This is a genomic window from Rhodococcus sp. KB6 (assembly GCF_001445685.1).
GTDB lineage: Bacteria > Actinomycetota > Actinomycetes > Mycobacteriales > Mycobacteriaceae > Rhodococcus_F > Rhodococcus_F qingshengii.
Genome location: NZ_LNAK01000151.1, coordinates 135,166 through 192,030, shown reverse-complemented (window position 1 = coordinate 192,030; position 56,865 = coordinate 135,166). Strand labels below are relative to the sequence as shown.

Annotated in this window: 57 protein-coding genes and 1 riboswitch (2 of these 58 cut by a window edge); of the genes, 29 read left to right on the top strand and 28 right to left on the bottom strand. The window is 62.7% G+C overall.

All coding sequences use genetic code 11. The features are described 5' to 3' along the window. Positions 1-739: the 3' portion of a succinate dehydrogenase iron-sulfur subunit gene (locus ASU23_RS26585; protein ID WP_003940925.1), read on the top strand. 29 nt of this gene lie to the left of the window's left edge; only the last 739 of its 768 coding nucleotides appear in the window; its start codon lies off the left edge, out of view; it ends in the stop codon at positions 737-739. Between the two features lie 58 nt (positions 740-797). On the opposite strand, the gene ASU23_RS26580 is transcribed toward ASU23_RS26585, so the two are convergent. After that, a complete protein-coding gene (locus ASU23_RS26580; protein WP_058039061.1) occupies positions 798-1,820 on the bottom strand; it encodes a LacI family DNA-binding transcriptional regulator in 1,023 nt (340 codons plus the stop codon). 75 nt (positions 1,821-1,895) lie between these two features. On the opposite strand from ASU23_RS26580, the gene ASU23_RS26575 reads away from it, so the two are divergent. Genes ASU23_RS26575 through ASU23_RS26560 form a run of 4 tightly spaced genes read left to right on the top strand, consistent with a single transcriptional unit; the run spans position 1,896 to position 5,591 of the window. Continuing rightward, on the top strand, positions 1,896-2,687 hold the full coding sequence (locus ASU23_RS26575) for an SDR family oxidoreductase (protein ID WP_058039060.1): 792 nt from the start codon (positions 1,896-1,898) through the stop codon (positions 2,685-2,687). Further along, on the top strand, positions 2,687-3,727 hold the full coding sequence (locus ASU23_RS26570; RefSeq protein WP_058039059.1) for a Gfo/Idh/MocA family oxidoreductase: 1,041 nt from the start codon (positions 2,687-2,689) through the stop codon (positions 3,725-3,727). The genes ASU23_RS26575 and ASU23_RS26570 overlap by 1 nt, the downstream gene beginning before the upstream one ends. Further along, positions 3,724-4,590: a TIM barrel protein gene (locus ASU23_RS26565; protein ID WP_007727332.1), complete on the top strand. Its 867-nt coding sequence runs from the start codon at positions 3,724-3,726 to the stop codon at positions 4,588-4,590. Before ASU23_RS26570 ends, ASU23_RS26565 begins: the two co-directional genes overlap by 4 nt. Then, positions 4,587-5,591 (top strand): Gfo/Idh/MocA family protein, encoded by a 1,005-nt coding sequence (locus ASU23_RS26560; RefSeq protein ID WP_082661480.1) that lies wholly within the window; start codon positions 4,587-4,589, stop codon positions 5,589-5,591. The genes ASU23_RS26565 and ASU23_RS26560 overlap by 4 nt, the downstream gene beginning before the upstream one ends. Positions 5,592-5,649: 58 nt before the next feature. Here the strand turns inward: ASU23_RS26560 and ASU23_RS26555 are convergent, their stop codons facing one another. The 4 genes from ASU23_RS26555 to ASU23_RS26540 all read right to left on the bottom strand — a co-directional run bounded on the left by ASU23_RS26555 (position 5,650) and on the right by ASU23_RS26540 (position 9,751). Beyond that, complete coding sequence (locus ASU23_RS26555) at positions 5,650-6,462, bottom strand: ATP-binding cassette domain-containing protein (protein WP_007727336.1); 813 nt, start codon at positions 6,460-6,462, stop codon at positions 5,650-5,652. Between the two features lie 3 nt (positions 6,463-6,465). Then, on the bottom strand, positions 6,466-7,524 hold the full coding sequence (locus ASU23_RS26550; RefSeq protein ID WP_003940759.1) for an ABC transporter permease: 1,059 nt from the start codon (positions 7,522-7,524) through the stop codon (positions 6,466-6,468). Between the two features lie 63 nt (positions 7,525-7,587). Further along, a complete protein-coding gene (locus ASU23_RS26545; protein ID WP_007727338.1) occupies positions 7,588-8,589 on the bottom strand; it encodes a substrate-binding domain-containing protein in 1,002 nt (333 codons plus the stop codon). A 160-nt stretch (positions 8,590-8,749) separates the two neighbouring features. Then, on the bottom strand, positions 8,750-9,751 hold the full coding sequence (locus tag ASU23_RS26540) for a LacI family DNA-binding transcriptional regulator (protein WP_058039058.1): 1,002 nt from the start codon (positions 9,749-9,751) through the stop codon (positions 8,750-8,752). 116 nt (positions 9,752-9,867) lie between these two features. On the opposite strand from ASU23_RS26540, the gene ASU23_RS26535 reads away from it, so the two are divergent. The 4 genes from ASU23_RS26535 to ASU23_RS34980 all read left to right on the top strand — a co-directional run bounded on the left by ASU23_RS26535 (position 9,868) and on the right by ASU23_RS34980 (position 13,405). Beyond that, complete coding sequence (locus ASU23_RS26535) at positions 9,868-10,893, top strand: Gfo/Idh/MocA family oxidoreductase (protein WP_007727343.1); 1,026 nt, start codon at positions 9,868-9,870, stop codon at positions 10,891-10,893. Beyond that, positions 10,890-11,666: a TIM barrel protein gene (locus ASU23_RS26530; RefSeq protein ID WP_080726629.1), complete on the top strand. Its 777-nt coding sequence runs from the start codon at positions 10,890-10,892 to the stop codon at positions 11,664-11,666. Before ASU23_RS26535 ends, ASU23_RS26530 begins: the two co-directional genes overlap by 4 nt. 173 nt (positions 11,667-11,839) lie before the next feature. Further along, positions 11,840-13,024 carry a phytanoyl-CoA dioxygenase family protein gene (locus ASU23_RS26525; protein ID WP_058039057.1) on the top strand — a complete coding sequence of 395 codons (1,185 nt, stop codon included), beginning with the start codon at positions 11,840-11,842 and terminating at the stop codon, positions 13,022-13,024. A gap of 183 nt (positions 13,025-13,207) precedes the next feature. Then, a complete protein-coding gene (locus ASU23_RS34980) occupies positions 13,208-13,405 on the top strand; it encodes a hypothetical protein (RefSeq protein ID WP_253741498.1) in 198 nt (65 codons plus the stop codon). 39 nt (positions 13,406-13,444) lie between these two features. Here the strand turns inward: ASU23_RS34980 and ASU23_RS26515 are convergent, their stop codons facing one another. From ASU23_RS26515 to ASU23_RS26495, 5 genes are all read right to left on the bottom strand, one after another. Continuing rightward, positions 13,445-13,870 carry a hypothetical protein gene (locus tag ASU23_RS26515; RefSeq protein WP_231915039.1) on the bottom strand — a complete coding sequence of 142 codons (426 nt, stop codon included), beginning with the start codon at positions 13,868-13,870 and terminating at the stop codon, positions 13,445-13,447. Between the two features lie 58 nt (positions 13,871-13,928). Continuing rightward, positions 13,929-15,365, bottom strand: a complete 1,437-nt coding sequence (iri, locus tag ASU23_RS26510; protein WP_058039055.1) for a rifampin monooxygenase Iri — start codon at positions 15,363-15,365, stop codon at positions 13,929-13,931. 121 nt (positions 15,366-15,486) lie between these two features. Next, positions 15,487-16,869, bottom strand: a complete 1,383-nt coding sequence (locus ASU23_RS26505) for an MFS transporter (RefSeq protein WP_081305327.1) — start codon at positions 16,867-16,869, stop codon at positions 15,487-15,489. Between the two features lie 30 nt (positions 16,870-16,899). Further along, the gene (locus ASU23_RS26500) at positions 16,900-18,048 is read right to left on the bottom strand and encodes a Gfo/Idh/MocA family protein (protein ID WP_058039054.1); all 1,149 of its coding nucleotides are present in this window, start codon (positions 18,046-18,048) and stop codon (positions 16,900-16,902) included. Positions 18,049-18,154: 106 nt separating this feature from the next. Beyond that, positions 18,155-18,892: a GntR family transcriptional regulator gene (locus ASU23_RS26495; protein WP_058039053.1), complete on the bottom strand. Its 738-nt coding sequence runs from the start codon at positions 18,890-18,892 to the stop codon at positions 18,155-18,157. A gap of 199 nt (positions 18,893-19,091) precedes the next feature. On the opposite strand from ASU23_RS26495, the gene iolC reads away from it, so the two are divergent. From iolC to ASU23_RS26455, 8 genes are read left to right on the top strand one after another with little or no spacing between them, the layout of a single operon-like run. Further along, positions 19,092-20,096 carry a 5-dehydro-2-deoxygluconokinase gene (iolC, locus tag ASU23_RS26490; RefSeq protein WP_172827101.1) on the top strand — a complete coding sequence of 335 codons (1,005 nt, stop codon included), beginning with the start codon at positions 19,092-19,094 and terminating at the stop codon, positions 20,094-20,096. Continuing rightward, positions 20,089-20,988, top strand: coding sequence for a hypothetical protein (locus tag ASU23_RS26485; RefSeq protein ID WP_021332504.1), 900 nt, complete (start codon positions 20,089-20,091; stop codon positions 20,986-20,988). The genes iolC and ASU23_RS26485 overlap by 8 nt, the downstream gene beginning before the upstream one ends. 21 nt (positions 20,989-21,009) lie before the next feature. Continuing rightward, entirely contained in the window at positions 21,010-21,882 is an 873-nt protein-coding gene (iolB, locus tag ASU23_RS26480) for a 5-deoxy-glucuronate isomerase (RefSeq protein WP_047271780.1), read from the top strand. Positions 21,883-21,896: 14 nt separating this feature from the next. Then, positions 21,897-23,852, top strand: a complete 1,956-nt coding sequence (iolD, locus tag ASU23_RS26475) for a 3D-(3,5/4)-trihydroxycyclohexane-1,2-dione acylhydrolase (decyclizing) (protein WP_058039119.1) — start codon at positions 21,897-21,899, stop codon at positions 23,850-23,852. A gap of 52 nt (positions 23,853-23,904) precedes the next feature. Then, positions 23,905-24,810 (top strand): sugar phosphate isomerase/epimerase, encoded by a 906-nt coding sequence (locus tag ASU23_RS26470; RefSeq protein ID WP_007727370.1) that lies wholly within the window; start codon positions 23,905-23,907, stop codon positions 24,808-24,810. A 26-nt stretch (positions 24,811-24,836) separates the two neighbouring features. Then, positions 24,837-25,877: a Gfo/Idh/MocA family protein gene (locus tag ASU23_RS26465; RefSeq protein ID WP_058039052.1), complete on the top strand. Its 1,041-nt coding sequence runs from the start codon at positions 24,837-24,839 to the stop codon at positions 25,875-25,877. Positions 25,878-25,879: 2 nt separating this feature from the next. Beyond that, entirely contained in the window at positions 25,880-26,764 is an 885-nt protein-coding gene (locus ASU23_RS26460) for a sugar phosphate isomerase/epimerase family protein (protein ID WP_054188146.1), read from the top strand. A 24-nt stretch (positions 26,765-26,788) separates the two neighbouring features. After that, a complete protein-coding gene (locus ASU23_RS26455; protein WP_058039051.1) occupies positions 26,789-28,294 on the top strand; it encodes a CoA-acylating methylmalonate-semialdehyde dehydrogenase in 1,506 nt (501 codons plus the stop codon). A gap of 62 nt (positions 28,295-28,356) precedes the next feature. Here ASU23_RS26455 and ASU23_RS26450 read toward each other — a convergent pair whose 3' ends face one another. Next, positions 28,357-28,929: a dihydrofolate reductase family protein gene (locus tag ASU23_RS26450; protein ID WP_003940686.1), complete on the bottom strand. Its 573-nt coding sequence runs from the start codon at positions 28,927-28,929 to the stop codon at positions 28,357-28,359. Positions 28,930-29,127: 198 nt separating this feature from the next. On the opposite strand from ASU23_RS26450, the gene ASU23_RS26445 reads away from it, so the two are divergent. Further along, positions 29,128-30,438: a D-alanyl-D-alanine carboxypeptidase family protein gene (locus ASU23_RS26445; RefSeq protein WP_058039118.1), complete on the top strand. Its 1,311-nt coding sequence runs from the start codon at positions 29,128-29,130 to the stop codon at positions 30,436-30,438. Here ASU23_RS26445 and yhjD read toward each other — a convergent pair. The 7 genes from yhjD to ASU23_RS26410 form a co-directional block, all read right to left on the bottom strand. Next, on the bottom strand, positions 30,435-31,469 hold the full coding sequence (yhjD, locus tag ASU23_RS26440; protein ID WP_042449663.1) for an inner membrane protein YhjD: 1,035 nt from the start codon (positions 31,467-31,469) through the stop codon (positions 30,435-30,437). The two genes, ASU23_RS26445 and yhjD, sit on opposite strands and share 4 nt — an antisense overlap. 51 nt (positions 31,470-31,520) lie before the next feature. Then, a complete protein-coding gene (trpS, locus tag ASU23_RS26435) occupies positions 31,521-32,555 on the bottom strand; it encodes a tryptophan--tRNA ligase (protein ID WP_003941025.1) in 1,035 nt (344 codons plus the stop codon). A gap of 26 nt (positions 32,556-32,581) precedes the next feature. Then, the gene (locus tag ASU23_RS26430; protein WP_058039050.1) at positions 32,582-33,076 is read right to left on the bottom strand and encodes a barstar family protein; all 495 of its coding nucleotides are present in this window, start codon (positions 33,074-33,076) and stop codon (positions 32,582-32,584) included. Beyond that, the gene (locus ASU23_RS26425) at positions 33,076-33,615 is read right to left on the bottom strand and encodes a ribonuclease domain-containing protein (protein WP_058039049.1); all 540 of its coding nucleotides are present in this window, start codon (positions 33,613-33,615) and stop codon (positions 33,076-33,078) included. The genes ASU23_RS26430 and ASU23_RS26425 overlap by 1 nt, the downstream gene beginning before the upstream one ends. 26 nt (positions 33,616-33,641) lie before the next feature. Continuing rightward, positions 33,642-34,487 carry an exodeoxyribonuclease III gene (locus ASU23_RS26420; protein WP_082661479.1) on the bottom strand — a complete coding sequence of 282 codons (846 nt, stop codon included), beginning with the start codon at positions 34,485-34,487 and terminating at the stop codon, positions 33,642-33,644. 36 nt (positions 34,488-34,523) lie between these two features. Then, positions 34,524-35,663, bottom strand: a complete 1,140-nt coding sequence (locus ASU23_RS26415) for an MFS transporter (RefSeq protein WP_058039048.1) — start codon at positions 35,661-35,663, stop codon at positions 34,524-34,526. 199 nt (positions 35,664-35,862) lie between these two features. After that, entirely contained in the window at positions 35,863-37,086 is a 1,224-nt protein-coding gene (locus tag ASU23_RS26410) for an NADP-dependent isocitrate dehydrogenase (RefSeq protein ID WP_003940772.1), read from the bottom strand. A gap of 305 nt (positions 37,087-37,391) precedes the next feature. Next, positions 37,392-37,532, top strand: a riboswitch (SAM riboswitch). A 143-nt stretch (positions 37,533-37,675) separates the two neighbouring features. Here ASU23_RS26410 and ASU23_RS26400 point away from each other — a divergent pair. From ASU23_RS26400 to ASU23_RS26385, 4 genes are all read left to right on the top strand, one after another. Continuing rightward, complete coding sequence (locus ASU23_RS26400) at positions 37,676-39,001, top strand: bifunctional o-acetylhomoserine/o-acetylserine sulfhydrylase (RefSeq protein WP_058039047.1); 1,326 nt, start codon at positions 37,676-37,678, stop codon at positions 38,999-39,001. Continuing rightward, positions 38,998-40,134 carry a homoserine O-acetyltransferase gene (locus ASU23_RS26395; protein WP_058039046.1) on the top strand — a complete coding sequence of 379 codons (1,137 nt, stop codon included), beginning with the start codon at positions 38,998-39,000 and terminating at the stop codon, positions 40,132-40,134. Before ASU23_RS26400 ends, ASU23_RS26395 begins: the two co-directional genes overlap by 4 nt. 118 nt (positions 40,135-40,252) lie before the next feature. Beyond that, entirely contained in the window at positions 40,253-42,082 is a 1,830-nt protein-coding gene (locus tag ASU23_RS26390) for a DEAD/DEAH box helicase (RefSeq protein ID WP_253741495.1), read from the top strand. Beyond that, the gene (locus ASU23_RS26385) at positions 42,082-42,657 is read left to right on the top strand and encodes a hypothetical protein (RefSeq protein WP_050654857.1); all 576 of its coding nucleotides are present in this window, start codon (positions 42,082-42,084) and stop codon (positions 42,655-42,657) included. The genes ASU23_RS26390 and ASU23_RS26385 overlap by 1 nt, the downstream gene beginning before the upstream one ends. A 5-nt stretch (positions 42,658-42,662) precedes the next feature. On the opposite strand, the gene ASU23_RS26380 is transcribed toward ASU23_RS26385, so the two are convergent. Both ASU23_RS26380 and ASU23_RS26375 read right to left on the bottom strand, forming a co-directional pair. After that, on the bottom strand, positions 42,663-42,947 hold the full coding sequence (locus tag ASU23_RS26380) for a DUF3017 domain-containing protein (RefSeq protein ID WP_003940740.1): 285 nt from the start codon (positions 42,945-42,947) through the stop codon (positions 42,663-42,665). A 5-nt stretch (positions 42,948-42,952) separates the two neighbouring features. Next, on the bottom strand, positions 42,953-43,810 hold the full coding sequence (locus ASU23_RS26375; protein ID WP_007727401.1) for a bifunctional methylenetetrahydrofolate dehydrogenase/methenyltetrahydrofolate cyclohydrolase: 858 nt from the start codon (positions 43,808-43,810) through the stop codon (positions 42,953-42,955). A 31-nt stretch (positions 43,811-43,841) separates the two neighbouring features. Between ASU23_RS26375 and ASU23_RS26370 the strand changes: the two genes are divergently transcribed. Both ASU23_RS26370 and ASU23_RS26365 read left to right on the top strand, forming a co-directional pair. Beyond that, positions 43,842-44,354, top strand: coding sequence for a GNAT family N-acetyltransferase (locus tag ASU23_RS26370; protein ID WP_063836256.1), 513 nt, complete (start codon positions 43,842-43,844; stop codon positions 44,352-44,354). A gap of 32 nt (positions 44,355-44,386) precedes the next feature. After that, positions 44,387-44,662, top strand: coding sequence for a DUF1905 domain-containing protein (locus ASU23_RS26365; protein WP_007727403.1), 276 nt, complete (start codon positions 44,387-44,389; stop codon positions 44,660-44,662). Positions 44,663-44,668: 6 nt separating this feature from the next. Here the strand turns inward: ASU23_RS26365 and ASU23_RS26360 are convergent, their stop codons facing one another. Next, positions 44,669-45,289 carry a pentapeptide repeat-containing protein gene (locus tag ASU23_RS26360; protein ID WP_058039044.1) on the bottom strand — a complete coding sequence of 207 codons (621 nt, stop codon included), beginning with the start codon at positions 45,287-45,289 and terminating at the stop codon, positions 44,669-44,671. Positions 45,290-45,322: 33 nt separating this feature from the next. Then, positions 45,323-46,006, bottom strand: a complete 684-nt coding sequence (locus ASU23_RS26355; RefSeq protein WP_058039043.1) for an excalibur calcium-binding domain-containing protein — start codon at positions 46,004-46,006, stop codon at positions 45,323-45,325. A gap of 136 nt (positions 46,007-46,142) precedes the next feature. Between ASU23_RS26355 and ASU23_RS26350 the strand changes: the two genes are divergently transcribed. After that, the gene (locus ASU23_RS26350) at positions 46,143-46,607 is read left to right on the top strand and encodes a tRNA (cytidine(34)-2'-O)-methyltransferase (protein ID WP_007727408.1); all 465 of its coding nucleotides are present in this window, start codon (positions 46,143-46,145) and stop codon (positions 46,605-46,607) included. A gap of 6 nt (positions 46,608-46,613) precedes the next feature. Here the strand turns inward: ASU23_RS26350 and ASU23_RS26345 are convergent, their stop codons facing one another. The 4 genes from ASU23_RS26345 to ASU23_RS26335 form a co-directional block, all read right to left on the bottom strand. Beyond that, the gene (locus ASU23_RS26345; RefSeq protein WP_058039116.1) at positions 46,614-50,798 is read right to left on the bottom strand and encodes a bifunctional nitrate reductase/sulfite reductase flavoprotein subunit alpha; all 4,185 of its coding nucleotides are present in this window, start codon (positions 50,796-50,798) and stop codon (positions 46,614-46,616) included. Between the two features lie 180 nt (positions 50,799-50,978). Then, positions 50,979-51,428 carry a DUF3626 domain-containing protein gene (locus tag ASU23_RS26340; protein WP_253741504.1) on the bottom strand — a complete coding sequence of 150 codons (450 nt, stop codon included), beginning with the start codon at positions 51,426-51,428 and terminating at the stop codon, positions 50,979-50,981. Beyond that, entirely contained in the window at positions 51,362-51,661 is a 300-nt protein-coding gene (locus tag ASU23_RS34975) for a DUF3626 domain-containing protein (protein WP_253741493.1), read from the bottom strand. Before ASU23_RS34975 ends, ASU23_RS26340 begins: the two co-directional genes overlap by 67 nt. 7 nt (positions 51,662-51,668) lie before the next feature. Continuing rightward, on the bottom strand, positions 51,669-52,805 hold the full coding sequence (locus ASU23_RS26335) for an NAD(P)/FAD-dependent oxidoreductase (protein ID WP_007727411.1): 1,137 nt from the start codon (positions 52,803-52,805) through the stop codon (positions 51,669-51,671). Positions 52,806-52,879: 74 nt separating this feature from the next. On the opposite strand from ASU23_RS26335, the gene ASU23_RS26330 reads away from it, so the two are divergent. After that, positions 52,880-53,560, top strand: a complete 681-nt coding sequence (locus tag ASU23_RS26330) for a TetR/AcrR family transcriptional regulator (RefSeq protein WP_007727412.1) — start codon at positions 52,880-52,882, stop codon at positions 53,558-53,560. Positions 53,561-53,572: 12 nt separating this feature from the next. Here the strand turns inward: ASU23_RS26330 and ASU23_RS26325 are convergent, their stop codons facing one another. Then, positions 53,573-54,484, bottom strand: a complete 912-nt coding sequence (locus tag ASU23_RS26325) for a LysR family transcriptional regulator (RefSeq protein ID WP_030535095.1) — start codon at positions 54,482-54,484, stop codon at positions 53,573-53,575. A 91-nt stretch (positions 54,485-54,575) separates the two neighbouring features. Here ASU23_RS26325 and ASU23_RS26320 point away from each other — a divergent pair, with 91 nt between their 5' ends. Together ASU23_RS26320 and ASU23_RS26315 are read left to right on the top strand one after the other, a co-directional pair. Further along, complete coding sequence (locus tag ASU23_RS26320; RefSeq protein WP_042449826.1) at positions 54,576-55,661, top strand: TDT family transporter; 1,086 nt, start codon at positions 54,576-54,578, stop codon at positions 55,659-55,661. A 74-nt stretch (positions 55,662-55,735) separates the two neighbouring features. Then, entirely contained in the window at positions 55,736-56,377 is a 642-nt protein-coding gene (locus ASU23_RS26315; RefSeq protein WP_003940771.1) for a dihydrofolate reductase family protein, read from the top strand. Between the two features lie 47 nt (positions 56,378-56,424). Here the strand turns inward: ASU23_RS26315 and ASU23_RS26310 are convergent, their stop codons facing one another. Then, the gene (locus ASU23_RS26310) at positions 56,425-56,733 is read right to left on the bottom strand and encodes a rhodanese-like domain-containing protein (RefSeq protein WP_003940684.1); all 309 of its coding nucleotides are present in this window, start codon (positions 56,731-56,733) and stop codon (positions 56,425-56,427) included. A gap of 85 nt (positions 56,734-56,818) precedes the next feature. On the opposite strand from ASU23_RS26310, the gene ASU23_RS26305 reads away from it, so the two are divergent. Beyond that, on the top strand, positions 56,819-56,865 hold the 5' end (the start) of the coding sequence (locus ASU23_RS26305; protein ID WP_058039115.1) for a CPBP family intramembrane glutamic endopeptidase. The gene runs 793 nt beyond the window's last position; 47 of the gene's 840 nt are visible here — the first part of the coding sequence; its start codon is at positions 56,819-56,821; the stop codon falls past the right edge of the window.

Genomic DNA, 56,865 nt, shown 5'->3' with positions numbered 1-56,865 from the left:
ACTCCCCGCTGTTCCCGAGGGGGCCGTCATGGTCACTCTCAAGATCGCGCGGATGAACCCCGAATCGGGCGAGGGCCAGCACTGGGACAGTTTCCAGGTCCCGGCACTGCCCACCGACCGTCTGCTCAACCTGCTGCTGTACGTAAAGGGTTACCTCGACGGCACCCTCACGTTCCGTCGCAGCTGCGCACACGGTGTCTGTGGATCGGACGCCATGCGGATCAACGGTGTGAACCGTCTGGCCTGCAAGCTGCTGATGAAGGACATGCTGCCCAAGGACGGCAAGCCGGTCACCATCACGGTCGAGCCCATCAAGGGCCTGCCCGTCGAGAAGGACCTGGTTGTCGACATGGAACCCTTCTTCGACGCATTCCGCGCCGTGAAGCCGTTCCTCATCACCAGTGGCAACGAGCCCACTCGTGAGCGCATCCAGAGCCAGCACGACCGTGCTCGTTTCGACGACACGACGAAGTGCATCCTCTGCGCATGCTGCACCACGTCGTGCCCCGTGTACTGGAGCGACGGCAGCTACTTCGGTCCCGCTGCCATCGTCAACGCACACCGGTTCATCTTCGACAGCCGTGACGAGGCCGCTTCCGAGCGTCTCGACATCCTGAACGACAAGGACGGCGTGTGGCGTTGCCGCACCACGTTCAACTGCACCGACGCGTGCCCCCGCGGCATCCAGGTGACAAAGGCTATTCAGGAAGTCAAGCGAGCACTGCTCTTCGCTCGATAGTCAGGCCTTCGGCCCTGTGCGCGGTTAGGGAGTCTCCGGACTCCTTGACCGCGCACAGCTATGTCGGGGGCATGTTGAGCGGTGTCACAACTTGAACCGGTGACGTCGTAAAGCCGAAGTGAGCGCCCATGGCGCCGTGTTCCTTCATGACCACCTGACAGGCAGTGCGAACATCCGCACGCAGATCGTGGTGGAGCACCGCTGATATTCGCCTCTCCCCCAGCAACTTTCGATTGTCACCGTCGAGATCGTGGGCGATGAAGACACTGCACTCCCGGTTCAGTTCTTCGAACGCGTCGACCGTGGCCAGGTTGCCACCACCGATCGAATACACGGCACGGATCTGCGGATCGGATTCGAGTGCCGCTCGCACCAGTTTCCTACTCGTCTGATCCAGACCGTCACTGTTCGGAATGTCGATCAACCGTCGATGCGGAGCCGAGAGTCGCATGGCGGAGCGAAATCCCATCTCCCGTTCTTCCTCCCCGCGGAAGAACCCGCTGCTCATGCTGACCAGCACGTTGCCGTCCCGATCCCCCAGCCACTGATCGATCAAATACGCGGCGGTGGCTCCGGCGGCTCGGTTGTCGATGCCGATGTAAGCGGCTCGCCTGCTGCCGGCAACGTCGGTCACCAACGTGACGACCGGAATCTTTGCCGCCACGAGCCGATCGATCGCCGCCACGACTTCCGCAGTGTCGGGAGCCTTGACGATGACACCGTGGGACCCGCGTCGGCGAATCTTGTCGAGCGTCGATGTCATCGCTTCTACCGAACCGGTTTCACGAAAGTGAAACCGGGACCGCACCACAGCGGGCGCAAGGGTCGGCAGTTCGGCCTCGAGCGCATCGCGGACGGCGTCGGAAAACCGTGCGGGAGTTTGCAACACGACGTCGACGATGAACGTGCGACCGACTAGTTTCAGTTGCGAGCGTTGACGTTCCAGGTCCGTGATCGCCTGGCGAACCTCCGATCGTGTGCCGTCGCGAACTCCAGGACGGTCGTTGAGCACCCGGTCGACGGTGGCCTCACTCAGGCCCGACTGCTGAGCGATCTCCCGTACTTTGAATCGATGCGCCACAACTACCTCACAATGATGGATATTTGATGGTTTTTTGCTGTTGCTCGAGGTCTTCGTCACAGCCAGACTAAACCCATGACTTCTCCGCCGGGCGTAATCAGGCCCGCACTCCTGGCCGACACTGTCGTACTGGTCAGTGGTGGCTCGCAAGGCGTCGGCGCCGGCGTCGTACGTGCCGCTGTCCGTGAGGGCGCGCAGGTGGCTTTCACCGGCCGACGCCCTGACGTCGGAAAGACTCTCGAGGCAGAACTTCCGGGAACTCACTTCATCGAAGCCGATGTGGCACAAACGGATTCCGCGCTCGACAGCGTGGCCGAGACGATCTCTCACTTCGGCCGCGTGGATGCTCTGGTCAATTCCGCCGGGCTCACTTCACGCGGAACGCTGCTCGACACCACCGAAGAACTCTTCGACCAGCACATCGCGGTGAACCTTCGCGGTCCGTTCTTCACGATGCAGGCAGCAGTCAAAGACATGCGCGAGCGTGCGGTCCCCGGGTCCATCGTCAACATCATCTCCACGTCCGAACTCGGCGGGCAGCCGTATCTCGCGCCGTACGTGGCAGCGAAGGCCGGGCTGGCGGGGCTGACCCGCAACGCGGCCCATGCGCATCGCTGGGATCGTATCCGGATCAACGGTCTCGACATCGGGTGGACACAGACCGAGGGTGAAGACCTCACGCAGAGAGCTTTTCACGACGCTGGTGACGACTGGCAGGAACGCGCGGGCAGCACCCTCCCCATGGGCAAGCTCGGACAGGTCGACGAAATCGCCGACTTCGTCGTCTTCCTGCTCTCCGATCGCAGCGGAGTCGTGACGGGTTCGATCATCGACTGGGACCAGAACGTCTTCGGAGGGCTGGACTGATGGGCGCTCGTATCGGAGTCGTCGGCCTCGGACGAATCGGCAGCTACCACGCCCGAAATCTACTGACGCTAAACGGCGTCGACGCACTGGTTGTCACCGATGTCGACGCACGTCGAACCTCGGACGTGGCAACCGAACTCGATGTGCAGTCCGCTACTGACCCGGCGGCTCTTCTCGCGTCGGGCATCGACGGCGTTCTGATCGCCGCGTCGTCGAGTTCACATGCCGAATTGATCGAAGCCGCTGTCCGCCTAGACATCCCGACGTTCTGCGAAAAGCCGGTAGCCGACTCCATCGAATCCTCCGTTCGTGTACTCGCGACTGCCGAACAGACGTCGGTACCAGTCCAGATCGGATTTCAGCGCCGATTCGACCCGTCATTTGTGGCGGCGTACGACGCGGTTCGATCTGGAGAACTCGGTTGGATCCACACTCTCCGATCGACCACCCTCGACCCCGCTCCCCCGCCGATCTCGTACATCGAACACTCCGGCGGCATCTTCCGCGACTGCTCGATCCACGACTTCGACATCGTCCGGTGGATCAGCGGCCGCGAAGTCACCACGGTTTTTGCCACCGGCTCGAATCAGGGTGATCGCGGGATCGCCGATGCCGGTGACGTCGACACCGCCGCAACGGTTCTCACTTTCGAAGGCGGAACCATCGCGGTCGTGTCGAATACCCGCTACAACGGCCGCGGCTACGACTGCCGACTCGAGGTACTCGGCTCGGCGGACTCCGTCGTTGCCGGGCTGGACGACCGCTTGCCACTCCGCTCTCTCGACCCCGAAACATCGTTCCCCTCGAAGGAGCCGTACACGTTCTTCATGGACCGCCTCACGTCCGCCTACCGTGCGGAACTCGAAGCATTCCTCGGCGTTGTCGCCGGGCGTCGGGAATCACCGTGCACGCCCGCAGATGCGGTCGAGTCGGCCTGGATCTCCGAAGCTGCAACGCACTCTCTGCGCGAGGGTCGGCCCGTCACGATCACCGAAGTCAAAGATCTGTTCCTTCACGACAAGAATGAGGCACACACATGAGCACTCCTCGCATCGCCGGCGCACCGATCTCCTGGGGCGTGTGCGAAGTCCCGGGCTGGGGCTACCAGCTCGACCCTGCGCAAGTCCTCCGGGAAATGCGCGAAGTCGGTCTGGCGGCAACGGAAATCGGACCGGAGGGCTTTCTGCCGACTGCACCCGCCGAAATGGCCAAGGTGCTCGCGGATCACGATCTGAGCGCAGTCGGCGGGTTCGCACCGGTACTGCTGCATGATCGCGATCATGATCCGGTTCCCGGCATCTCCCCCATCCTCGATGGTTTCGTCGCCTCGGGTGCCGAAGTTTTGGTCCTGGCCGCCGCGACGGGTTCCGACGGCTACGATTCACGCCCGGAACTGGACGAGCAGAGTTGGAAAACCCTGCTGCACAATCTCGATCGCCTCACCGACGCCGCGGCCGAGCGCGGAATCAGGGCAGTTGTCCACCCTCACGTCGGAACGATGATCGAGCAGCGCGACGAGGTCCTGCGAGTGCTCGACGGCTCGGCCATCCCCCTGTGCCTGGACACCGGCCACCTGTTGATCGGCGGCACCGATCCGGTCGACCTGGCGCGTCAAGCTCCCGAGCGCATCACCCACGTGCATCTCAAGGACGTCGACGATGCCCTCGCATCACGCGTTCGCAGAGGTGAGCTCACCTACACCGACGGCGTGAAGGCGGGAATGTACCGTCCACTCGGTGGCGGCGACGTCGACATCGCCGGTGTCACAGCCATATTGCAGCGCCACGGTTTCGACGGGTGGTACGTGCTCGAGCAGGACACCATTCTGGCCGAAGCGCCGTCGGACGAGGGACCGGTGCGCGATGTGCGAGCGAGCGTCGAGTATCTGCGGTCGGTTCTGTGACACCTCCTACCCCGCTGCGGATAGGCATTCTGGGAGCCTCACGCATCGCCGAGAACGCGATGATCAAACCTGCAACGGCCACCGGGCACCGCCTGGTGGCCGTTGCCGCACGCGACCCCGAGCGTGCCAGAGCCTATGCGGCCCAGCATGGGATCGAACGGGTGGTCGGTTCGTACGCGGAACTGATCTCGGATCCGGAGGTGGACGTCGTCTACAACGCGCTGCCCAACAGCCTGCACGGACCATGGAATCTCGCCGCCGTTCAGGCCGGCAAGCACGTGCTGACGGAGAAACCGTTTTCGAGCAATGCGGTGGAAGCGCGTGCTGTAGGCGAGGCAGCGCGCGTGAGCGGAGTGACGCTCCTCGAGGGGTTTCACTACCTCTTTCATCCGGTGAACCGGCGCCTGCTGGATGTGGTTCGGAGCGGCACAGTCGGCGCGGTCACTCGGGTGGAAACCGTACTGCGGATGCCCACACCATCCGAGAACGACCCGCGGTGGGAGCTCGCATTGGCAGGCGGGTCACTGATGGACCTGGGCTGCTACGGGTTACATGCTTCCCGGACGCTGAGTGACGTCTGTGGCGGTGCGCCAGTGGTGACCGGGACCCGCCACGAGGAATACGCTCCGGGGGTCGATTCGTGGTTCGACATCGAACTCGAATACCCCAGCGGCGCCACGGCATCCGTGGTGACCACGATGTTGGACGAGCGGTATCACTTCACCTTCCGAGTATTCGGCACTGAAGGAGACGTCCTGGTGCACAACTTCCTGCAGCCGGACATCGACGACCGTGTCTCCGTCACGGCCGGTGGGCGCACGAGCGTCGAGCATCTGGGCACGAAGTCGTCGCACACCTATCAACTCGAAGCGTTCGCCGATCATCTGTCCGGGGTCTCGGCGCTGCCGATCGGGCCGGGCGACGCGGTAGCCAACATGACGATGATCGACGAGGCGTACATGCATTCCGGCCTCGGGGTTCGGCCGACGACCATCCTCTGACGAAACGGCTACAGCCTCGGTTCGATTCGAACCGAGGCTGTAGTCGCGAGGTTTTGATCTAGCGGCGAAGCTCGTGGGTCAGCGTCTCGAGCTCGTCACCGCCCGCCATCTCCTTGGTCAGTTCTTCGAGTGAGATGTCGTCGTACTTGGCGTCAAGCTTCTGCCTGCCTCGGTTGAGGAGCACGAAGTGATCGCCGACCATGTACGCGTGGTGCGGATTGTGCGTGATGAAGATGACGCCGAATCCCTGTTCCTTGGCAGCGGTGATGTAGCGCAACACCATTCCCGACTGCTTGACGCCGAGCGCTGCTGTCGGCTCGTCGAGAATCAGCACGCGCGCGCCGAAGAAGATGGCGCGGGCGATGGCAACACACTGACGCTGACCGCCCGAGAGACTACCGATCGGTGCGTCGACGTCAGGTAGTTCGATGCCCATCTTCGACAGTTCCGAAAGAGTCGTCGCGCGCATGGCGTTGGCGTCGAGCGACTTGATCAGACCACCCTTGCGCAGTTCCTGCCCGAGGAAGAAGTTGCGCCACACCGGCATCAACGCAACGACGGCGAGGTCCTGATAGACCGTCGCGATGCCTTTGCCGAGAGCTTCTTTCGGCGAGTGGAACGTTGTCGGTTCACCGTCGACGAGTAGTTCACCTTCGCTCTGTTGGTGCAGACCGGCGATGATCTTGATCAGCGTGGACTTGCCTGCGCCGTTGTCACCGAGCACGCCTGTTACTTCACCCGCACCGACGCGCAGGTTGATTCCCTTGAGCGCGATGATGTTTCCGTATTGCTTACCGACGTCCTTGAGCTCGATCAGTGGCACGTTGCCGCCCGAGTTCGAGAGAGCGGGAACTTCAGCTGTGGTACTCATGTGTCACCTTTTCGCAGCGTAGTTGCGGAATGCGTTGTTGGCGATGACCGCGAAGAGCAGCATGGCGCCGAGGAAGAACTTGAACCAGTCCGGGTTCCAGCCTGCGTAGACGATGCCCTGGTTGGTCATACCGAAGATGAATGCACCGATCGCAGCGCCGATCGCGGTTCCGTAACCACCGGTGAGCAGACAACCGCCGATGACTGCGGCGATGATGTACAGGAACTCGTTACCGACACCCTGACCGGACTGAACGGTGTTGAACGAGAACAGCAGATGCATGCCCACGAACCAGGCAGCAAAGCCGACGGTCATGAACAAGCCGATCTTGACTGCGGTCACCGGCACACCGATCGCGCGGGCACTGTCCTGATTGCCGCCGACCGCGAAGATCCAGTTGCCGATCTTGGTCTTGAACAAAACAAATGTTGCAATCGCGGTGAACAGCAGCCACCACACGACCGTGATCTTGACGGACACCCCGAAGACCGAGAACGACGACGCGAATACCTTTTTGGCGGAATCGAATCCAGCCATGTCGGAGACGCTGGGTGTGGCCACCTGACCACTCACGAGCTTGGTGACGGCCAGGTTGATACCGGTCAACATCAGGAAAGAACTCAAGGTGATGAGGAAGCTGGGAATTTTCGTCTTCATGACGAGGTAGCCGTTGAAGAATCCGACGGCGAGCGAGACGACCAGCGCCAGAATCGCGCCCACCCACAGGTTGAGGTGCAGGTTGTAGGCGATCATCGACGCGGCGAGCGAGGACGTGGTGACTGCGACGCCGGCGGAGAGGTCGAACTCGCCGCCGATCATGAGCAGGGCGACCGCGCAAGCCATGATGCCGATCGTGGAGCTGGAGTAGAGCACTGTCGCAAGCGCTTCCGGCGTACGGAACGGTGCCGCGACGATACAGAAGAAGATGAAGATGGCGATGGCGCCGACAAGTGAACCCATCTCCGGGCGGAGCAGCAGACGCTGAATGCGCTTTTGCTCCTTCACCCGTTCATCGGTCACGACTTTATGGGCGGCAAGGTCGAGATCTGCCTGAGTGGACATGATTTCCCTTCCGTGCTGGACAGGCGCACGGAGGGCGGACTCTCAGCCCTCCGTGCGCCCGGATCAGCGAGTTCCGTTCTTGGCGTACTCGGCGACCGAGTCGATGTTGGTGTTGTCGATGAACGCGGGTCCGGTCAGGGTGGGCAAGCCACCACCGATCACGTTGCCGTTGTTGAGGTAAAGCCACAGCGAATCGATGGCGAGGTAGCCCTGCAGGAAGGGTTGCTGGTCCACTGCCCACTGCACGTCACCGGATTTGATAGCGTCGACGAGCGCCGCGTTGGTGTCGAAGGTGACGACCTTCGCCTTGCTGCCCGCATTGCCGACCGACGTCACGGACGTCAATGCGAACGGCGCACCGAGCGCGAGAACTCGATCGATTGCCGGGTCCTGTTGAAGTTTCGCGGTGATGGTCGACTCCACCGACGGCATGTCCTTGCCGTTGACGTTGAGAATCTCCGTCGTTCCCTTGAACGACTTCTTCACACCGGCGCACCGTGATTCGAGGCTCACGTTGCCCTGCTCCTGAATCACGCACAGCACCTTGGTGGCACCTTCGGTGTTGAGTCGCTCGCCGGCAGCTTCACCGGCAATCGACTCGTCCTGACCGAAGTACTCCTTGACGCCCATGTCCTTCCAGGTTTCGAGGCCCGAGTTGAGGGCGACCACCGGAATGCCCGCGGCGGTGGCACTTTGGACCGCTGCAACCATGGCGTCGGGCTTCGCGAGCGTGACGGCGATCCCGTCGACCTTGCTGTCGATCGCACTCTGAACCAAGTTGGCCTGGTTCGGTGCCTCGGGATCGGCGGAGTACCGAAGTTCGATGTTGTCCTTGGCCGCTGCGGTTTCGGCGCCCTTGCGCACCAGATCCCAGAACGTGTCACCGGGAACTTCATGGGTGATCATCGCAATGGTGGCGCGGGGCGTGTCCGCCGTACCCGCGCCCATTCCGGATCCGGAAGAATCCGGCTTACCGCCGGTGCTGGAACAGGCGGCCAGACCCAAGACCACGACTGAGGCTCCGGCCAGTACGGCAACGCTCTTGCGTCCCGTGAGAAACGACATGTGAACTCCCTCTCGACATCAACCAACGGCCCGCGAACGGATGGTGCTCGGTTGTATGTGAAAGATGTAATACCCGTCACAGTCGAATGTCAATAGTTTGTTCTGACATTAGGACTGCTTATCAAAGACCGGACAACCTAGTTTAGGTCGAAACGCCAGGTCAACGCCCTACGAGTCCAGTTGAACCTCGAACTACAAGTTGTGGTTGCGCGACTATGTCCCTGCCCAAGAGTCCACTTCCGGCGTCGAGACGTTCGGAGATTCGCTCCACCGCGGCGCCACCCAGAAACGCCGTGTCCTGCCCGACACTGGTCAGATCGATGTGCGCCAAACCTGCCAATGCACTGTTGTCGAATCCGATCACGGAGACGTCGCCGGGCACCGAGACTCCCGCACGCAAGAAGACGTCCAGGACTCCTAGCGCGCAACGATCGTTGAAAGCGAAGACCGCACCGGGAATCCCTTGTTCGACCATCGACCGCGCGGCGTCCGCGCCGAACTCCTCCGTGAGGCCGCCGGGAAGTATCCGCGATTCCAGTCCGGCCGCCCGCATGGCCTTCCGGTAGCCCTGACGCCTCTCCTGGGCGCCCGGACCGCGTCCGCCGTCGACATGGACAATCGAGCGGTGCCCGAGTCCGACGAGATGATTCACGGCCATCACGGCGCCCGCCTCGTCGTCCGTGCGGACAACGTCCACATGTACTGAGGGCATCTTCCGGGCGAGCACGACGACGGGAACCTTGGCCGCCAGGTCGACGATCTCCGATTCCGGCGCCTGCGAACCCAACAGCAAGATCGCCTCGCATCGGTCGTCGAGCAGGGTGCGCACGGCGCGCGAGCCAGGCCTGCGGTCCGAGACGGCACTGAGAACGACGTCGTAGCGCAAGCGTTCGGCTGCGTCGTAGATCTCGTCGAGCAGCTCCGCGTGAAAGGTTTGCGCGGCAACATAACTGACACCGATCAGGCGGCTGCGATGCTGGCGCAGCAGTCGCGCCGCGTTGTCGGGTCGATAGCCGAGTTCGTCCGCGGCCGCCTTGACCCGTACCCGCGTCGCATCGCTGGCACCCGGGACATCGCGAATGACGATGGACACCAGTGCGCGTGACACACCGGCCAGGTCTGCTACGTCTTGCAAGGTGGGGCGTCGACTGTTCACCTCCACAGACTAGATCGTTCCAGCGAATACACGCCGAAACGTTGACGCACGAGGCAACCAGCGCTTTACTGGCATGGACTAGAACGATCTAGTTCCTCATCCTCACTCCGAACGGAGCCCCCATGTCTGCCTCTGTTGCAGTCGGTCTGATCGGCGCTGGATGGATCGGCCGTTTCCACGGCGAGTCCGTCGCGCTGCGTATCCCCGGCACCCGTCTCGTCGCCGTCGCCGATCCTGCGCCCGGCGCTGCGGCGTCGTTGATCGAACGTGTCAGTCCCGACGCCCGCGCGTACACCGACGCCCTTGAGCTGATTGCCGATCCGACCGTCGAAGCGGTGCTCATCAGTACGCCCGCATCAACTCACACCGATCTCGTGGTAGCAGCAGCGGAGGCAGGCAAGCATGTCTTCTGCGAAAAGCCGATGGCATTGACGCTCGAGGACGCCGATCGCGCAATCGGCGCATGCGCCGCGAACAATGTTGCGCTGCAGGTCGGTTTCAACCGGCGCTTCGCCGCCGACTTCGCCGCGGCACACGACGTGATCACCTCCGGTGGGATCGGGACACCGCAGCTACTTCGCTCTCTGACTCGCGATCCGGGAATCACCGCCGACGTCGCCTCTCGAGTCAAGCCGTGGACCATCTTCAACGAGACACTGATTCACGACTTCGACGCCCTGCTCTGGCTCAACCCGGGGGCACGCGTCGTCGAGGTGTTCGCGCAGGCCGATGCTCTCGTCCATCCGCAGTACAAGGAGCAGGGGTACCTCGATACGTCGATGGTTCAGTTGCGGTTCGACAACGGCGCCTTCGCGTCGGCCGAGGCCAACTTCCAGGCCACCTACGGTTACGACGTTCGCGGCGAGGTTTTCGGTTCCGGTGGAATGGTGAGTGCAGGCGAGGTCACGCGGACCGCGATGCGTCATTACAGCTCACCGGGCGTTCGGGCCGACACACCTCGGGTGAACATCGAACTGTTTCACGACGCCTATGTTGCCCAGCTGGCGCACTTCGCAGACTGCATCCGCTCCGGCAGCGCGCCGTCGGTCGACGGTCTCGATGCTCGCAACGCCCTGGAAATCGCACTGGCTGCAAAAGAATCCGTGGAAACCGGACTGCCCGTATCGCTGCTGTCGGTGCCGCAGTGAGCCCCTTCGATTTGGCGGTCTCTGCCGAGATGACGTTCACCGAACTCCCTGTCGTCGAACGCATTCGGCGGATCTCGGAGGCGGGGTTCGCAGCCGAGATCTGGAGTTGGCAAGACAAGGACCTCGATGCCCTGGTCGCCACCGGGGCTCGGTTCTCCTCGATGACCGGCTATCTTCACGGCGATTTGTTCGACGAAGCGGGCAGCGCCGAACTCGTACGTACAGCGGCGCTATGCCTCACGCCGGCAGCGAAACTCGGCGTTCCTCGGCTGAACTTCCATACCGGCGAGCTGATCGACGGACAGGCCGCGCGCCCGCAGTATCGAACTACGGGAGCGATGTGGCTGACGGCCCAACGCGCTCTCGAGAAGATCGCGCGACTGGGTGAAGACGCCGGAGTCGTCTTCTGCCTCGAGAATCTCAATACGATCGTCGATCACCCTGGCGTACCGATGGCCCGAGCCAAAGACACTCTGGCACTGGTGGAATCCGTCTCACACCCCAATCTCAAGATGATGCTCGACCTCTACCACGCACAGATCGGCGAAGGAAACCTCATCGAACTCGTGCGGCGTTGTGGTGACAACATCGGGGAGATTCAGGTGGCCGACGTACCCGGCCGATGCGAACCCGGAACCGGCGAGATCAACTACCCAGCCATCGCACGCGTTCTCGCCGAGCAGGGTTACACCGGCACGATCGGATTGGAGGGCTGGGCATCCGGAGACAGTGACACCGCACTCACTGCTTTCCGGAACGCCTTCACTCTCTAACTCTCACCCAGGAACGTGATCCCGTCGTAGCGCGCAGATTTTCCGTCACCGGTCGAGTCCACGGGGAGCGCCTCCTGAGGTCTTTTTGATGGATTTCAGGGGTAGTTTCGATGGCTTTTCCTTGGCAGTCTTTGAGTCACAGCACATCGTGAACTCCGCAGGAAGGCCCCCGAATGACTCCAGCACTGACCGACCACACCGTGCCGTTCGCGGGTAGGTTGCACCGAGAAGATTGCAACATCGAAGACTTCGCCGCTCTGGTCGCACACGAGACAGACCCCGTCGATTACCCGTACGCCCATTCGGTGGCCGACGGCGTTCTTCTCTACCGCTCGGATGCTCTGGTCGACAAATTGTCGAATCCTAAAATCCGGGCGGAGATTCAGGACGAGATCGCCCGCGCGTTACTCACCGGTCCAGGCATCACGGTCTTCCAAGGCGCGTTCGACGCGGAGGTATTGGATCGCGCCAGTGCGGTCTTCCGTGAACTCATTGCGCGCCAACACGAAGCCGGCGCGGTGTCCGGAGATCACTTCGCCAAACCCGGAGCCAATGACCGGATCTGGGGAGCACAACTGAAGTTGGCGCTCGAAGATCCCAAGGCTTACGTCGACTACTACGCAAACAGCATTGTCGCTTTGGCTTCGGAAGCCTGGCTCGGCCCCATGTATCAGGTGACGTCGGACGTCAACGTCGTCAATCCCGGTGGCGCCGCACAGAATCCACATCGCGACTACCACCTCGGTTTCATGTCGAGCGACGTCGCTGCGAAGTTCCGAGCGCACGTTCATCGCTTGACCCCCGCCCTCACCTTGCAAGGTGCAGTCGCCCATGTGGACATGCCGGTCGAGACGGGCCCGACGAAATATCTGCCGTACTCCCAACAATTCGAATCCGGATACCTCGCGTTCGAGCGTCCCGAGTTCAAGGAGTTCTTCGAGGCCAATTACGTCCAATTACCTTTGGAGAAGGGAGATGCCGTCTTCTTCAACCCTGCACTGTTCCACGCCGCCGGCCACAACAAATCTGCCGACGTCCTGCGCATGGCAAATCTTCTTCAGGTGTCGTCAGCCTTCGGTCGCGCCCTCGGAACCATTGACCGGGACGCGCTCGTCAACGCGATCTATCCGGCACTGCTCGCCCTCAGCGAAGCAGGTTCCGACGAGTCCGTTCGCTGTGCCGTCGCCGCTTCCGCTGAGGGCTACGCCTTCCCGACCAATCTGGACCGAGACCAACCGATCGACGGCCTCGCGCCTCAGACGCAGGCCGAACTAGTGATGGAGGCGGTTCGCGAGCGGATCTCGCCTGACCTTCTGGCCGAGTTGCTGAAGGCACAGTCCGAGAGACGAATGGCCTGAGGGACGACAGCGCTGACGAGACTTGGACCGCCCAATGCCGGTCAGTCGGTACGCTCGTGGCATGGGGTGGGACTTGTTAGTGCTGTTCGCCATGATCGGCCCGTTGGCGGTGTTCGGGTGGGCGGCTGTTCGGGCAAGGCGCCGCGGGCTTGGGGGGGGTCGTTCGTCGGGCCGTTTCAGGAGATGTTCGATCCCGGTGCGGCGCGAGCACAGACTGTCATCGAACAGATCGCGGAACTTCCGGATCCTGCGGACTCCGGCGACCCGGACAACGACGACGATGTGCCGTACACAGTCGCCTACGAGGGTGTTCGGCTCCACATCAACCCCGGTAAGGCTCGACAGCGCGGAGGCGACGGGACCACCAAGCGAGCTCAGTGAAAGTCGGACCGGATACAACGCGAGGGAGAACTGGTTCAGTCAGGGCCGGCGAAGTTGATAGGTGACACCGTTCTCCAACTCATCTGAGCTGAAGGACTCCGGAGAGAAGTGGCCCAAGCTCACCTCATAGTTTCTCTGGTTTGCGGGGACGGCATCAAAATGTGCGGAGTAGGAGCAGGTGCTCATTCCGTCGGGAAGTTGATCGATTGCCTCGACCTCGAGTGCCGACCTTGTGGATGCAGCGCCGCTGCCCCCGAAAATCTGAATCTGGTCGTTCGGAGCAACACGAATCATGTCGATCACGCACTCTCCAGAGACCGTCTCGGCCTGCTCTGCCTGACCGGTCACCGTTATCGTGGCGGCAAAGGTTTTCGGCACATCGACATTGGTCGTGCAGCTTGTCAGCATCAGCGCTCCCACAGAGCCCGCTGCCGCAGCCGCAACCTGTGCTGACCTTCGCCTCATAGTCGTCAACGGTAGTGCGTCCGAGTCGCCACGGTGCTCGGTTGCCGAATCCGAAGAGTCACACGGGGCCCGTCGCCGGCCGGCCGAACCACGTGGACAGCTGAGTATCCAACTCCGCCTGCGAATCCCCCACCCATGCCACGTGACCGTCCGGTCGAAGCAGGACAGCCGGTGAGTCCAATTCGGTGCTGGTGTCGACTACGTGGTCGACTCGATCGCTCCAACCATCTACCGCCAGTTGGCTACCCTGGTCGAGAAGAAGTCCGCGGCCGGATCGCATCAGGTCGTACAGGTTGCCGCGGGTCAACGCGATGTTCCGCAGCCGCCGACCGAGTAGGTCGTCGCCTTCGCCGAAATCGTAGCGAATCGAGATCGCAGTGATCTTCTCGGTCAGATAGCGCTTGACGTCTTCGAATTCCATCAGCTCGGAGATCAAGCGCCGCACGGCTTGTGGACCGGCAGCGGTGGAGATCAGCTCCGCCTGCGCGCGCGTGTTGTCGAGAACGTCGGCAGCCACCGGACGCCGTTCCGATTCGTACGTGTCGAGCAGGACGTCCGGTGCCCAGCCGTTGATCTCGGCGGCGAGCTTCCAGCCGAGGTTGAAGGCATCTTGCACACCGAGATTGAGACCTTGACCGCCCATCGGTGGGTGGATGTGTGCGGCATCGCCGGCGAGGAACACCCGGTCGCGCCGGTAGTGCTCCGCTAGACGGGTGGCGTCGCCGAAGCGCGAGAGCCACCGCGGCGAGTGCACACCGAAGTCGGTACCCGCAATGGCCAGTAGCTGTTGTTTGATGTCGTCGAGGGTGGTCGGTGTTGCGCGACCGTCGGCAACTTCGGCCGCAGGGACCACGACACGAAAAGCGCCGTTACCGGCGGGACCGACTCCGAATCGTTTGTGCGTTTCCCGGATTTCGGCGACAACGGCGGCCAGTTCATCAGCCGGCATGGTCACGTCCATTTCGCCGATCAGCGTGTCGGCGCTCGACGGCTCGCCGGGAAACCCGACGTCGATCAGCTTCCGAACAGTGCTGCGGCCGCCGTCGCAGCCCACGAGATAACGCGCGTGAAGTGTTGTGCCGACGGACAATTCCGCTGTGACGCTATCGGTATCTTGACGGATCGCGACGACGCGCTTCCCTCGCTGAATGTCCGCACCGACTTCGGTGGCATGTTCGGCAAGAATCCTGTCGATCTCGGGCTGAGGAATGCCCAGTACGTACCCGTGCGCAGTATCGAGGTGCGCCGGTGCCGGTTTGCTGATCCCCGCGAAGAATCCACCGAGCGGATACTTGCGGCCGTGCGCGAGGAACTTGTCCAGCAACCCGCGCTGCTCCATGATTTCGATGCTGCGCACATGGATGCCGAGGGCACGGACGAACTGAGTCGGCTCCTCGTCCTTGTCCACGACGACGACATCGACGCCCTGCAGCCGGAGCTCACCTGCCAGCATCAATCCAGTTGGTCCAGCACCGACAATGATGACGTCACTCATGCGATCCCCTCCTTCGGGCAAGGCTTTTGCTTGCTCGCAGCAGACGAGTGTGCACCATCACCGGGGCCTTGCCGCAAGCCCCGGGTCCCGCGTTATGATGAAGGTGGCGGAAGACGCTTCATCAGCGCACCAACACCACAGCACCCGTATCGCGTGGGAGCCGCCAACTCTCGATCACCGTCGGCACCAGCATGGCCCCGAGAACACCCAGCGTCAGAGAAAACGGCACTCCGCCGCTCAGATCCTCCGACTCCGCCAACGGTGTACAGAGCGTGATCACCAAAGCGGACAGTGCAATACCCAGACCGGACGCCAACTCTTGCAGCGTTGCATGCAGAGTATTGGCATCGGTCAGCTCACCCGAGTCGACGTCGGCGAACGCCAAGCTGTTGTACGCGGTGAACCCGATGGATCGCAACGCGCCACTGACAAACAGTGCGACAGCGATTACGACGTCCGGTGTCGTCGACGAGATCAGTACCAGCGCACCGAAGCACACCACCGACAGAACTCCGTTTCCCACCAGAACTAGTCTGATCCCGAATCTGCGCATGAGCGGAGTGGTGAGCGGTTTGATCGCGATATTCCCCGCGAACAGGGCCATCACCAGCAGACCGGCCTTGAACGCCGACATTTCGAATCCCACTTGGAACAACAACGGCAGCACAAACGGCACGCCCATGATCACGAGCCGGTACAGCGAGCCGCTCGACGCGACGAGCCGAAACGATCGAAGTCGGAGGACGCCGAGCGCGATGAGCGGATGATCCGACCGGACGAGGTGAATGACGGCCAAGCTCAACAAGATCAGAGCCGCAACGATCCCGAGGCCCACTCGTAGCCAGTCGGTTCCGGCACTGTGCACGTTGTCGAGCGCCACGACAAGCACTGCGACGCCTGCTCCGATCACCACCAATCCCAGCCAGTCGAGGCTCCGTTTCTGCGCCTCCCGAATGTCGGGCACCATGCGCAATGCCAGCAGAAACCCGACGATCCCGATCGGAACGTTGATCAGAAAGATCCAGCGCCACGAAGCGATCGACACGATGGCTCCACCCACAGCGGGCGCAAGAACCGGCGCTGTGAGCGCCGGCCACGTCAAGTAGGCGATAGCCCGTACGAGTTCCGCCTTCGACGTCACCCGCAATACTGCGAGCCGCCCCACCGGCACCATCATGGCGCCGCCTACCCCTTGTAAAGCACGCATTCCCACCAGCATCGGGAGGGAGGTGCTCAGTGCACATCCCACCGACGCCACCGTGAAAACGGCTATGGCAGAGATGAAGACACGTCGCGTTCCGAATCTGTCGGCCATCCATCCGCTCGCCGGGATCAGGACGGCCAACACCAGGAGGTACGAAGAAACGGCGACATTGACGTCGACGGCATCAACTCCGAAAGATTGGGCGATCGACGGCAGTGCCGTTGCGAGAATCGTCGCGTCCAGCATCTCCATGAACAGCGCTGCTGCCACGAGCAGCGCCAGTCCGCGGGGAAATGTCACTGCACCAGAGCCTTTCGGAGGAGCTGTGGATCAGCCGAGAGAAATCCAGCTGCCGGAGGTCACCGAGGCGACCATCGCGTCCAGGGCCTGTGCGGACGCGACTGCATCAGCGATGGTCGCGCCCTGCGGCGCTCCGTCCACGATCGAGGCGATGAAATTGCGAGCCTCGATCACTTTCAGGTCGTCGTAGCCCATCGCGTTGGCCGCGCCAGGCTGGAAGCGGCCGAACTCACCGGACTCGGGGCCGACCAGAACCGTCGTGACGGATTGGTCCTGATACTTCGAGCCCAGGCTGGTGCCCAGTTCACCCATCCGGCGGTAGTCCCAGAACACGGCACCCTTCGTGCCGTGAACCTCGAATCCGTAATTGTTCTGCTCTCCCACGGCGACGCGGCATGCTTCGAGGGTGCACCGGCCACCCGAGCCGAGGCGCAGCAGTGCGCTGACGAAGTCTTCGTTCTCGACAGCCCCCATCTCCCCACCGCTGGCCCGCGCATGTCCACTGGTAGCGGCGGACGGACGCGCACGCTCCGGGATGAAGATCGCAGTATCCGCAACGAGAGCGTCGACGTCACCGAGAAGATGACGAATCAGATCGATGCCGTGCGAGGCCAAGTCGCCCAGGACGCCGGCGCCGCCGCGTTCACGCTCGTATCGCCAACTCAAAGCACCTTCAGGGTGGGCCGCATAGTCGCTGAGGAAACGAAAACGCGAGTGCGTGATCGTGCCCAACTCCCCTGAGTCGATCAGGCTTTTTGCCAGGGCCACAGCCGGCGCGTTTCGGTAGTTGAAGCCGACGGTCGACTGCACACCGGCCTTCGAGACTGCTGCGGCAACAGCTTTGGCGTCTTCCGTGGACAAGCCGACGGGCTTCTCGATCCAGATGTGTTTGCCGGCTTCTGCCATTGCGACGCCGATTTCACGGTGCAAGAAGTTCGGGGCCGTGATGCTCACCGCGTCGATGGCCGGATCGGCTGCGATATCGCGCCAATCCTGGGTGAAAGCTTCGAAACCGAATTGGTCCGCTGCTTCCTCCCCTCTGCCAGGCACCTCGTCGGCGACGGCGGCCAGGCGGATCACGGGAAGCTGGGGATAGTGTTGCCGCAGACGCAGATACGCCTGCGTGTGGACGCGGCCCATCCATCCGAATCCGGCAACTGCTACTGAAATGCCTGTCATGAGGCTCCGTTCGGGTCAAATGATCGAAGGATCGCAGAAATGCTGGGATCACAAATCACCCCCACTGACTCGGTCAGGCGGGTACTCGTGTCACCGGGATCGAGATCTAGCGGTCGACCACGGTGGTGTCGAAGTAGTAACGCGACGCTCGGTAGCAGTGGCTGCCGTACTCGATGGCGCTACCTGAATCGTCAAATGCAGTGCGGCTCATGGTCAAGAGGGCAGCACCCACTTTCTCGTCGAGCAATCCTGCTTCTTCGCGAGTCGCCGCCCGAGCGCCGATTCGCTGCCGCGCCACACGGATGTGAACGCCGCGAGTTCGCAAGGTTTGGTACAGCCCCTGCGTCTCCAACTCCTCGGGATCGGGTGCGATGTCCACCGGAATGTAGTTGGTCATCACGGCAAGCGGTTCGCCGTTGGTGCTTCGCAGACGCCTGATGGTGGCCACTTCGGCGTCAGGTTCGAGGTTGAGTTCCGCGGCAACGTCTTCGGCGGGAACTCCCACCGTGAACTCGAGCAGCTTGGTCGTCGGCGCCTGGCCGGCCCTCGCAAGGTCGTCGAACAGGCTGGTGAGCTCGACCGGGCGGTGCACCGGACTTTGCACCACCTGAGTTCCGACTCCCCGCTTACGAACAAGTAGTCCCTTGTCCACCAGTTCCTGGATCGCGCGTCGAGTGGTCGGACGTGAGAGATTGAGCCGTTTGGCCAACGCCAGTTCGTTCTCGAAGCGATCACCTGGGGCAAGTTCGCCACCGAGAATAGCGCCCTCGATTGCCTGTGCCAGCTGAAAATACAGCGGCACCGGGCTCGAGCGGTCCAACTCGACGGCGAGTGCTGCGACCACGGCCAACTCCGATCTGTCTTGGGAAGGCGCCGTATCGACGCTACTTCTCTCGGCAGTGTATGCGAACACTAACATTCACTTGACCGCAAGTCATAATGTCCAGACAAACTATTGACAATCGCTGTGTCGCGGCGCACAGTTTCAGTCATACATCGGTGCCCTGCGTGGGCAACCCACCACGAACTCTCGGGAGTCAGTTTTGACAAGCATCAACACTCACCAGAGCGGGTCACACATCCCTGACGCACCCTTCGACGTGCTTGCCATCGGCCGATCGGGTGTGGACATCTACCCACTTCAGACCGGTGTCGGACTCGAGGACGTCGAGACGTTCGGCAAGTTCCTCGGCGGCAGCGCAGCCAATGTCTCGGTGGCGGCTGCACGCCTCGGCCGGCGAGCAGCACTGATCTCCGGCGTAGGCAGCGATCCTTTCGGGAAGTTCGTCACACGCGAGTTGGCACGTCTGGGCGTCGACAACAGGTTTGTCGTCACCAATTCCGAGTACCCGACACCGGTGACGTTCTGCGAGATCTTCCCTCCTGACGACTTTCCGCTGTACTTCTACCGCAAGCCGCATGCGCCCGATCTTCGGATCACCCCGGAAGACATCGACCTCGACGCCGTTCGAACAGCGTCCCTCTACTGGTCGACTGTGACGGGGCTGTCCGAAGAACCGAGTCGCAGTGCACACTTCGCGGCCTGGGAAGCCCGCGAACGACGCCCGCTGACGGTCCTCGATCTGGACTACCGCCCGATGTTCTGGTCGACGCCCCGAGAAGCAACCAATCAGGTGCAGCGCGCTCTGGCGCACGTGACAGTAGCCGTCGGAAACCGCGAAGAGTGCGAGATCGCGGTCGGTGAGACCAATCCGAACAAGGCCGCCGACGCGCTTCTCGACCTCGGCGTCGAACTGGCCATCGTGAAGCAGGGCCCGAAGGGCGTACTCGGCAAAACGCGAAAGCAGTCGATCACCGTGCCGCCCAACGCCGTCGACGTGGTCAACGGGCTGGGAGCAGGCGACAGCTTCGGCGGATCACTGTGCCACGGACTGTTGGCCGGGTGGCCGCTGGAGAAGGTACTGCGGTACGCCAACGCGGCCGGCGCGATAGTCGCATCTCGGCTCGAATGCTCCACTGCGATGCCGACCGCCGAAGAAGTCCACGATCTCGCCGAAGCCACAGCCACGGAGGCAGTCAATGTCTGACAAGCTCGCCGCCCGCCCCCTCGCCACCACCTACGCCGAAGTGACGGAACTGCGTGCGAGCGATCCGCAGATCATCGAAAAGGCCTGGGCAGCGCGAACTCCTCGCGCCACTGTTCGAGGCAATGGTCGACTGATGATCGTCGCTGCCGATCACCCGGCCCGTGGGGCACTGTCTGTCGGTGGCAAGCCGACAGCGATGAACAGTCGTACAGATCTGCTCGACAGATTACGCACTGCGCTCGACAATCCCGGAGTCGACGGCGTTCTCGGCACCGCGGACATTCTCGACGATCTGCTCCTCCTCGGCGCCCTCGACGACAAGGTCGTCTTCTCGTCGATGAACCGCGGCGGCCTGGCAGGCGCGAGCTTCGAACTCGACGACCGCATGACGGGATACACCGCGGCGGGCACCGCGAAGTTCGGAATGAACGGCGGAAAGATGCTGCTACGCATCGCACTCGACGACGCGGGCACACTGCCCACCATGACGGCATGTGCCGAAGCCGTGGACGAACTGGCCGCGGCCGGACTGATCGCGATGCTCGAGCCGTTTCTCTCCAGCCGCGTGAACGGCAAGGTCGTCAACGATCTCAGCCCCGACGCCGTCATCAAGTCCATCCACATCTCCCAAGGTCTCGGCTCCACCTCGGCGTACACGTGGATGAAACTGCCGGTCGTCGACGAGATGGAACGCGTCATGGATGCGACCACCCTCCCGACGCTCCTCCTGGGGGGAGATCCGCAGATCGCGCCGGAAGAAACGTACGCAAAGTGGGACGCTGCACTTCAGCTGCCGTCCGTGCGCGGACTGATCGTCGGACGCGCGCTGCTATACCCACCCGACGGCGACGTGACCGCGGCCGTCGACACCGCAGTCAAGCTCGTCCACTAGAACCGACCTGGCAGGAGCAAGATGTTCAGCAAGTACTACGTCCCCGCCGGATCGTCCGCCGACGGTGATTTCACGACAGTGGTCACGCCGGAGTCTGCCGGGTGGACCGAATCCAGCTTGTGGATACTCGAACTCGCCCCGGGCGCGAACGTCCACCTGCGGTCCGGCGAGAACGAAATCATCGTCGTTCCACTTGCGGGTTCGGCCGTGGTTGTTGCCGAGGGGACGGAGATTCCCCTCACTGGCCGCGCATCGGTTTTCGACGGCCCGAGCGATTTCGCGTACGTCGGTCGCGACGCCGACTACTCGGTCAGCAGCACGGGCGGAGGCCGCTTCGCCCTGTGCGGAGCGCGCGCCGGCGCCAAGCTCCCCCATCGCTACGGTCCGGCTTCAGGAGTTGCGGTCGAGCTCCGCGGCGCCGGGAACTGCAGCCGACAGGTTCACAACTTCGCCACTGCAGACACCTTCGAGGCCGACTCCATCATCGCGTGTGAGGTCATCACCCCCGGCGGGAACTGGTCGTCGTATCCCAGCCACAAACACGACGAGAACAGCGACGTCGAATCGGCCCTGGAAGAGATCTACTACTTCGAGATCGACAGAAGCCCCACCGGGACCGAAGGTTTCGGCTACCACCGCGTGTACGGAACCGCCGAGAGACCTATCGAGGTGCTCGAGGAAGTCCGCTCGGGCGACGTCGTCCTCGTGCCGCACGGCTATCACGGCCCGTCCATCGCAGCGCCGGGCCACCACATGTACTACCTCAATGTCATGGCAGGTTCGGGCGAGATCCGGGCGTGGAACATCTGTGACGATCCGCAACACACCTGGCTACGTGGAAGCTGGGATCACCAGGACATCGACCCTCGACTGCCGTTGCAGTCCCACAACTGACGGAAGTGAAAGCTGTGGCACCCACCAACAACGCAACCGGCAATCGTCTACCTCGCGACGAGCCGACCGTTCACCTCACCGTTTCTCAAGCTGTTGTCCGCTTCCTCGCCAACCAGTACACCGAACGCGACGGCCAGCGCACCAAGCTGTTTGCCGGCTGCTTCGGAATCTTCGGGCACGGGAACGTCGCCGGGTTGGGGCAGGCACTCTTGCAGGCCGAGATCCAGGATCTCGACGCCGGCCGTGAGCCGACACTCCCCTACGTGCTCGGCCGCAATGAACAGGCGATGGTGCACTCGGCTGTCGCGCACGCCCGCATGAAGGACCGCCTGCAGACGTGGGCGGTCTCGTCCAGCGTAGGCCCCGGTGCCACCAATATGATCACCGGCGCGGCACTGGCCACCATCAACCGTCTACCTGTATTACTCCTTCCCGCAGACACTTTCGCGACCCGCGCCAGTGCCCCCGTCTTGCAGGAACTCGAACTCCCGTCGAGCGGCGACGTCACAGTCAACGACGCTTTCAAACCGGTCTCACGATACTTCGATCGGGTATGGCGCCCGGAGCAGTTGCCGAGCGCTCTGCTCGCCGGGATGCGCGTTCTCACTGATCCCGTCGAGACCGGCGCAGTCACCATCGCCATCCCGCAGGACGTGCAGGCCGAGGCTTTCGACTGGCCCGAGTCCTTCTTCGCCGAGCGAGTCTGGCACGTGGCCCGCCCGCTCCCCGAACGATCGGTGATCGAACGCGCCGCCGCGATCATCCGCTCGGCTCGCAAGCCACTGATCGTCGCCGGCGGCGGCGTGATCTACAGCCAGGCCAGCGACTCTCTATCAGCGTTCTGTGCGCAAACCGGAATCCCCGTGGGGCAGAGCCAGGCCGGCAAGGGTTCATTGGTCTACGACCATCCACAATCCGTCGGGGCGGTGGGGTCCACCGGCACTACGGCTGCAAACGCACTGGCCACCGAGGCTGACGTCGTCATCGGAATCGGTACGCGGTACAGCGATTTCACGAGCGCGTCCCGCACCGCGTTCACCAATCCCGACGTTCGCTTCGTCAACATCAACGTCGCATCACTGGACTCCGTGAAGCAGGGCGGAGTCAGCGTTGTCGCCGACGCACGTGAGGCACTCGACGCGCTGGCACTTGCACTGAACGACTACCGGGTGGACGAGGAATACGCGTCCAGGATCGGTGACCTCGCTCGCGATTGGGATGCGATCGTCGAATCCGTCTACAACCCAGCCGAACCCGCTGCCGACGGGTCACTGAATCAGAATCAGGTGATCGGCCTGGTCAACACACTGTCCGATCCACGTGACGTCGTGGTGTGCGCTGCCGGGTCCATGCCAGGTGACCTCCACAAGCTGTGGCGAACCCGTGATTCCAAGGGGTATCACGTCGAATACGGGTACTCGTGCATGGGATACGAAGTTGCCGGCGGTCTAGGCGTCCGCATGGCGTGCCCCGATCGCGACGTGTTCGTGATGGTCGGCGACGGTTCCTATCTGATGATGGCCACCGAATTGGTCACCGCCGTACAGGAACGCCTCAAGGTCATCGTCATCCTGGTGCAGAATCACGGATTTGCCTCCATCGGTTCACTGTCCGAGTCGCTGGGTTCCCAGCGCTTCGGCACGCAGTACCGCTACCGCTCGAATGACGGACGTCTCGACGGAGGGGTTCTCCCGGTCGATCTGGCCGCGAACGCCGCCAGCCTCGGTGTCGACGTCATCCGCGCCAACACCACTGCCGAGTTCGCCGACGCGATCAAGGTTGCCAAAGCAAGCGACACCAGCACCGTCATCCACGTCGAAACCGATCCGCTGATCGGCGCCCCGGACAGCGAATCCTGGTGGGATGTACCGGTATCGGCCACCTCCGAACTGGAGTCCACCAAGAAAGCACGGACAACGTACGAGTCCTGGAAGAAGATCCAGCGACCGTACCTCCGTCCATCCGAATGAAAATTCCGCACAACCACACCCCATAAAGCTTGCCTGCGAAAGGAATCTAGACATGAGCGCGATTCGCGTCGGATCAGCCCCCGACTCCTGGGGCGTGTGGTTTCCGGACGATCCACAGCAGACCCCTTACACACGATTCCTCGACGAGGTATCCGCGTCGGGATACGAATGGATCGAACTCGGCCCGTTCGGATACCTTCCGACCGATCCAGCCAAGTTGACGGACGAACTCGGCGCCCGCGGCCTGAAGCTTTCGGCCGGTACCGTTTTCGAACACCTGCACCAGGACGATTCCTGGGATGCCGTCTGGAATCAGATCAAGGACGTCGCCAAGTTGACCGCAGCCGTCGGCGGCAAGCACGTGGTGGTCATCCCTGAGATGTGGCGCGACCCTTCCACCGGAGCGGTACTCGAAGACCGCAATCTGACGCCCGAGCAGTGGCGTAAGAAAACCGACGGCATGAACGCTCTCGGGAAGGCAATGCTCGAGGAGTACGGCGTCATGGCGCAGTACCATCCTCATGCCGACAGTCACGTCGACATCGAAGACAACGTCTACAAGTTCCTCGAAGGGACCGACGAGCGTTTCGTGAATCTGTGTCTCGACACCGGCCACATCAGCTACTGCGGCGGCGACAATCTCGCAATTATCAACAAACATCCGGAGCGCATCGGGTACCTACACCTCAAACAGGTGGATCCGGCGATAGTCGCCAAGGTTGAGGCGGAGGACCTGCCGTTCGGTGAGGCCGTCAAACTCGGTGCCATGATCGAACCGCCGCGCGGAATCCCCGACATGCCGCCGCTTCTGGAGGCCATCGAGAAGCTCGGCATCGACGTGTTCGCGATCGTCGAGCAGGACATGTATCCCTGCCATCCCGACACACCGCTGCCCATCGCAGCGCGCACTCAGAAATACCTGTCCACCTGTGGCGTCCCCGCCGTCCGTTTCAACTGAGCAACACAATCGAGGAGTACCACCGCATGTCTGACAACCAGGATCTCCGGATCGCAGTGCTCGGCGTCGGCATCATGGGGGCCGATCACGTCGACCGCATCACCAACAAAATCGGCGGTGCCCGCGTCACCGTCGTCAACGACTACTCTCTCGCCCGCGCCGAGGAAATCGCAGCACTGACGCCAGGGGCGCGCGTCGTCGTCGATCCGTTCGATGCCATCGCAGCCGAGGACGTCGACGCCGTTGTTCTCGCAACCCCGGGCCCGACCCATGAGAAGCAGGTTCTTGCCTGCCTCGAAGCGGGCAAGCCTGTTCTCTGCGAAAAGCCGCTGACCACCGACGCGGACAGTTCGCTCACGATCGTCAAAGCCGAAGCAGCGCTGGGAAAAAGACTGATCCAGGTTGGTTTCATGCGCCGGTTCGACCACGAATACACCCAGCTCAAGGATTTGATCGACAGCGGCGATCTCGGTCGCCCTCTCGTTGTGCACTGCGCTCACCGCAATCCTGCGGTTCCGAACGGCTTCGACAGCGCGATGATCGTCAAGGACTCACTCGTCCACGAGGTCGACGTGACACGATTCCTGCTCGACGAAGAGATCACCTCGGTGCAGATCATCCGACCGGCCGCGAATTCGCTTGCTCCCGAGGGCATTCAAGACCCACAGATCGCGATATTCGAGACCGAGTCCGGTAGACACGTCGACGCCGAGGTGTTTGTCACCACCGGAGTTGCCTACGAGGTGCGCACCGAAGTTGTCGGCGAACTCGGAAGCGCGATGATCGGACTCGACGTGGGACTGATCCGAAAGACCAAGCCCGGCAACTGGGGTGGGCAGATCACCCCAGGATTCCGCGAACGCTTCGGGCAGGCATACGACACCGAGTTCGCCCGGTGGATCAAGGCAGTGAAGACGGGCGCCGGCACCGGCAACTACATCGACGGACCAGGTGCCTGGGACGGGTACGCCGCGGCCGCTGTCTGCGCCGCCGGTGTGATGTCTCTGGAGACGGGTCAGCGCGTCGCCGTGGACATGGTTGCGCGCGACTCTGTGGCCGGAGCTTAGCGATGAAGGTCGCACTCGACCCCACACCTTTCCATCACGATTACTCACTACTCGAGCTACCTCAGGTTGTTGCCGATCTCGGGTACGAGTACCTGCAGCTCACACCGCACGTCGACATGATCCCGTTCTTCAATCACCCGAAAGCCGACGACGCGCTCGTCACCGAGTTCCGGAAGGCCTGCGCGAGTGCGGGAGTCGGCATCGCGTCGGTGCTTCCGGTCCTTCGGTGGTCCGGCCCGGACGAGGACGCTCGCGAAGCAGCCGTGCGCTACTGGAAGCGGGCCATCCAGATCACGGTCGATCTCGGTGTCAACGTCATGAACACCGAATTCTCCGGCCGCCCCGAAAAGGCCGAAGAGTCCGAGCGTGCGTTCTATCGTTCGATGGAGGAACTGGTTCCGATCATCGAACGCGAGGGAATCGACGTCCTGATCGACCCCCACCCGGACGATTTTGTCGAAGACGGACTAGCCGCGATCCGCACGATCCGTGGTGTGAACTCCAAGAACCTCGGCATGGTGATCGTGGCGTGCCACCAATTCCACATGGGTGGGGACCTTCCCGCCATCATGGAGGCCGCCGGCGACATGGTCCGACTCGTTCACGTGGCGGACACCATGGATCATCACCGTTCCCACGGACTGCGCTACATCACCAATCCGCCAGGCAATGCCGTTCGAGTGCATCAGCATCTCAAAATCGGTGACGGAGACGTCAACTGGGACGAATTCTTCGGCGGTCTCGGCAAACTCGGCTTCTACGAACGTGAGAACACCGTGATGGTGTCGAGCGTCTTCGCCGAGAACGAAAACGCGCACGAGGTTTCCCGGTACCAGCGCGAGACGATGAACGACTACGTCGCCAAGTACACCTCCCCGAACTCCTGAGTCACCAGACCACTAGGAAATACCATGACCAGCACTGATACTCGTGTCATCGCGCACTGGTTGGACGGCAAGCCGTTCGCCGGAACGTCCGAGGACACCGCCACCGTCACCAACCCCGCCACCGGACAGATCACCGGCCGACTGGCCCTGGCGAACCTCGAGGACGCCCGCGCTGTCATCGACGCGGCTGCGGCGGCCTTCCCCGCCTGGCGTGACACCTCACTGGCCCGGCGCACACAGGTACTGTTCAGCTTCCGCGAACTCCTCAATGCTCGCAAAGGTGAACTCGCCGAGATCATCACAGCCGAGCACGGCAAGGTTCTCTCCGACGCCCTCGGCGAAATCAGCCGCGGGCAGGAAGTTGTCGAATTCGCTTGCGGAATACCGCATCTCCTCAAGGGCGGATACACCGAGAATGCATCGACCAAGGTCGACGTCTACTCCATCCGCCAACCCCTCGGCCCCGTCGGCATCATCTCGCCCTTCAACTTTCCCGCGATGGTCCCCATGTGGTTCTTCCCGGTCGCCATCGCCGCCGGGAACACCGTGATTCTCAAGCCCTCGGAGAAGGACCCCACCGCGGCGATCTGGCTCGCCGAACTCTGGGCCGAAGCCGGTCTGCCCCCCGGCGTCTTCAACGTCCTCCAAGGTGACAAGCTCGCCGTCGACGAACTTCTGGAAAACAAAGCAGTCAAAGCGATTTCGTTTGTCGGATCCACCCCCATCGCCCAGTACGTCTATGCCACCGGCACCGCCAACGGCAAACGCGTGCAAGCACTCGGCGGCGCCAAGAACCACGCCATCGTTCTGCCGGACGCCGACCTCGACCTCGCCGCCGACGCAATGGTCAACGCGGGATTCGGCTCCGCGGGTGAACGATGCATGGCGATCTCCGCCCTGGTCGCAGTCGGCGACATCGCCGACGAACTGGTTGCCAAGATCGTCGAACGCACGACTCCCCTCGTCACCGGTGACGGCACCAAGAACTCCGACATGGGTCCGCTCGTCACCAAGGCCCATCGCGACAAGGTCGCGTCCTATGTCGATGCCGGGGAGAAGGACGGTGCCACGATCGTGGTCGACGGACGCACAGTTCAGGCCGATGGTGGACCGGACGGCTTCTGGCTCGGGCCCACCCTCATCGATTACGTCACCACCGACATGTCGATCTACACCGACGAAATCTTCGGGCCTGTCCTCTCCGTCGTGCGTGTCGATACCTACGACCAAGCCCTCGAACTGATCAACAACAACCCGTACGGAAACGGCACCGCCATCTTCACCAACGACGGCGGCGCTGCCCGACGCTTCCAGAACGAGGTGGAGGTCGGCATGATCGGCATCAACGTCCCCATCCCGGTTCCCATGGCCTACTACAGCTTCGGCGGCTGGAAGAACAGCCTCTTCGGTGACACCCACGCTCACGGGACAGAAGGTGTTCATTTCTTCACGCGAGGTAAAGCCGTCACCAGTCGCTGGCTCGACCCCAGCCACGGCGGCATCAACCTCGGCTTCCCCGAGAACAGTTAGCCGACAAGACATCTGTGGCCGAGACTCTCGAAGAGGCTCGGCCACAGATGTTTTCGAGAGGTCTACGTGACCGTGGGGTGGTACGTCAGTACCTGAACTCCGGATTCGTACCGACGATCGTCCTTCAACTCGAGGACGATCTTGTCGGCCGATTCGGGGAACACTCTCCCGCCGGACCCGAGAATGACCGGGAAGACCATCAGACGAAGCTCGTCGACCAGACCGGCCAGCAACAACGCGTGGACGAGCGTCCGACTTCCCGCGACCAAGATCTCGCCGTCGATCTGCTCCTTGAGCTTCGGGACAGATTCCTCGATGGGACCGTCGAGCGCCGTCGAGTTGTTCCATTCGAGCGGTTCGGTCGAACTCGTGACGACGTACTTGGGCATCTCGTTCATCTTGTCCGCAAAGCCTTGGTCGTCCTCGCGCTCGGGCCAGGCACCGGCGAAGCTCTCGTAGGTCCGCCGCCCGAGCAGAAGGACGTCCGCGGCGAGGGTTTCGTCGAGTTTGAACTTCATCTGATCGCCCTCCTGGTACGGAAAGACCCATCCAGTGTGCGCATAACCCGGTTCGCCACCGGGAGCTTCCATCACCATGTCCAAGGACACGAATTCTGTCACCACGATCTTGCCCATACCGATCCCCTGTCGTCAGTGCGTGTGCGCCATTCGAGTAGCCGACTACCCCACTGTTACAGACTCTGCGTGGTGGTGGAACTCATCGGCGGCGATCGTCCACTATGACCGATGTACAAACCGAATCGCCTGTTTTCGATCCCTCTGCTTGCGTGGCGATTCGGACGTTCCCTCACGTTCGCATACCCTCGTATATCGATGATGTGGCGTCGAAAGTGTGCAGTGGCAGTAGCCGGAACAGTGCTCTCAGGGAGCATTGCGTTTACCGGTGTCGTAGGGACCTCGGGAGTGGCCGGCGCCCAACCGGCCCCGCCGCCCACCACCACCACCGAAGCGCCGTTCACAACACCCAACACCGACAGCTGCCCTTTCACGAGTAGCCCGGCACCGGCGATCGATCTCTCCGAAGCACCCGCGCCCGGATCTACGGCCCCGACTGCTGTCCCGATTCCGGAAAGCCCTGTCGGTGGAGACAAGCTCGGCGAGTGCGGTGTTGTACTCCCTGACGGCGCTCCCCCGCTCCCGGCGGATATCGCGGCATCCGGATGGGTACTCGCGGACGCCGAAACCGGTGAGGTCCTCGCCGCGAAAGATCCGCACGGTCGCTACCGACCGGCCAGCACCATCAAGATGCTCTTGGCTCTTGTCGCGCTCGACGAACTCGATCTCGACACCGAAATCACCGCAACGGCCGAAGACGCGGACGCTGAAGGTAGCGCTGTCGGCATCGGCAAGGGCGGCAAGTACACCAACCGGCAACTGATGCAGGGCCTGGTCATGGCATCGGGAAATGATGCCGCGCACGCTCTTGCCCGCCAACTCGGCGGTGACGCTGCAGCCGTGTCGAAAATGAACGCGCTCGCGGCCGAACTCGGCGCCCTCGACACCCGCACGGCAACTCCATCCGGACTCGACGGCCCGGGGATGAGCAGCTCGCCGTACGACCTGGCCGTGATTTTCCATACCGCCCTGCAGAATCCGACGTTTGCCGGTCTGATCCATACCGAGACCGTCGAATTTCCCGGCTTCCCCAAAGATCCGACGATTCCCGACGATCAGGACCGCCCCGGATTCACTCTCGCCAACGACAATCAACTGCTCTACAACTACGACGGCGCATTGGGCGGCAAGACCGGCTTCACCGACGACGCCCGCCACACGTATGTGGGTGGCGCGGAGCGTAACGGCCGGAAACTACTGGTGACATTGATGGGCGGCGAAGCCAAGCCGATCCGTCCGTGGGAACAAGCTGCCCGTCTACTCGACTACGGATATGCACTCCCCGCGAGCACAACCGTCGGCTCGTTGACGGACCGATCCACCGACGATGCCTCGCCCGATGTCACTCGCACACCGTCTGCCGCTGCACCAGGCTCGATCTCGGCAGCACCCACCGCTACCGACGCCGAATCCGACACCACTGACCGCATACTCATCGGTGCTGTCGGTGGAGTAGTGGTGATCGCGCTGGTGGCGGGAGCCGTTGCCCTCAACCGTCGGAGGCGCTAGCGCGGCCGACGACGCATGAAGCCCGAAAGACCCAGGCCGGCAACCGCACCCGTGGCGATCAGCGCAGCCACGCGAGACGGTGAAGCACCGTCACTGACAACGATTCGCGGCGAGATCACTGCGGGATCCGGCGGCGGAACGAACGCCAGGGCCATACTTTCCTTGGTCGTCGCCGCCCACGCCGTGCAGAACAGCAGCATCCGTGACGCCGTGAACACGAACACGAGCAAACCGATGATCGGACCGAATGCCACGCCCGCTGGTCCGTTGGTGACGGCAGCGAGGTAGATCGCACCCACCTGCTTGAAGATCTCGAACACAATCGCGGCGATAACCGCTGCCTGCGCAGCGCTACGCAGCGTGACAGGCTCGCGCGGCAGCCGGGCGATCACCCACAGGAACACCGCCCACGTCGCCAGGAGTGAGAGCAACAGTGAAGCAACTCTGAGCCCCACGCCGACACCGGTGATGTTCTCGAGGTTGAGCCATTTCACGATCTGAGTCGCAACCGGCCCACTGCTCAGCGCCGACATTCCCAGTGAGACGACCATGGCGAGAGCCAGACCGACGAGGGCCCCTGCGTCACCAAGTTTGGTACGTACGAACCCCTTCGGCTCGCGCTTGCTCTCCCACATCGCCGTCAGCGCGTCGCGAACATTTGCCATCCAACCGAGACCCGCGTACGCAGCACCCAGGAGGCCGAAGATTCCGACGCTCGCGCGCGAGTCGATGGCCGAATCGATCAGCGTGTTGATGGTGTCACCCAAGCTGCCCGGAATGCTCTTGGTGATCTGCTCCTGAATCGACTCCAGGTACTCGGGATGCCCGGCCAATACGAAACCGGCCACTGCAAACGCGACCATCATGATCGGAATCAACGCGAGAACGCTGAAGTACGTGATACCAGCAGCGTAATAGTCGCCTTTTTGCTCTTGAAACCGTCCGGCCGCGCGAACCAGATGATCGAGCCAGGGTCGCGCTGCCCGTTGCTTCTCGAGAAAGCTCGGTGCGTCGTCGTCCGTGTCAGCCATTGCCGTCCCCCTCATGTTCGGTCAGGCGTCGTGAGTCCGAATTCGCGTAAGTCAGCCCTTCGGTGCCAGGAATCCGACCTTGTCATAGACAGCGGCGAGAGTGCGTGAAGACACCTCACGGGCGCGGTGCGCTCCGGCCGCGATGATGCGATCCAGCTCTGCCTCGTCGGCAAGGTAACCGTCGACCTTCGCCTTGAGTGGGGTGACGAACTCGGTCAGCACGTCAGCGGTATCGGTCTTGAGGTCGCCGTACCCCTTGCCCTCGTAACCGGCCACCAGAGTCTCGATCGGTACTCCCGAGAGAGCCGACTGAATGGTGAGCAGGTTGCTGACGCCCGGCTTGGCCTGCGGGTCGAAACGAATCTCGCGCTCGTTGTCGGTGACGGCCGACTTGATCTTTTTTGCCGACACCTTCGGATCGTCGAGCAGATTGATCAGTCCGGCCGCACTGGCGGCGGACTTGCTCATCTTGGCGGTCGGATCCTGCAGGTCGTAGATCTTTGCCGTGCCCTTGATGATCTGCGGCTCGGGAACGACGAACGCCTTGCCGTAGCGGGTGTTGAACCGGCCGGCCAGATCGCGTGCGAGTTCGAGGTGCTGACGCTGATCCTCACCCACGGGGACGCGCTGCGGGCGGTACAGAAGGATGTCCGCGGCCATCAGAACCGGATACGTGAACAAACCGACACTGGCGTTGTCGCTGCCCTGCTTGGCGGACTTGTCCTTGAACTGCGTCATACGGCTGGCTTCACCGAAACCGGTGATGCAGTTCAGGACCCACGCCAACTGTGCGTGCTCGGGAACCTGACTCTGTACGAACAGCGTCGCCCGATCCGGATCGATCCCCACCGCAAGGAGCTGAGCCACCGCAACCTTGGTGCGACGACGCAATTCCTTCGGGTCCTGCGTCACCGTGATGGCGTGAAGATCCGGAATGAAGTAGAAAGCGTCGAAATCGTCCTGCAACGGAACCCACTGCTGCAGCGCACCCAGGTAGTTGCCGAGGTGGAAAGAATCCGACGTCGGCTGGATTCCGGAAAGCACGCGAGGCTTTGCGGTGGGCTTCTGTTCTGCAGGGGTCGACATGGTTCCGATCTTTTCACGAGTGGAAATCAGTGCAGTGGCGTGGTGCCCGGGTAGTCGAGTTCGACGAGGTCTTCACCGTGGGCGGTGAGGTCCTCCGCACCGAACTGGTAGACGGTCCGGAAAACGACGGGTTCCCATTCTTCGGCGTAGAAGTCCATCGTTTCGCGGAACCACTCCAACTGATCCTGTTGCTCGGACAGTAGAGAACCCGCACCTCGGACCACAACTACATATCCGGCGCCGAGTCCGAGGACGTCGTCGAGATCGCGCATGACATCGTCGAAAGCGTCTTTGTTTCGCCCGAAGTGGGACGGAAACTGGAAGGCTGCCGCAAACTCGTCGAAGACCTGCGCCGTTGTCCGCATGTTCTCTCCGCGAACCACCCGAACGACAAAATTCTCGGCACGGAGTTGACGTGCAAGATCATCTGCAACGGCCGGGTCGCTCTGCAGCGCCACCGAAACCACATCCGAAGACGGATCCAGCCACTGCGCCACGCTGACCGTAGACGAATCGGACATCAGCGAATCCTCACAAACGTGTCGTAGTGATCGAGGGTGTACCACGCCGAACCGTCGTTGCCGGTGACGATTCGCTCGGCGTCGCGTCCTTGGCCGTTCTTCTTCGGGTTCACGTCCCATTCCTGATAGACGACACGTCCGCCACCGGCACCGGCACCGACAGCGGGTAGGCGGCCTTCGCTGTTGCGGAAGGTGATGCCGCCCTTGGTGCCCGGCGCATTGGCGGAATCCGGCCACCTCCCGGCGTCGATCTCGACCAGCGTGGCGAGCACTCGCGCCGGCGCATCGGTGCTTGTCTGCTGCGTTGGCTTGGCAGCGGAATTCGAGGGCGCGGAATTCGAGGGCACGGAACTCGACGGCGCAGCCTTGGTGGTAGCACCCGGCTTGGCTTGAACAGTCGAGGACTGGGCACTCGAGGACTTCGTCACCGACGACGCCGAACTGTCGGAGTCACGTGAAGAAAGGGTGACCGCCAGCACGAGCGCAACCACCGCCACCACGACGGTGATGATGGCGTTGCGCGTCTTTGCGCTCGGCATTTTCAGACCTTCAGACATACGCGTCTCTATCGGTACGAGACGGTGACAGGCGCATGATCCGACCAACGGAGGTCGTAGGACTCAGCGCGTTCCACGAGCGCGACCTTGGCCCGCTCGGCGTATCCGCGAGTGGCAACCTGGTAATCGATACGCCAACCCGAATCGTTGTCGAATGCCTTTCCGCGGTACGACCACCACGAGTACGGGCCCTCGACACCCGGATGGAGGGTGCGGAAGACGTCCACCCACGCGGAATCTTCGGCGAACAGCAGATCCATCCAGGCGCGCTCCTCGGGGAGGAATCCCGAAGACTTCTTGTTGGTCTTCCAGTTCTTGAGGTCGAGTTCGGTGTGCGCGATGTTCCAATCGCCGCTGACCACCACGTGACGATCGGCAGCCTCGGCCGCTGCAGCGGTGGAGGCGAGGTGAACTGCGAAGGATGCCATGAACCGCTCCTTCTCCTCCTGCTTCGGCGTGAGCGCCTCACCGGAGGGCAGGTACAGGCTCGCGACGGTCAGATCCGCGAAGTCGGCTTCGATGTATCGACCGGCGTCGAGAAACTCGTCGTCCCCGTGACCGATCCGCACCGCGTCCGGTTCCGTGCGTGAGAGCACCGCGACTCCGTTGCGTCCCTTCACGGACGGCTCGGCGGAGACCAGGAACCATCCGTTGCCGAGTGCCGGCTCGAGAGTCTCGCGAAGCTGATCGTCCGACGCACGCGTTTCCTGAAGGCAGATGAAATCCGCCGACGTCTTCTCCAGCCAGTCGAGCATGCCCTTGCGGGCAGCTGCTCGAACGCCGTTGACGTTCACGGACGTGATGGTGTGGGGCGCAAGAATGTGGGAGTCAGCAGTTTGTGGCACGGCAAGCACCGTAGCCGATTCCACCGACGCGGATGGGCGCCCAGGTCAGCGCGCGGCCCTACGCTGCAGAATCACCGCTACCGCCAGCACGACGAGACCCGCGACGGCCAGCAACGACCCCACCGCTGCCGGCGCGGTGTACCCGTAACCGGCTGCGATGACGACGCCGCCGATCCACGCTCCGAAGGCGTTGGCGATGTTGAGTGCGGCGTGATTGAGAGACGCGGCCAAGGTCTGAGCATCCTCGGCGACATCCATCAACCGTGTCTGGAGGCCAGGCACCATCGACGACCCGGCGAGCCCGATGAGGAAGACGAAGACGAGCGCCGTGTACGGATTGCGCACGGCGATAACGAAGATCGCGAGGATGACCACGAGGGATCCCATCGACAGGAACAAGCCCTTCATCAGTGCGCGATCCGCGAGGTATCCACCGACGAAGTTGCCGGCCACCATGCCCAGTCCGTACAGCATGAGTGCGAGGGGAATGAACGAAGCGCCAAGCCCGGACACGTCGGTGAGAGTCGTACTGATGTAGGTGTAGACGGCAAACATCCCGCCGAATCCGACCATGCCCACGATCAGGGTCATCCACACCTGAACGCGGCCCAGTGCCCCGAGTTCGGTGATCGGATTCGTCACCGGCATGCCGTCCAAACGCGGAATCCAGACGAAGAGCGAAGCAACGGTTGCCACTCCGATCACCGCAACCAAGGCGAAGGCGCTGCGCCAGCCGAGTGCCTGGCCGATCCAGGCCGCGACCGGTACCCCGATCACGTTGGCCACGGAAAGACCCATCATCACCATGGCGACGGCCTTCGCGCGTTTTCCCGGTTCGGCCAGGTGAGCTGCGACCAGAGCGGCGACTCCGAAATACGCGCCGTGCGGCAATCCGGCGACGAAGCGGGCCATCATCAGCGTCGTGTACGAGGGCGCGAAAACCGAGGCGGCATTGCCGACGGTGAACGCGACCATGAGTGCGATCAACAGGGTGCGGCGCGGTACTCGTGCGGTGAGTGCAGCGATCAGCGGAGCGCCGACGACAACTCCGAGCGCGTACGCCGAGATCACGTGACCCGCGACGGGTTCCGAGACGCCGAGTCCGGATGCCATTTCCGGGAGCAACCCCATGGAGACGAACTCGGTTGTGCCGATACCGAAACCACCGAGAGCGAGAGCGAGCATCGCCGGACCTCTGGCGGAACGAACCCCGGGTGTCGAGGTGTCAGAACGGGAGAGGGTAGACGAAGTCACTGACCAATTGTGGTCTCACACCTGGTTGAACTTCCAAGTGAGAGCGGGTGAGTTCACTCACGTGAGACCGCGAACACAAATGGGACGCCCGGTTTCCCAGACGTCCCATTTGACAGGTGAAGCGGTGAATCTACTTCGCGGCCATGGCCTTCTGCAGGTTCACGTCGAGCGCGCCGAGGAACTCCTCGGTGGTCAGGTAGCCCTGATCGCCGCCGACCAGCATCGAGAGGTCCTTGGTCATCTGGCCGCTTTCGACGGTCTTGATGACAACGTCTTCGAGCGCCTGCGCGAAGCCGATGACCTCAGGGGTGCTGTCGAGCTTGCCACGATGCTCGAGCCCGCGGGTCCACGCGAAGATGGACGCGATCGGGTTGGTCGAGGTGGGCTTGCCCTGCTGGTGCTGACGGTAGTGACGCGTCACGGTGCCGTGAGCAGCCTCTGCCTCACAGGTCTTTCCGTCCGGTGTCAGCAGAACCGACGTCATGAGGCCGAGCGAACCGAAGCCCTGGGCCACGGTGTCGGACTGGACGTCGCCGTCGTAGTTCTTGCATGCCCAGACGTATCCGCCCTCCCACTTGAGTGCGGAAGCGACCATGTCGTCGATGAGGCGGTGCTCGTAGGTCAGACCTGCAGCATCGAACTCAGCCTTGAACTCGGTCTCGTAGACGTGCTGGAAGATGTCCTTGAAGGCACCGTCGTACGCCTTGAGAATGGTGTTCTTGGTGGACAGGTACACCGGGTAGTTCTGCTGCAGTCCGTAGGTGAGCGACGCGCGAGCGAAGTCACGGATGGACGTGGTGAAGTTGTACTGCCCCTGGACGACGCCGCCCTCTTCGGGGAAGTTGACAAGTTCGTGCTCGATCGGTGCGCTGCCGTCCTCAGGCGTGTAGGTGATCATCACCTTGCCGGGGCCGGGGACCTTGAAGTCTGTGGCGCGGTACTGGTCGCCGAATGCGTGACGGCCGATGATGATCGGCTTGGTCCAGCCCGGAACGAGTCGCGGAACGTTGGAGATGATGATCGGTGCGCGGAAGATCGTGCCGCCGAGAATGTTGCGGATCGTTCCGTTCGGGGAACGCCACATCTTCTTGAGACCGAATTCCTCGACACGTGCCTCGTCCGGCGTGATCGTGGCGCATTTGACGCCGACGCCGTGCTTCTGGATCGCGTGCGCTGCGTCGATGGTGACCTGATCGTCGGTCTCGTCGCGGTACTCGATACCGAGGTCGTAGTACTCGAGGTTCACATCGAGATACGGATGGATCAACTTGTCTTTGATGAACTGCCAGATAATGCGCGTCATCTCATCGCCGTCGAGTTCGACGACGGTGCCCTCAACCTTGATTTTGGACATGGGTGCTTCGCGTCCTCCTAGGAAGTTTCCCTGGTTACACGGTTGCGGTCACACTTTGTGAGTGGGTCCGCGAACGGTTCGATTATCAAACCTAGACGGTGTGGACTGATCTCGGGAGATGAGTCCCAAACAAGACAAGCGTACTGCTAACCCGTGAGGCCGCAACCGGCAGGTCCACTCATCGGTCTCTACTCGCGAGTAACTTTTGCCTGCTAGTGGGCTGCGTCGCTCTGCCTCGCGTGCGGTTGCGGCTCACATTTCGCCCCGTGTCAGGACTGCGCTCACTTCCCGGTAGAATCCGACTTGGTCATGAGTGCCAGCGTCAAGCCCCGGCTCGCTGGACGGCAACCCTCCAACCGCGGTGGGGTGCCCCGGGTGATGACCAGGTTTCCCGACGTGGATCTGCTCGCGCAGTTCCACCGCAATTCGGGTGACAAGCGCGGGTCCGACAGGGACGGACCCCAGACCGGGCCGAGCCCCACGGAGGTATTTCAGTATGTGTCGCACTTGTAGATAGACCCCAGCACGGGGCGGCGATCATTCGCCCCCGTCCGACATCTATCCGTCAGACCACTGGAGTGAACAAATCATGACCGACAACACAGCCGACGCCGCAGCAACTTCGGATCCGACCGCGAACTGGTCGTTCGAGACCAAGCAGGTGCACGCCGGACAAACAGCGGACACCGCCACCAACGCGCGCGCTCTGCCGATCTACCAGACCACCAGCTACGTCTTCGACAGCACCGATCACGCTGCGGCACTGTTCGGCCTCGCCGAGCCGGGCAACATCTACACGCGGATCATGAATCCCACACAGGACGCCGTCGAGCAGCGCATCGCTGCCCTCGAAGGCGGAGTCGCCGCACTCCTCCTCTCCTCGGGTCAGGCCGCCGAGACCATCGCGATCCTCAACATCGCCGAGGCCGGCGACCACATCGTCTCCAGCCCGTACCTGTACGGCGGCACGTACAACCTCCTGCACTACACCCTTCGCAAGCTGGGTATCGAAGTCACGTTCATCGAGGATCCCGACAATCTCGAGCAGTGGCGCGAAGCCATTCGCCCGAATACGAAGGCGTTCTACGGCGAAACGATCGCCAATCCGAAGAACCACATCCTCGACCTACCCGGTATCTCGTCACTGGCCCACGAGAACGGTCTTCCGTTGATCGTGGACAACACAGTCGCGACGCCGTACCTGCTTCGCCCACTCGAACACGGCGCCGACATCGTCGTTCACTCCGCCACCAAATACCTTGGTGGACACGGCACCGCGATCGCCGGCGTCATCGTCGACGGTGGCACTTTCGACTGGACGCAGGGTCGCCACACGAACTTCACGACGCCTGATCCCAGCTACCACGGCGTCACCTTCGCGGACCTCGGCGCGCCGGCGTTCGCACTCAAGGCCCGCGTCCAACTGCTGCGCGATCTCGGTTCCGCCGTGGCGCCGTTCAACGCGTTCCTCATCGCGCAGGGTATCGAAACCTTGAGCCTGCGCATCGAGCGCCACGTATCCAATGCACAGAAGGTCGCCGAATTCCTCGACGGCCACGGTGAGGTGGCTTCCGTTTCCTACGCGGGACTTCCCTCCTCGCCATGGTTCGAACGTGGAAAGCAGCTGACGCCCAAGGGAACCGGCGCCATCGTCACCTTCGAGCTGCCCGGCGGTATCGATGCGGGCAAGACGTTCGTCAACGCCCTGACGCTGCACAGCCACGTCGCCAACATCGGTGACGTTCGCTCACTCGTCATCCACCCCGCCTCGACGACACACTCGCAGCTCACCCCCGAAGAGCAGCTCGCCTCCGGTGTCACCCCCGGGCTCGTCCGCCTCGCGGTCGGCATCGAAGGAATCGACGACATCCTCGCCGATCTCACCGTCGGCCTGGCAGCGGTGGCAAACTCGTGACCGTGAACGAATTGGAGCCCAGGATCGACCTCCTGCCCCCACCCGACGGCCAGGTGGGGTTCGTCGACATCGGTGCCTTGGAACTCGAGAGCGGCGCGGTGCTCCCATCGGTTTCGCTCGCCGTTCAGCGGTGGGGTGAGCTTTCCCCGAACCGCGACAACGTCGTACTCGTCGAGCACGCACTGACCGGAGACTCACACGTCACCGGACCGATCTCCGCGAATCAGCCCTCCCCCGGCTGGTGGAACGGGATGGTCGGCCCCGGCGAACCGATCGACACCGGCGAATGGTGCGTCATCGCAACCAATGTCCTCGGTGGTTGTCGCGGCACGACCGGTCCCAGTTCGCCGGCCGACGACGGCAAGCCGTGGGGCAGCAGGTTCCCGGAGATCTCCATCCGGGATCAGATCGCGGCGGAGAAGAAGCTCGTCGATCTCCTCGGGATCGACCAGTTGGCCTCGGTAGTCGGCGGATCCATGGGGGGCATGCGCACCCTCGAATGGGCAGTTACCTACCCGGACGGCATTCGCTCCGCGTTGGTTCTCGCAACCGGTTCACGGGCCACTGCAGATCAGATCGGCACCCAGACGACGCAGATCGCTGCCATCGTCTCCGATCCGGATTGGCAGGGCGGTGACTACCACGGAACGGGGCGGGCACCTCGCGCCGGACTCGGCATCGCCCGTCGCATCGCGCACCTCACGTACCGCACCGAGGCCGAACTTGACGCACGCTTCGAGAACTCCGCTCAGAACGACGAAAATCCTTGGAACGGTGGACGATACGCCGTACAGAGTTACCTGGAACATCAGGCAGACAAGCTGGTCGACCGCTTCGACCCGAGCACGTACGTCCTCCTGACCGAGGCCATGAACCGGCACGACATCGGTCGTGGACGCGGCGGTGTTGCGGCGGCGTTGGCATCGATCACGGCACCGGTCGTGGTGGGCGGCGTCGACTCGGATCGGCTGTATCCCCTTCGCTTGCAGGAGGAGATCGCCGACGGAATTTCCACGTGCAGCGGCCTCGAGATTCTCAAGTCCAAGGACGGCCACGACGGCTTCCTGACGGAGGCGGACGCCGTCGCCGGACTGCTTCGCCGAACGATGGAGTTCGCGCGTACGGCTCGCTGATTCGGCACAGAGCCACGTTTTCAGGATTCGTCAATGTCGGGAAAACCACAGCTGATCTGCGGGTTTTCCCGACATTCTCATTGGCGAACGTGAGCCGGCGCGGCTAGCATCGGCGAACGTGAATCAGCCATGCTCGACGCGCCTGCAGGCTACGTACATTCCCGAGCACATGTCCTTCGCGTTCTGGGGTGACGCAGACCCGGCAGCGCGGCTGTCGGCACTGGGGATGCCGACCGGGTCGCCGGGCGTGTGCAGGCTTGCGATCCCGGTCGACGAGTCGATCACAGCAACCGACGTCGGAGCGCAACTGCTCGACCTCACCACCGCGATCGACGCGTTCCACAACCTCGATGCTGGTCGCGGCGACCTCGGATCGTCGCTGCTCGCGTGGAAGCGCGTCATCGACACCGGCGCACATGACATTCCGACCGCAGCGCATGCCGCGATCGAGCACGACGACACGAAGATCCGAAGCGCCGAGTCCACGGTGCGGTTGTTCACGGATGCGCGTACAGCCGTGGACAGCCTTCGCCGAGCAAAGATTCAGGCGACTCTGCGCCCGTATCAAATGCAGGGAGTTGCCTGGCTGACGGCTCTGTCGGGTTCGGGTGGTGGGATCTTGGCCGACGAGATGGGTTTGGGTAAGACACTGCAAGCGATTTCGATGATCGCGATCCGCGCCGGCGACGGTCCGCATCTGGTTGTGTGTCCCACCTCGGTGATAGGAAACTGGCGCCGCGAGATCGAGCGATTCGCTCCGCATCTGCCACTGCACGTTCATCACGGGGCCGCCCGTGCACTTCCCACTCGTATCCCCGCCGGCACTACGGTTCTGACCAGCTACAGCGTCTTGCGTTCCGACGCAGCCCAATTTGCCCCGGTCCATTGGAGTTCAGTGGTCTTCGACGAGGCGCAACAGATCAAGAACCCCGCTTCCCTCGCCGCGAAAGCAGCAATGCAGTTGTCGGCGGACGTCAAGGTAGCGATGACCGGCACGCCGGTGGAGAACCGCCTCGAAGAATTGTGGTCACTCTTTCGCGTCGCAAATCCCGACGTCCTCGGAACTCGCGCACGGTTTCGTCAACGCTTTGCCGTCCCGATCGAATCCGGTCGATCGGCCACCGCGGCGACCAGACTTGCCGCGGTGATCGATCCTTTCATTCTGCGCAGAACCAAAGACACAGTGGCCAAGGATCTTCCGCCCAAACAGTTCTCCACGGTCTCGTGCACTCTGACGTCGGAACAGGCGCGCATCTACCGGTCGGCAGTTGCCGATGCGTTCGACTCCGGATTGGGCACGGGAATTGCCCGGCGCGGCAACATTCTTGCCCTTCTGACCACCCTCAAGCAGGTATGCAATCACCCGGCGCAGGTCACCGGCGATACGGACGACCTCTACGGAAGATCCGGAAAGCTCGACCGCGCAATGGAAATGATCGCCGAGATCGTCGACGACGGCGATCGCGCGCTGATATTCACGCAGTACCGGACGATGGGCGAGATGCTCTCGCGACACCTGGGAGCCGAACTGGGTATCGGTGCCGTGCCTTTCCTCCACGGCGGCCTGAACACCGACAAACGAGACGCGATGGTCGACGCGTTCCAGAACGAGACGGATTCACCACCGGTTCTGATTCTGAGCTTGCGCGCCGCCGGCTTCGGCCTCAACCTCACGCGCGCAAGTCATGTCGTGCACTACGACCGGTGGTGGAACCCAGCCGTCGAGGATCAAGCAACCGACCGGGCACACCGCATCGGCCAGAAACGCACCGTCAACGTCCATACCTTGGTGACGGGCGGTACCGTGGAGGATCACATAGCAGCGATGCACGAGTCCAAACGAGCTGTGGCCGATGCTGTCTCCGGGAACGTCGAGGCCGCGCTGGCCGATCTCCCCGACACCGAACTGCGTGAACTTCTCGAACTCGACGGCGCGGTGATCATCTGATGGCCAACGAATTCGGCGTCACCGCTTGGGGTCGAGCGTGGCTGCGCACGGTGGAGCGGACCGCGGCGTCCGGTCCGAACCCGTCCCTGCCGACGGCTCGCACCCTGGCACGCAACGGTTCCGTGGAGTTCACCGTCGTCTCGTCGGGGACTGTCGTCGCCGAGGTGAGCACCAAGGCAAAAACTTCGTCAGTGACGATTGGTGTCCCGCTCTGGACCAAATCCGAGATCGCTGCAGTGAAGAGCCTTCTCCGTTCGGCTGGAAAGGCGAACAGATCCGTCTCCACCGGCGAACTGCCGGACAGCATCGTCACCGAACTGCAGGCTCGAAATATCGCAGTAGCCGTTGATCTTTCGGAGTGCACTGCCAGCTGCGACTGCTCAGGTAGACGCTCGCCGTGCGTTCACCATCTCGCCGCGATCTACGCCCTCGCCGGGCGAATCGACGAGGAACCTGCACTTGCGGTGACGTTACGGAGTGCACCGGTCAAGGCTGGAAAGAAGTCGACATCCGCACATTCACCGGAGTGGATCCCTTTGAGTGATATCGATATTCGCTCGTTCTACGGGGGCTGATCTTCTCAGTCGGTACCGAGCGGATCGATGGTCAGGGCGAGCGTCGCGATCAGCACACCCATAACGCCCATCGCCGCAGTGTCGAAGACCCTTCCACGCACCGCGAGCAACCCCACACGGTTCTCGGGAACGAACCACCGAGCGGCAGCTCCGATGATGACGGCAACACCGAAGACGAGGGCGCCGCGGCGCCACCGGTCGGCCAGCACGAGAACCACGGCCGCCGCGATCACGGCGAGGACCGCGAGCATGGGCAGATTCTTCTTCGCGAGGCCGACCAGTGAGGACATCGGACTCAGACTCCGGCCAGAACCCGCTCGGCGCGCTCGACCACGTTGGTGATCAGGAACGCGCGGGTCAGCGGTCCGACACCACCGGGGTTGGGTGAGACGAAGCCGGCGACCTCGTTGACGTCGGCTGCGACGTCGCCGCGCAGGCCGTCGTCGGTGCGACTGACGCCGACGTCGAGGACCGCTGCCCCGGGCTTGACCATGTCTGCGGTGATGAGGCCGGGAACGCCGGCGGCAGCGACGATGATGTCGGCGCGGCGAACCTCGGCCGCGAGATCGCGGGTACCGGTGTGGCAGAGCGTGACCGTCGCGTTCTCGCTACGACGCGTCAGCAGCAATCCGATCGGGCGACCGACTGTGACGCCTCGTCCGACTACCACCACGTGTGCGCCTGCAATAGGGACCTCGTAGCGGCGCAGGAGATGCAGGATTCCACGCGGGGTGCACGGCAGCGGGGCTTCCTTGCCCAACACCAGTCGACCGAGGTTGACCGGGTGCAAGCCGTCGGCGTCCTTGTCGGGGTCGATGCGCTCGAGGGCTGCGTTCTCGTCAAGGTGCTTGGGAAGCGGCAACTGCACGATGTAGCCGGTGCACTCGGGATTGGCATTGAGCTCGTCGATCGTCGCGTTGAGCTGCTCCTGCGTGATGTCGGCAGGCAGGTCGCGTCGCAAAGAATTGATACCGACCTTGGCGCAGTCGTTGTGCTTGCCGCGCACGTAAGCCGCGGATCCGGGGTCGTCGCCCACCAGGATGGTGCCCAAGCCGGGTGTGATGCCCTCTGCCTTCAGAGCGCTCACCCGCACCTTCAGGTCTTCGAAGATTTCGTCGCGGGTAGCTTTGCCGTCGAGGATCGTTGCAGTCACGGCGACCATTGTTCCAGGTTAGGGTCGATGAGTGACAACGGCTCCGGAACTACGCGGCCCGAGGGTGCTCCTCTCCCCCGTCGCGCCCGATCATCACGCCCGTCTGCGGGCAATTCACCTGCACCCGGACGTCGTGCACTGGTGGCAAAATCCCGACGACGACTGGCCTGCAGCGCCGGAGGCTGGCACCACGCGCTACAGCATCTTCCACGGCGACCACCTGATCGGCTTCATCCAGTGGTATGAGGCGGAGGACAACCCCGACTTCCGCCACGCCGGGCTCGACTTGTTCCTCGATCCCGACTTCCACGGCCGAGGGTTCGGTCGCGAATCGATTCGCGTGCTGTGTGCCCACCTGATCGACGACCTCGCATTCCACCGTCTGGTCATCGACCCGGAGGTCGACAACTCCGTCGCCATCGCGTGCTACCGATCGGTGGGGTTCAAAGACGTCGGGGTGATGCGCGAGTATTCGCGAGATCGCCATGGTGTGTGGAAGGACGGACTGCTGATGGATCTGCTCGCACGGGAATTCATCCGCTGATCGACTGGGACGAGTTCGAAAGGACCGACATCATGTTGCTGGACAAGGAATTCACGGCCACCCTGCAGAAGAGCGACGCCAAGGGCGGGTGGACTTATGTGATCTGGCCGGAGTCCGCCGAGTTCTTCGGCACCCGCGGCCTGGTCAAGGTACGCGGGACGATCGACGGACATCCGTTCCAGAGTTCGTTCATGGCGTTGGGAGACGGTAACCACAAGCTGCCGGTCAAAGCCGATCTTCGCAAAGCCATCGGCAAGGAGACCGGCGAGCTGGTGACGGTGCGCCTCGAGGAGCGCTTGGAGAGCTAGGCGCTGCTACTTCATGTCGACGACAAGACCGTGCGCCGACGCGTACGCCACCGCCTGCATCAACTCGATCTGCGCGTTTCCGACCGACGCGGACGTCCACAGGCTCGGATCGATCCGCGCACCGCGCAGGTCTGCACCTTCGAGTTTGAGTCCACCCGTGCGAGCACCGGACAGATCCGCGGACGCCAGCACCGCGCCCCGCATGTCGGCCCGAACCAGGTTCGCTTCACGGAAGCGGCATGAGGTGAAGTCGATCTTTCTCATGTCCGCCCCGCCGAGTGAGGTCAACGAGAAGTCGACTTCGTCGAGCGTCAACGGCCGGATGCGGCAACCGTCGAACGTCGACCCGAGCAGACTGCAGTTTCGGAACGTGCTGTGCCACAGGCTGGTCCGGGCAAAATTGCACGAGCGGAACGCAGTTCCCGTGTGCACGGACTCCCCCAGATCGGTGCCGGTGAAATCACAATCCGTGAACACCACCGACTCCGTCGTGAGTCCGGTGAGGTCGGCGTCTCGGAAATTGCAGTTGGTGAAAGTGCGCTGACGCCACTTCTGCCCGGCCAGCCGCGCGTCTGAATAGTCTTCGCCGACGACATCGTCGGATTCTTCGGGGAGCATGCCGTCCATACTGCCCCGCCGCACCGACACCGGTTCGATCGCCTAGGTCTCGCAGGCCACGCCGTCACCGTCACGATCAAGCTTGGACGAATAGCCGGGATCGCCGCGGTAGATCGGGGCAGCACCGGCCGCTCGCACGGCTGCACAGTTGGCGTAATACACCCCCGCGTCAGGCACCTTGGCCGGCGGCGGAACGTAGGCGGGTTCCGTTGTCTTCGGGGGCGTGTACGCCGGAGCGGGCGGAACGTACGGCGTTGTCGTGGTCTCCGGAACCTGAGGCACCAGCGGCACGATTGCCACGGTGGTTGTCGTGGTCGGCAGCGTCGTCGCGGTAGTCGTGGTCGGCGGGGCGGACGACGTTGTGGTCTTTGTCGTCGACGGGACAGTGCTCTTGGTTGTCGTCGCTGCAGCTGTCGCCGAAGAGGTCGCAGCAGGCGTCGTCGATTCTTCCGACTTGCCCGCTCCCGTCGCCGCGGCGATGGCAACCAGCCCCACGACTGCCGCGCCGGCGATCCACGGCCACTTACGCCGCGTCTTGCCTTCCTCGGCGTTAGTGTCCGGCGCCGCCGATCCGGGTGCGCCGAAGACCTGCGTGGGAGTGCCGAAAGCCTGAGTGGGTGCGTCGACGCCCTTGGGCCGTGTCTGCGCGGTCCACTGCTGACCGTCCCAGTAACGGTCGATCGTGGGGTCGAAGGGGTCGGGGTTCCAACCGGCGGGAGGGTTCATCAAAATGTCCGTTCTGCGAAGAGTGCCGGAAATAGATTCGCACGGACTGGCCGGTTTGTTACCAATTCGCCCACACTTCCCGACCGGTCTTCTCACGGACGTGGGCACCGATACGTCGCCCGGTACAGTTCCTCGAGTGTTCCGAGTGATGTTCCACGAGCCCCGCATCCCACCCAACACCGGAAACGCGATCCGCATGGTCGCAGGCACCGGTTGCGAACTCCACCTGGTCGGACCTCTCGGGTTCGACTTGTCGGAGCCGAAGCTCAAGCGCGCAGGCTTGGACTACCACGACCTGGCGACTGTCACGGTCCACGAAAACCTGACCGCTGCCTGGGAAGCCGTCACCCCCGCTCGCGTGTTCGCCTTCACCGCGCACGCGACCACGTCGTATGCCGATATCGCCTACCAACCCGGCGACGTCCTGCTGTTCGGGCCCGAACCCACCGGACTGTCCGAAGAAGTATTGGCGGACGAACACGTCACCGAGCGCCTGCGTATCCCGATGCTGCCCGGACGCCGGTCCCTCAACCTGTCCAACGCTGCCGCCCTCGTGACGTACGAGGCCTGGCGTCAGCACGGGTTCAAGGGCGCTGTCTGATCGACGTCAGTAGACGTCCCGGACATAGCGCTTCTCCGCCGAAAGAGCCTTCACGTACGCCTCGGCACTGCGAGGAGCCAGTTTTCCGTGCTGAGCGACCACCCCGTTGAGGGCACTGTCGACGTCCTTGGCCATCCGGTTGGCATCGCCGCAGACGTAGAAGTGCGCTCCCTTCTGCAACCACTCCCACAGCAGTGCACCCCGCTCACGCATCCGGTCCTGCACGTAGACCTTGTCGGCTTGATCCCGGGAAAACGCGAGGTCGAGTTCGGTGAGGAATCCGTCCTTCCGCAATTCTTCGATTTCTTCGCGGTAGTAGAAGTCGGTCGCGGCGTGCTGTTCTCCGAAGAACAGCCAGTTCGGGCCCGTGTGCCCCAATGCCCGCCGCTCATGCAGGAAGGCACGGAACGGTGCAATGCCGGTCCCCGGACCGACCATGATCATCGGGGTCTCGGGATCGGAAGGTGGCCGGAAGTGGGTCGACTTCTGCACGTAGATACCGATGTCGTCATCGTGAGCGTGGTCGGCGAGGTAAGTCGAGCACACTCCACGCCGTGGGACACCCGCAACGTTGTATCGCACCGCGGACACCGTCAACTGCACTTCGCGTGGGTTCTCCTTCGGACTGGAAGATATCGAATACAGCCGCGGCTGAATCGGTTTGAGCAGCGAGAGCCATTCGTCTGTCGAGGCACGAACTTGCGACTGCGCGAGAATGTCGACGGACTGTCGTCCCCACGACCAGTCTTTGAACGTGGAGACATTCTCCGGCTTCAACAACTCGGCCAGGTCCGAATCGCGGGTTCGTTGATGCACGAATCGAATCATGTCGGTCGAGATTCGAGTGATCTCCAGGCGCTCGGTGAGCGCGGTACGCAGCGTCATTTCCCCGTACTGCCCCAGTTCGACGGTCTCGTCACCGTCGAGGCCGGTAAGGGTGAGCCACTCGTCGACAAACGGAGAGCTGTTTCGGGGCCAGACTCCGAGAGCGTCGCCGGCTTCGTAACTGACCGTGTCACCTGGAAGGTGAAAGCCCAACTGCCGCACGTCTTTGGAAGAACCCGGACGGTTGAGCACGACATTGCGCGTCAAGGCTGTGGTCAGCGGCGCCTTCTTGTTGTATCGCAGCGGCGGCGACATCGCCGGTGAAATCGGCGCGGCTGCAAAGGTTGTCCCAGAATTCTTCTTTGCAACGAGGACGTCGGTCGTCTCGCCGGCCACCGAGCTCCGAAGCTCAGCCGTGACCGCCTCCAGCCATCCAGCAGCGGTGTCCTCGAAATCGGGCTCGCAGTCGGCGCGATCGACGATACGACTGGCTCCCAGTTCGGCAAGGCGGGCGTCGAGCTTTCGTCCGTGTCCACAGAAGTCGGCATAGTTCGAGTCGCCGAAAGCGATGACTGCATAACGTGTCTCGGACATGCGGGGCGCCGTGTCAGCAGACAACGCATCCCAGAAACCGCTGCCGTTGTCCGGGGATTCGCCGTCACCGGAGGTACTGGTGATCAGCAGGACCTCTCTGGTAGCTGCCAGGTCGGCGGCCGGGAATTCGTCCATCGCGTGCATCACGACGGGCAAGCCGATTCCCCCGAGACGAGTGGCGCACTCAGCAGCGAATTCTTCCGCGTTTCCGGTCTGCGATGCCCAGAGCACCACGATCGGCGCGCGCTCGGATCCAATACTCGGACTCGATGACAACGCAGGCCCGTCGGTGTCAGGAAGTGAGATCCGCGAGTACAGGCCGGCCAGAACACCGTCGACCCACATCCGCTTTTCGGCATCGAAGGGTGCCGTCGACGGCAAGGTAGGTACCCCGGCAGTGCGATCGGCGTCCGCACGCAACGCAGCGAGAAGGCCGGCCAGGTAGCTCTGCTGGAGCGCATCGAATACCACTGCAGGTGTTCCTGTTTGACCGAGGACATCCGCGAGGACATCGGTTCGCGACAACGCCCGATCAGCTGGCGCGGGAGCCACCAGCGCCGCCTCGGCGAGCACTGTTTCAGGTGTGTTCACGGCGACCTTCGTCATAGTGACAGCGCAGGCTTTGAACTCCGGTTGCTGCGAGGCAGGGTCGATGGCGTCGTTGGTGACGGCGTTGATGGACAGATATTCACCGAAGGCGTCGTTCCAGTGAAATGGGGCAAAGCAGTTCCCCGGACGCACTCGGTCGGTGACAACAGCCGGAAGCACAGCGCGACCGCGGCGTGAGGCAACCTCGATCGCATCCTGGTCGACGATACCGAGCCTGGCGGCGTCGTCGGGATGGATCTCGACGAAGGGACCTGGGTTGAGCTTGTTCAACTTGGCCACCTTGCCGGTCTTGGTCATGGTGTGCCACTGGTGCGCGAGACGACCGGTGTTGAGCAGGAAGGGGTAGTCGTCGTCGGGCATTTCGGCGGGAAGCATGTGCGGCCGTGCGAAGAACATCGCACGGCCAGTGGCGGTGGGAAATGCGAGCCGCGGAGTGCTGCCGTCCTCGCGGATCAGGAGCCTTTGACTGACACCGTCATTGACGTATCGGATGGGATGACGGTCCTGATCACTGTCTGGCGGGCATGGCCACTGAATCGATGTCTTGCGGAGGCGCTCGTAGGTGACGCCGCGTAAGTCGTAGCCGGTCTTCGGATTCCAGAACTGCTTGATCTCTTCGAACACCTCTTCGGCACAGGTGTAGGTGAACGCTTCGGCGTACCCCATCTCGCAGGCGATCCGGGCGATGATCTGCCAATCAGGCAGCGCCTGCCCAACCGGATCCAGTGCCTGCTGAAAGAGCGTCAGGTTGCGTTCGGAATTGATCATCACTCCGTCGGACTCTGTCCACAGCGAAGCAGGCAGCAGAACATCGGCGTATTCGTTGGTCTCGGTGCCCAGGAAAGCATCCTGGGTGATGACGAGGTCGGCCTTCTCCAAGCCGTCGATGACGGTCTTGCGGTTGGCTACCGTCGCAACGGGATTGGTGCAGATGATCCAGCACGCTTTGATGTCGCCCGCCGCCATTCGGGAGAACATGTCGATGGTGCCACCGCCGATGTCGGTGCGCAGCGAGCCCTGCGGGATCCCCCATCGGTCCTCGACGAAGTCGCGATCGGCGTCGACCATCACGGCGCGCTGACCTGGCAAACCTGGCCCCATGTAGCCCATTTCACGCCCACCCATGGCGTTCGGCTGACCGGTCAACGAGAACGGACCGCTGCCGGGCTTGCAGATCGCACCGGTCGCAAGGTGAAGGTTGCAGATGGCGTTGGTGTTCCACGTGCCGTGGGTGCTCTGGTTCAAACCCATTGTCCAACAGCTCATCCAGTTGACGGCCTCACCGATCCACTGCGCTGCCGTGTGGATGTCGGCTTCGGAGATACCGGTGATCTCGCTGACCTTCGCAGGCGTGTACTCCGCGAGGAAACTGGGCATGACCTCCCAGCCTTCGGTGAAGTCGGCGATGAAGTCCGGATCTGTGTGGCCGTTTACGACGAGCAGGTGGAGTAGTCCGTTGAGTAGCGCGAGATCGGTGCCGGGAGCGATCTGCAGGAACAAGTTCGCCTTGTCGGCGGTGGCGGTGCGTCGAGGATCGACGACGATCAGCTTCGCGCCTGCCTTGACCCGCTCCTGCATTCGGAGGAAGAGGATCGGATGGCAGTCCGCCATGTTCGCGCCGGTCACGAAGAACACGTCGGCATGTTCGACGTCCTGATAGGAACCGGGCGGTCCGTCGGCCCCGAGCGATTGCTTGTATCCGGTGCCGGCACTTGCCATGCACAAACGGGAATTCGATTCGATCTGATTGGTCCCGATGAAGCCCTTGGCCAGTTTGTTCGACAGGTACTGAGCTTCGAGTGACATCTGCCCGGACACGTACAACGCAAACGCGTCGGGACCGTGCTCGTCGATTATTGCCCGCAGGCGCTGGGCGGTGTCAGTGATGACTGCGGCCATGTCCGCCGCTTCGATCGCATCACCTCGGCGCGGACGGCGATATGCAGATTCCATGCGCCCCGGGCCGGCGAGCATGTCTGCGGTCGTGGTGCCTTTGGTGCACAGACGCCCGAAGTTGGTGGGATGTGTCTTCAGACCGGAAGACTTCGCAGCCTTCCGACGCCCCGTCTCGGGATCGGTGATGATGTCGAGGACAAGACCACAGCCCACCCCGCAGTATGCGCAGAGTGTGTCGACACTGGTGGTGGTGAGTTGAGCGCCCATCGATTCATGCATCCCTTCGACCGAGGATCAAGGTCGACTTCTATCTTCGGATGCAGTTGTTTCGGGAGTTCATGCCCGATGTTGCGTATCAATCACTCTTTCCTCACCGCGACCTTCGGACCGATGTGCGGTCCCGGGACCAGCGGTCGTCGACGTGCAGCTGTACGCGAATGCCCAGTTCTACGCTCTGCCGCCGAATCGAGCGATGTAGTGCCAAACCTTCTTGACGTCCTGCGGATCGAAGGATGCACCCCGTGCGAGCCCCAGGACGGCAGGCGTCAGCCGCCTGCCGTGCGCAATTTCTCGGGCAAGGTCGATCACGGCCGCTCCCCGGTATTCGGGATGTTCGGCTATCTCGTCGACATCGACCGCGTATCCCTCGTGCCACAGCACCGGGCACGTGAGCGAGTGGGCGATCTCTTCGATCCGTGTGCCCCGGTAACTCGGATCCAGAACGAGCGCCTCGACGTCCGTCCCGATGTCGACGACGCCGTGAACGTGCGCCTCGATGTAGTGGTCGAGCGGATCGTCGAGCTCGGCAGCCCGTGCGGCGTCGACCAAGCTCATCGCTTCGGCCGTTCCGAGGGCTCTCGCTCGTCGTAAGCTCCGCCGAATATCCGACTCTCCCAACGCCAACGATCGCCGCCGTGATGCGCCGTCAGTCCGCCGTTGCTCGTTCGAGTCTCGAACTGGGTCACATAGGTGCCTTGACGTGCGATCGAGGCCAGTGTCAGACCACGTTCAGACGGGAGGTCCGGATGAAAGTGCAACGTCACCCGGTGATTTCGATCCAACGGGCCGCCCTTCGAGAGACCGCTCACGTGCGCAATCGCGGCAGACCAAGGAGTGGAATCAACAGGCATTCGCCCATTATCCGGATATGGAAGCAGCGCCGGTGAAGAAATCGACCAGTGAATACGGTGTGCCTTCACCGAGGCAGAGATCAAGGATCACGTGCGAGTCCGCGGCCTCGGATGCGCTGCGCACGAACATCGCTTCTTCGTACTCGGCGAGTGCCCCTTCGATGTCGTCGGGGTGCGTGGCGATCGCCTTTCCCAGTTCGGCGCCGTCGAACATCGCCAAGTTCGCACCCTCACCGGACGGGGACATCAGGTGCGCCGCGTCACCGAGGAGCGTCACCCCAGGCACGCGATCCCATCGGTGCTCGTCGGGAAGTGCATGGATCGCGCGCGGAATCGGAGCGGTTTCGCCATCGGTGATCAGCGCCGTGAGTTCCGGTGCCCAACCGTCGAACTCGGCCGCGACCCGCGCTGTCGCAGCGGCGGCGTCGGTGAAATCGATACCGGCAAACCACTCCGCCGGACGGTTCAGCTGAACGTAGGTGTGCACGATGTCTCCCGCCTCTCGATGCGCGGCGATCGCTTTTCCTGGTGCGGGCGCGTACATCGCCCCGTCCCCGACGGCTTCGGCTGCAGCCGAATGCTTCTCGTCGACGTCGTAGAGGTAGGTCTCGACGAACGTGGTGCCGACGTATTCCGGCTTCGCATCGGAGAGCAGCGGCCGGACCTTCGACCAGGCACCGTCTGCACCGACGAGAAAGTCGGTGGTCACTGTCGAACCGTCGACGAAGGTCAACTCGTGGCGATCATCTCCGAGCGAGCGCACAGTGTCGACTTTGCGTCCCCATTCGATCGTGTAGTCCGGAAGGGAATCAATCAGGATTCGACGGAGGTCGCCGCGCAGCACCTCGGGACGTGCTCCCGTGCCGTCGTCGGGTTCGTCGAGGAGCACGGCGGCGTGTTGATCGAGTACGCGCGACGCGGCGCCGCCCGCGTGGATGATCGCGCGGAACTCGTCGGTAAGGCCGGCAGCGTCGAGCGCGGCCTGACCGTTGTGTTCGTGGATGTCGAGTTGACCGCCCTGCGTGCGAGCTTCTGCCGACAGTTCCGCCTCGTAGATCTTCGACCGAATTCCATGAACGTGAAGGACACGCGCGAGGGTCAGACCGCCGAGGCCCGCCCCGATGATCGTTATCGAGTTGCTCATGTTTGTTTCCTTTCAGGCTTCGATTGGAACGTCGTTCCAATGACATCTTGGAACGGCGTTCCAGATATGTCAAGATGGTTCGCATGGCGACCAGGAATCAGCGGACCGAAAGACGTACGGATGCGCTCTCGAAGGAGCGAATCGTCGAGGCTGCGATCGAGATCCTCGACGACGAGGGCGAAGCCGCGCTGACATTTCGCGCACTCTCCGCACGCCTGGCAACAGGTAGCGGGGCGATTTACTGGCACGTTGCCAACAAGAGCGAACTGCTCGCCGCGGCGACCGACGACGTCATCGCCCGCGTGACAACCGGTGCAACCGAAGGTGCAGCCCCACGGGAGGCGATCCGGACCATCACCCTCGGCGTGTTCGACGCGATCGACGCCCACCCCTGGGTCGGCACCCAACTCTCACGTGAACCGTGGCAATCAGCGGTGATGCAGATCTTCGAAAGTCTCGGCGAGCAACTCCAGGCGCTCGGCGTTCCCGAATCGGCACAGTTCGACTGCGCGTCCGCGCTCCTGAACTACGTGCTCGGTCTCGCCGGACAGTACGCCGCGGGCGCCCGTCTGCTCCCCCGTGAGACAGATCGGTCCGCTTTCCTCGCGGGCGTCGCCACGCGATGGGAAGAACTCGACTCTGCGAAGTACCCGTTCCTCAATCAGGTGACGGCGCAGTTGCGCGACCACGACGACCGAGAACAGTTTCTGGCAGGCATCGAGCTCATCCTCGCGGGGATCGACACCGTCCGATAGCGGCCGTAGCCGTCAGCGTGAATGAACAGCGGTGTTGGATCCGAGCGCTATATCGAGGAAATCTCTTGCCGCACCGCGCAATCCGCGATCGGGATCCCAGACGGCTTGGAGTCGACGCGGCATCCGCAAGCCGTCGACGTTGACCGCGACCAGTCGGCCGTCCGTCAGGTCGGCGGCAACTGCCAGCGACGACAGAACAGCCGGGGCGTTGCCTGCCACCACCGCAGCCTTGACAGCGGTACACGAGGTGAGCTCGAGCAGCGGCGGCACACAATCGGGAACAGCATTCTCGAGCGTCAGGCGCGTACCGGACCCTGATTCTCGCTGAATCAGCGGTGTGCGTGCGAGTTCCTCGACCGGAACGGGCACACCATTCGCCCAGTCGTGTCCCGGCGGCACAACCACGACGAGGTGATCACGCGCTACTTCGCACGACGCGAGCGCCGACGGCACATCCGGCCCTTCGACAAATCCGATATCGGCCTGGCCGGCCTGAACTTGAGCAGAGACGTCCGAGGAATTGTGCAAGCTCACCGACGCCACGACGTTGGGGAACTTGTGCCGCATCGCGACCGTCCATCCGGGAACCAGATACTCGGCGATGGTCATGCTGGCGGCAACCGTGACGGCAGCATCACGTTCACCGCGAAGTGCGGCAACTCCCGATGCCATTTCCTCGGCACTGACGAGGATGTGACTTGCCCACTCGAGAATCAGACCGCCCTCGGCGGTGGGACGAACACCGGTCGCCGCTCGATCGAACACCTTGATTCCGAGTTGGCGTTCGACCGAACGCACCCGGGCGCTGACCGCCTGCTGACTGAGTCCGTGCTCCCGGCCGGCAGCACCCATGCTGCCCAGACGCCCTACGGAAAGGAGGACGTCGAGGGCACTGAGTTCCGGCACCCGAGGAGACAACGACATAGTCCCAAGATTAGACCCACAAGGCGAGTTTGTGGGCATTCAAGAACAACCGGTCTACCGGTACGGACCGGATGAGACGACAGTGAAATACATGACCACCACAACGAGTTCCACCTTCGCCCACATCACTCCGAACTGGTTCGCGGCAGCGATGGGAACGGGAATCGTGTCGGTAGCCGCCGCTTCGCTCGAACCGGAGATCGAGGGCTTGAAACTGGTCTCCGAGATCTTCTGGGTTCTGGCGGTTCTCGTACTGTGCGCCTTGATCGGAGCATTTGCCACCCATTGGTCACAACATCGATGTCAGGCCCTCGCCTACCTGCACAGCCCCGCGATGTTCCCCTTCTACGGCGCCGTCGCAATGGCACTGCTGACCGTGGGATCCGCAACCGGCATCACCGGCCCGGACTTCCTCGGCCACGACGTGGCGATCACCGTGTCGCTGACACTGTGGACACTCGGCACGGCACTCGGCCTGGTCACCTACGTCGTGATGATGATTCGACTCGTTCGAGATGCCGGGATGGCGACGGCAATGCCGTTCTGGCTCATGCCCGTCGTACCTCCGATGGTCTCGGCCACCACCGGCGCAGCGGTCAGCACCCACATGCCCGAAGGCGCTCCACGCATCGCGGTACTGGTTTTCTGCTACATCCTGTTCGCTCTGGCGCTGACCGCCGCCATCGGCATTCTGGTAGCCGTCGCCAGGCAGTTCGCACGCAACCGTTCGGCCGGCGTCGACGTGATCCCGTTCAATGCCATTCCCTCACTGTGGATTCCGTTGGGCGTGATCGGACAGTCGATCGCGGCATCCAACCTGTTGGCCGCCGCCTCACGGCATGCACTCAGCCCCGAGCATGCCGACACCCTGCACGAATTCGGGATCGCCTACGGAACCGTCGTCGGAATCATCGGCGTGATCGCGTTTGTCACCGTCACCGTCGTCACCATCCACGCACTGCGCCGCGGCTTGGACTTCTCGCTCGGCTGGTGGAGCTTCACCTTCCCCATCGGAGCATGTGCCGTCGGAGCGAATGCCTTCGGAGTCGCCACCGGTTCCACCCTGATCCTGGGAATCGCACTTGCCCTGCTGACCGTACTGATCCCCATCTGGGCAACCGTCGCGGTCAGGACCGTCCGGTCGATCCGCAGTGGAGTTCTACCGGCGGCTGCATGAATTCGCACCGATGAGTTTTGGCTCGCCGTACGGTCTGTACTCACGTAGACCATTGTCGAGAGCAGGAGTACACGGTGAGTCAGTTATTGCGAGTGCAGAATTTCGGCGTTTCGAGTGACGGAATAGCCTGCGGTCCGGACCAGAGCTTCGAGAGCCCGTTCGGCCTGGACCACGGTGAAATGTTTGCGTGGGCAGGAGCTACGGCCAGCTGGCCCAATCGCACCGATCCCGGCGGCAGCCGAGGCCTCGACGACTATTTCACGCGGGACTTCTCCAACAACATCGGCGCCGAAATCATGGGCCGCAACAAATTCTCACCCTACCGCGGCCCTTGGGAGAATCTCGAGTGGCAGGGCTGGTGGGGCGACGAGCCACCGTTCCACACCCCGGTTTTTGTCTTGACCCACCACGTGCGGCCGTCGTTCACGCTATCGGACACGACATTCCACTTCGTCGACGCCGACCCCGCGACGGCCCTCGCGCAGGCACGTGAGGCAGCGCAGGGCAAGGACGTTCGACTCGGCGGCGGAGTCAGCACTATCCGTGAATTCCTCGACGCCGATCTGGTCGACACGATGCACATCGCTGTCTCCCCGATCGAATTCGGATCCGGTCTACGACTGTGGGAGACACCTGACGAGTTACTCGACCGCTTCAACCTCGACGTTGTGCCGAGCCCGAGCGGCGTGACGCACCACCTGTTCTGGCGGAAGTGACGTGTTGGGGCAGCTCCGTAAACGGGAGCTGCCCCAACAGTTACGCACTATTCGCCGGTCTCGACCTGGCGCCCCGACTGGTACCACGCCATCGTTCCACCGGCCACCGAAACGGCATTGATGCCGCGAGCCTGCAGATACTCAGCGGCTTGCAAGCTCCGACCACCGACGGCGCAGATGATGTACACCGTTTCCGCGTCCGGAATTTCACCCACGCGAGAGACGAATTCGCTGAGCGGAATGAGCGTCGCACCGGGAACTCGGACCTGAGCGAACTCGTCGGCCTCACGGACGTCGATCAACGGCTCACCCGCTGCCAAAGCCGTGTCCAGTGCATTCAAATCGACTTCCAACATTTCTTCTGCGCCTGCCTTCGTGTTCGCTGCTGTCCGAATAGACGGTACCCGCGCGTTTTCGTGCAGCTCCCTTTACGATCTGACAATGACCAATACGGTTCCCGAAAAGTCCGGTTTTTGGAGTCGCCCCAC

What these genes read in the sequence shown, in the direction of transcription:
- ASU23_RS26575 (WP_058039060.1), top strand. Translation starts at nt 1,896, where the DNA reads ATGACTTCTCCGCCGGGCGTAATCAGGCCCGCACTCCTGGCCGACACT.
- ASU23_RS26570 (WP_058039059.1), top strand. Translation starts at nt 2,687, where the DNA reads ATGGGCGCTCGTATCGGAGTCGTCGGCCTCGGACGAATCGGCAGCTAC.
- ASU23_RS26565 (WP_007727332.1), top strand. Translation starts at nt 3,724, where the DNA reads ATGAGCACTCCTCGCATCGCCGGCGCACCGATCTCCTGGGGCGTGTGC.
- ASU23_RS26555 (WP_007727336.1), bottom strand. Translation starts at nt 6,462, where the DNA reads ATGAGTACCACAGCTGAAGTTCCCGCTCTCTCGAACTCGGGCGGCAAC.
- ASU23_RS26550 (WP_003940759.1), bottom strand. Translation starts at nt 7,524, where the DNA reads ATGTCCACTCAGGCAGATCTCGACCTTGCCGCCCATAAAGTCGTGACC.
- ASU23_RS26545 (WP_007727338.1), bottom strand. Translation starts at nt 8,589, where the DNA reads ATGTCGTTTCTCACGGGACGCAAGAGCGTTGCCGTACTGGCCGGAGCC.
- ASU23_RS26535 (WP_007727343.1), top strand. Translation starts at nt 9,868, where the DNA reads ATGTCTGCCTCTGTTGCAGTCGGTCTGATCGGCGCTGGATGGATCGGC.
- ASU23_RS26525 (WP_058039057.1), top strand. Translation starts at nt 11,840, where the DNA reads ATGACTCCAGCACTGACCGACCACACCGTGCCGTTCGCGGGTAGGTTG.
- ASU23_RS34980 (WP_253741498.1), top strand. Translation starts at nt 13,208, where the DNA reads ATGTTCGATCCCGGTGCGGCGCGAGCACAGACTGTCATCGAACAGATC.
- ASU23_RS26515 (WP_231915039.1), bottom strand. Translation starts at nt 13,870, where the DNA reads ATGAGGCGAAGGTCAGCACAGGTTGCGGCTGCGGCAGCGGGCTCTGTG.
- iri (WP_058039055.1), bottom strand. Translation starts at nt 15,365, where the DNA reads ATGAGTGACGTCATCATTGTCGGTGCTGGACCAACTGGATTGATGCTG.
- ASU23_RS26500 (WP_058039054.1), bottom strand. Translation starts at nt 18,048, where the DNA reads ATGACAGGCATTTCAGTAGCAGTTGCCGGATTCGGATGGATGGGCCGC.
- ASU23_RS26485 (WP_021332504.1), top strand. Translation starts at nt 20,089, where the DNA reads ATGTCTGACAAGCTCGCCGCCCGCCCCCTCGCCACCACCTACGCCGAA.
- iolB (WP_047271780.1), top strand. Translation starts at nt 21,010, where the DNA reads ATGTTCAGCAAGTACTACGTCCCCGCCGGATCGTCCGCCGACGGTGAT.
- ASU23_RS26470 (WP_007727370.1), top strand. Translation starts at nt 23,905, where the DNA reads ATGAGCGCGATTCGCGTCGGATCAGCCCCCGACTCCTGGGGCGTGTGG.
- ASU23_RS26465 (WP_058039052.1), top strand. Translation starts at nt 24,837, where the DNA reads ATGTCTGACAACCAGGATCTCCGGATCGCAGTGCTCGGCGTCGGCATC.
- ASU23_RS26460 (WP_054188146.1), top strand. Translation starts at nt 25,880, where the DNA reads ATGAAGGTCGCACTCGACCCCACACCTTTCCATCACGATTACTCACTA.
- ASU23_RS26455 (WP_058039051.1), top strand. Translation starts at nt 26,789, where the DNA reads ATGACCAGCACTGATACTCGTGTCATCGCGCACTGGTTGGACGGCAAG.
- ASU23_RS26450 (WP_003940686.1), bottom strand. Translation starts at nt 28,929, where the DNA reads ATGGGCAAGATCGTGGTGACAGAATTCGTGTCCTTGGACATGGTGATG.
- ASU23_RS26445 (WP_058039118.1), top strand. Translation starts at nt 29,128, where the DNA reads ATGATGTGGCGTCGAAAGTGTGCAGTGGCAGTAGCCGGAACAGTGCTC.
- yhjD (WP_042449663.1), bottom strand. Translation starts at nt 31,469, where the DNA reads ATGGCTGACACGGACGACGACGCACCGAGCTTTCTCGAGAAGCAACGG.
- trpS (WP_003941025.1), bottom strand. Translation starts at nt 32,555, where the DNA reads ATGTCGACCCCTGCAGAACAGAAGCCCACCGCAAAGCCTCGCGTGCTT.
- ASU23_RS26430 (WP_058039050.1), bottom strand. Translation starts at nt 33,076, where the DNA reads ATGTCCGATTCGTCTACGGTCAGCGTGGCGCAGTGGCTGGATCCGTCT.
- ASU23_RS26425 (WP_058039049.1), bottom strand. Translation starts at nt 33,615, where the DNA reads ATGCCGAGCGCAAAGACGCGCAACGCCATCATCACCGTCGTGGTGGCG.
- ASU23_RS26415 (WP_058039048.1), bottom strand. Translation starts at nt 35,663, where the DNA reads ATGCTCGCTCTCGCTCTCGGTGGTTTCGGTATCGGCACAACCGAGTTC.
- ASU23_RS26410 (WP_003940772.1), bottom strand. Translation starts at nt 37,086, where the DNA reads ATGTCCAAAATCAAGGTTGAGGGCACCGTCGTCGAACTCGACGGCGAT.
- ASU23_RS26400 (WP_058039047.1), top strand. Translation starts at nt 37,676, where the DNA reads ATGACCGACAACACAGCCGACGCCGCAGCAACTTCGGATCCGACCGCG.
- ASU23_RS26385 (WP_050654857.1), top strand. Translation starts at nt 42,082, where the DNA reads ATGGCCAACGAATTCGGCGTCACCGCTTGGGGTCGAGCGTGGCTGCGC.
- ASU23_RS26380 (WP_003940740.1), bottom strand. Translation starts at nt 42,947, where the DNA reads ATGTCCTCACTGGTCGGCCTCGCGAAGAAGAATCTGCCCATGCTCGCG.
- ASU23_RS26365 (WP_007727403.1), top strand. Translation starts at nt 44,387, where the DNA reads ATGTTGCTGGACAAGGAATTCACGGCCACCCTGCAGAAGAGCGACGCC.
- ASU23_RS26360 (WP_058039044.1), bottom strand. Translation starts at nt 45,289, where the DNA reads ATGGACGGCATGCTCCCCGAAGAATCCGACGATGTCGTCGGCGAAGAC.
- ASU23_RS26355 (WP_058039043.1), bottom strand. Translation starts at nt 46,006, where the DNA reads ATGAACCCTCCCGCCGGTTGGAACCCCGACCCCTTCGACCCCACGATC.
- ASU23_RS26345 (WP_058039116.1), bottom strand. Translation starts at nt 50,798, where the DNA reads ATGGGCGCTCAACTCACCACCACCAGTGTCGACACACTCTGCGCATAC.
- ASU23_RS34975 (WP_253741493.1), bottom strand. Translation starts at nt 51,661, where the DNA reads ATGCCTGTTGATTCCACTCCTTGGTCTGCCGCGATTGCGCACGTGAGC.
- ASU23_RS26335 (WP_007727411.1), bottom strand. Translation starts at nt 52,805, where the DNA reads ATGAGCAACTCGATAACGATCATCGGGGCGGGCCTCGGCGGTCTGACC.
- ASU23_RS26330 (WP_007727412.1), top strand. Translation starts at nt 52,880, where the DNA reads ATGGTTCGCATGGCGACCAGGAATCAGCGGACCGAAAGACGTACGGAT.
- ASU23_RS26325 (WP_030535095.1), bottom strand. Translation starts at nt 54,484, where the DNA reads ATGTCGTTGTCTCCTCGGGTGCCGGAACTCAGTGCCCTCGACGTCCTC.
- ASU23_RS26320 (WP_042449826.1), top strand. Translation starts at nt 54,576, where the DNA reads ATGACCACCACAACGAGTTCCACCTTCGCCCACATCACTCCGAACTGG.
- ASU23_RS26310 (WP_003940684.1), bottom strand. Translation starts at nt 56,733, where the DNA reads ATGTTGGAAGTCGATTTGAATGCACTGGACACGGCTTTGGCAGCGGGT.